We start from the raw sequence: 57,671 nt of genomic DNA, 5'->3' as shown, positions 1-57,671 counted from the left end.
TAAGTCTAAAGTCTCCATTTATAAATTCTGCCTCAACTTTTTTGCTTCCATTTTCATAGAATTCTAGCCATTCGCCTTCACGTTCATAGTCTGATTTGTATGTTCCTGATTTTGCGAGCTGTCCGTTTTCGTGCCATTCTTTGTACTCGCCAATTCTTTCGTTTTTTTCTATAAGTTTTGCTTCAAGTTTTTTGGGATTTCCATTTTCAAAATACCATTTGTGTATTAAGATGTTTTTTGATGGCTCTTTAGTTATTTGATATTTTAATTTTCCACTATCATAGTATTCTATTCTTTCTCCAGTTTGTTCTCCTTTTTTGTAATCTATTTTTTCTTTTAGTTTTCCGTTTTCATAAAAAGACTTGAATTCTCCATTTATTACACCTTGTTCAAGCTGAAACTCTTCTTTGACTGTTTTGTCAGCATAAAAAGTCTTGCAAAGACCAGTAAAAGTAATATCAAATTCTTTTTCATCTTCGTCAAGACATATTTCGTTTGGGTTTTTACGGATGTAAGATTCAATTAAAGACATTGTCTTTTCATTCATTTCATAATACTTGTCGTCAAGCAAAGACATTTCGTCAAGCCTATCATAAAGGTCGCTCCCAAACAAATCACTTTCTTGTGCTTTATCCATTAGATTTTTGTTTTTTTGATAGATTTTATCTGCTTTTTTGACCAGATTAGTCATTTCAGTATCTCCAATATGTTCCAACCCTTTAATTATTGTTGGAACATAAGGTCCGTAACCATTATAGTAGAATTGAACAAATCCACCATTTGTGACTTGAGCGTCTAAATACCACCAATAATAAAGTGCTTTCTGTCCGTACGATAAGGATTTTCCACGTTCAATTTCGTGCTCTTTATCCTTTACAAATTTTGATATTGGTTCAAGTACAAACCAGCCAAAATCATAACCACTTAATTTGAAAAATTCGCCTTTATTTAGTTTAGGTCGGAAATGTTCAGTTTTATCAAATTCCCAATAAGGATCGTTTTCGTTTTGGGCTTTGCAACCTAATAGATTTAATAGGTTTATCATTATTATTGAAATGGTAAAGATTCTTTTCATTCTTGATGTTAGTTCAACATTATAGCTAACTACAAGTATATGAAATCATTTTAATGTTTTGTATCCAAAGTTAAACGAATTTAAAATAATTTTCACAAAACCAAACTAATTTTCCTACCAACACCCATGTTAATAAACGCTCATTAAATAACTAAAAACTTATTCGAGAATAACTATTTAAATTTTGTAAATTTGCCTGCGTTTATAAGCGCAACATGACAACTACAGCAAAATACATTTTTGTAACCGGTGGGGTTACATCTTCCTTAGGAAAAGGCATTATAGCAGCATCACTCGCTAAGCTATTACAATCACAAGGTTACAGGGTAACGATTCAAAAATTAGATCCATATATCAACGTCGATCCAGGAACTTTAAATCCATACGAACATGGCGAATGCTATGTGACTGAAGATGGTGCAGAAACCGATTTAGATTTAGGACACTACGAGCGTTTTTTAAACGTACCAACCAGTCAAGCAAACAATGTTACTACGGGTCGCATTTACCAAAGTGTGATACAAAAGGAACGCAGAGGTGAGTTTTTAGGTAAAACGGTTCAAGTAGTACCTCATATAACTGATGAAATTAAAGAACGTATTCAGATTTTAGGAAAATCGGGCGATTATGATATCATTATTACAGAAATAGGTGGAACTGTTGGTGATATTGAATCCTTACCATACATAGAAGCCGTGCGCCAGTTACGTTGGGATTTGGGTGAAAATAACGGTATTGTTATTCATTTAACCTTAGTACCATTTTTAGCGGCAGCAGGCGAATTGAAAACAAAACCAACCCAGCACAGTGTTAAAACCTTAATGGAAAGTGGTGTGCAAGCCGATATTTTGGTGTGTAGAACGGAGCACGATTTACCATACGATTTACGTAAAAAACTGGCATTATTCTGTAATGTTAGGGAAGAAGCAGTTATTCAATCTATTGATGCTTCAACCATTTACGATGTACCAAATTTAATGTTGGAAGAAGGCTTGGATAAAGTGGTTCTTAAAAAATTAGGCTTGGAAAGTTCGACGCCAGATATTACCAAATGGAATCAATTTTTAACACGTCATAAAAACCCAAAAACCGAAATCACTATTGGTTTAATAGGGAAATATGTGGAGTTGCAAGATTCATATAAATCTATTTTAGAAGCGTTTATTCATGCAGGTGCAGAAAATGAAGTGAAAGTAAATATTGAGTCTGTTCATTCTGAATATTTAAATGAAGATAATATTAAGCTGAAATTAGCTCATTTAGATGGTGTTTTAGTAGCGCCAGGTTTTGGTGAGCGTGGTATTGAAGGTAAAATTGATGCAGTAAGATATGTACGCGAAAACAATGTGCCGTTTTTTGGTATTTGTTTAGGGATGCAAATGGCAGTGATAGAATTTGCTAGAAATGTATTGAACCTTAAAGATGCGGATTCTACTGAAATGAGTCCAGATACTAAAAATCCTGTTATAGCTTTGATGGCAGATCAAAAAAATATTACCGATAAAGGAGGCACTATGCGTTTAGGTGCTTGGGATTGCGATTTAAAAATGGGTAGTGCTGTGCGCGATATTTATAAAGCGGCAAGCATTAAAGAGCGTCACAGACACCGTTACGAATTTAACAGTAAATATAAGGAACAAATGGAAGCTGCTGGTTTGGTTGCAACGGGTTTAAATCCTGATACCGGATTGGTGGAGATTGTGGAAATACCAAGTCATCCATGGTTTATAGGAGTACAATACCATCCAGAATACAAGAGTACCGTAGCCAACCCACACCCTTTATTTGTGGCATTCGTTAAGGCGGCTTTGAATTATAAAAAGAAGAAGTCAAGTGTCAGAATGGCACAAAATTAAAATTGGTTAACTTATTGATATAGGGTAGTGCGTTTCATTTATAACGTCAATCTTTTTACTAGATACATAAAGAATACATGGAAGAAAAAAAATTAGACATTAATTCGGTAATAGGTTTTGTGCTTATTTTCGGAATATTAATGTACATGCTTTGGCAAAATCAACCAACGCCAGAAGAACTTAAAGCACAAGAAAAAGCGAAACAAGAACAAGTTGAAGCAGAAAAGCAAGCAAAAGTTCCACAAGACACAAAAGTAACTACCGCCGAAGATTTTACAGTTGGTACAACCGATTCGCTTCAACTAGTAAATTTAAAAAGTAAATTAGGTGCTTTTGCATATTCTGCAGCTACAGCATCTAAAGAAGAAACCGTTGTAGAAAGCGATTTGTTAGCTTTGAAATTTAACAATAAAGGCGGGTATCTTTCTGAAGTAAAACTAAAAAAACATACCGATTTTAAAGATCAGCCCATTTATCTTATTAAGGATAACAACGCTTCTTTAAACATTAATTTCGGAACGACCGATAGCAGAATTCTAAATACCAAAGATTTATATTTTCAACCTACGGTAACTAAAAATGGAAATTCTACGGTTGTTTCTATGAAATTAAAAGTATCTGAAAGTAAATTTTTAGAGTACAGATACGAGTTGAAAGATGGTGATTATATGATGGATTTCACCATACGTTCACAAGGGTTAAGTGATGTTATTAACAGTTCGCAACCCGTTAATTTAGATTGGAATTTAAAAACCTACCGCCATGCTAAAAGTATTTCTTATGAAAACAGATATACCGAAGTTGTTTTTGAATACGAAGATGGTAAAGATGATTATTTAGGACAACGCGAATTATCTGATGATACCGCGGATGATGTAACCTACGTAGCCTTCAAACAACATTTCTTTACCTCTATTTTATTAGCGGATACCCCATTTAAAACGGGTGCTTTTGAATCTAGAAACTTAGTTCAAAATGAAGATATTGATACGATTTATACCAAAGCCTTTTCGGCAAAATTGCCTTTAGAATTGGCTGGTGGTGAGATTAATAAATCGATGGATTGGTATTACGGTCCAAGTGACTTTAAAATTCTAAATAAATACGATAGAAATCTAGATGAAGTAGTGCCTTTAGGTTGGGGAATTTTTGGATGGATAAATAAATATGTATTCATTCCTTTATTTGCCTTTTTGGGAGACTTTATGCCTTACGGAATTGCTATTATTGTGATGACGATATTAATAAAATTATTAATGTCTTTTGTACAGTACAAGCAGTTTTTATCGCAAGCGAAAATGAAGGTTTTAAAACCAGAATTGGATGCCATTCGCGAAAAGCATAAAGACAATAAAATGAAAGCGCAACAAGAAACCTTGGCGCTTCAAAATAAAGCAGGAGCAAGCCCCATGGCGGGATGTTTGCCAGCATTGGTACAATTGCCTGTATTTTACGCACTGTTTCAATTTTTCCCATCGGCTTTTGATTTAAGACAAAAAAGCTTCCTTTGGGTAAAAGATTTATCATCGTATGACACTATTGCAGAATTACCTTTTAAAATTTGGTTTTATGGTGACCACGTAAGCTTGTTCCCCATATTAGCCTCTATTGCTATTTTCTTCTATATGCGCTTAACAACGGGAGACCAAATGGCTTCGCAACCAACGCAAGAAGGGATGCCGGATATGGGGAAAATGATGAAGTATATGATGTATTTTTCACCAATTATGATGTTGTTCTTCTTTAATAATTACGCATCAGGATTGAGTTTATACTATTTCATTTCAAACTTAATTAGTATTGGTATCATTTTAGTAATTAAAAACTACATTCTTGATGAGGATAAAATCCATGCTCAAATTCAGGAAAATAAAAAGAAACCTAAAAAAGAAAGTCGTTTCCAAGCAAAAATGAAGGAAATGATGGAACAAGCAGAACAGCAAAAACAAGCGCAACAAAAACGCAAAAAATAATTTAAAGGCTGTCTGAAAAGTGTAGTTTTCTGTCATATTGAGCCTGTCGAAATATTTTAACTTACTGATAATAAATATCGGTTTCGACAAGCTCAACCAGACAAAGTAAATACAATACACTTTTCAGGCAGTTTTTTTTATATACAATTTGAGACCAATAGTTTCGTTTATAGGTTATTCAGAAATATAAAATAATCATCCTTATAATCAATTAATATAATAGATGAAAACACTAGTTACTGCCTTATTTTTATTAGTTAGCACACTTCTTTTAGCACAAGAAATAAATCAATTAGATGCCAATGGAAAAAATCATGGTGTTTGGAAAAAGAATTTTGAGAATACGAAGGTTCTTAGGTATGAAGGTGCGTTTTCTCATGGTAAAGAAATAGGTCTTTTCAAATTTTATAAAAACATAAAGAATAAAGCAGTTTTAACGGCTACTAAAGAGTTTAATGAAAATAATAATAAAGCCTATGTGAAATTTTTCACTTCAACAGGGAAAGTTGTGAGTGAAGGCCTAATGGACGGTAAAAAATACATAGGCGAATGGAAGTATTATCAAAAAACAAATGATAAGTTGTTAACTTTAGAACGTTATAATGATTTTGGAATCTTGCATGGAGAACGTACCGTTTATTACCCAAACGGACAAATAGCAGAAAAGCAAACGTATAAAAACGGGAAACTTGATGGCGTTTCGGTAGTTTATTCTAATACAAATGTATTATTAAGTGAAGTAATATATGTTAATGGTGAATTGCATGGGTATTCAAAATATTATTCACCAAAAGCTGAATTGGTAGCAGAAGGTTTATACAAAAACGATAAAAAAGATGGCATTTGGAAATATTACAAAGACGGGAAATTAACTGAAGAAAAAGATTTTACTTATATTCCTCAATACATAAAAAAAACTCCTTAATTTCTTAAGGAGTCCCTTTTCATAGACAATTTTTATTAATAAACTGGCTACTGCTATTAATCAAACCTATCTATTGTAAATTAGGTAGAATAACTTTGTCAATGGCGTGTATTACTCCATTTACAGCTTGTACATTTACAGCAATAATATTACTTACTCTGTTGTTTGCGTCTGTTAAAGTAGCACCACCAGTAGTTTTAGCTGTAATATTACCACCTAAAGTAGTAATGGTCATGTTATTTGTTAAAGCTGTAGACTGAACATTAGCTCCTGCAACCACATGCATACTTAAAGTTGCCGATAATGTAGCGGTAGGTATAGCAGCTAAATTAGCTACTTCTAGTTCAGTTAGTAAATTTCCAAAAGCCGTATTTGTTGGAGCAAAAACCGTGAAAGGCGCTGGAGTAGAAGTTGATGATAATGTGTTAACAAAAGTAAATGAAGATTCTCTTGTTAAAGCTGCCACCAATGTACTAAATGTAGGGTCTGCTGTAGCGAATGTAACAACAGTTGGTAGGCCAATTACCGCATCAACAATATGTATAACGCCATTTGTTGCATCAATATCTGGAGTTGTTACACTGGATACTCCGTTTATTTCTACACCATTACTGGTATTAATAAACATACTTAAATTTAAGTTCGTATCTCCATAAGTGGCTAAACTATTAACATAGCCCGTAGTAAGTCCGCTTGATACATTTTTTCCTGCAACTACATGGTTTAATAATACCTGTTTAAGTACATCTACAGGAATGGCTTCTAGAGATGCAAAATTATTAGCTGTTAAAAATGCTTGAAAAGCTGTGTTTGTTGGTGCAAATACGGTGAAAGCACCTGGGCTATCAAGTGTTACTACTAAATCTGCACGGTCTAAGGCGGCAACTAATGTTTCAAAACCAGGCGTTGCTGCAGCTATTTCTGCAATGGTCTCTGGTTGTTTTACTGGGTCGTCATCGTCATCACATGATACTATTGCGAATAATGCAAATGCTATTAATGATAACTTGCTGATAAATTTAATCTTTTTCATATCTAATAGGTTTAATTGTTTTGTTTAGCAAATTTACAAAATAATTAAACAAAACAAAGTTATTTTGTTTAAAGTTTTGTTAAAATAATTAAACAAAAATTAATCTTATGATGAACCTTATTCAATATTAACAGGTTTCAATCTCTATAATTTATATCTTTGTGCAATAATTTTTTTTTGATGAAACGAGTAATAATTGGCCTTTCAGGTGGGGTAGATTCTAGTGTTGCAGCCTATTTACTAAAGCAACAAGGGTATGAAGTAATTGGGTTGTTTATGAAAAACTGGCATGATGATTCGGTTACGATTTCTAACGAATGCCCATGGTTGGAAGATAGTAACGATGCTATGTTGGTGGCCGAAAAACTAGGCATTCCTTTTCAAACAGTTGATTTAAGTGAACAGTACAAAGAACGTATTGTAGATTATATGTTTCATGAATATGAAAAAGGGAGAACCCCCAACCCAGATGTACTTTGCAACAGAGAAATAAAGTTTGATGTATTTATGAATATTGCTTTAGAACTTGGCGCTGATTATGTAGCCACAGGGCATTATTGCAGAAAAGGTGTTATTCAAAAAGATGGTAACGATATATATCAATTATTAGCTGGTAAAGATGGTAATAAAGACCAATCGTATTTTTTATGCCAATTATCACAGCAACAATTATCTAAATCATTATTCCCCATAGGCGAATTAACCAAGCCTGAAGTAAGAAAAATAGCAATGGAATTAGATTTGGTAACCGCTGAAAAGAAAGATTCACAAGGCCTTTGTTTTATCGGTAAGGTGAAGTTACCAGACTTTCTTCAACAACAATTAAAACCAAAAGAGGGTGTTATTGTTGAAATCCCTAAAGAACAAAGTATTTATAATAGTGTTGAGCCTAAATTTAATTCAGAAGAAGAGAAATTAAAATATTTGTCTCGTAAAATCGATTATAAAGTCGATTTAGGTAAAGTAGTAGGTAAACATCAAGGGGCTCATTATTTTACTAAAGGTCAGCGTAAAGGGCTAGCAGTAGGAGGTACTTTAGAGCCGCTATTTGTTATAGATACTAATGTTGATGACAATGTTATCTATACAGGACAAGGTAAAGAACATCCTGGATTATTAAAAAAAGCGTTGTTTATTGCAAATGAAGAAATACACTGGATACGTGAAGATTTAGCGTTAAAAGTAGATGAAACCATGCAAGTAATGGCAAGAATTAGATACCGTCAACCATTACAAAATGCGACATTGCATAAAGTAGATAGTGGTTTGTATGTAGAATTTGAAGACTTTCAATCTGCGATAACCGAAGGACAATTTGCAGCTTGGTATATTGGTGATGAATTGATAGGTTCGGGAGTTATTTCGTAAATCACAGTATAATAATAGTTTATATATGAAAAAAGGCTTATTTGTTTTAGTGTTGGTATGTTTTTCTAACATGCTTTTTGCACAGGAAGATGCATGGATCTATTTGGAAGCTAAACAAAATGTCGCTACATATATATCCAATCCTATTTCAATTTTAACACAAAAGGCTGTTGATAGAAAAAACGCTCACGGTGTTGTTATAGATGCACGCGATATGCCTGTTAACGAAACCTATATCTCACAGTTAAAAACAGCTACGGGTATTACGGTTATGGCAAAATCAAAATGGTTTAATGCTGTTCATGTAAGAGGAACTGAGGTTGATATAAATAACTTAAAAACAACTTTTTCTTTTGTAGACCGTATAGATTTTGCTAATAAAAGTTTGAATGGAAATAAATCCGTCAAGCAAAAAAAGCAATCGAAGTTAGAAAATATTTTAACCGATTTTGCATACGGGTCTGCTGCAAATCAAAACCAAATGGTTAAGGTAGATCAATTACACAAATTGAATTATACAGGAACGGGCATGACGGTTGCCGTTTTAGATGCAGGTTTTACAAACGTTAATACGATGGCAGCTTTTCAACGCTTAAGAAATGCAGGAAATATTAAAGGTGTTTATGATTTTGTTGATAGAGATGATAATGTTTACACAAATACATCATCAGATCATGGAACCTGGGTTTTAAGTACAATGGCAGGTTACATTGAAAATCAATATGTAGGTACAGCACCCGATGCGACCTATTATTTATTTACAACTGAAGATGGTAGCAGTGAAAATCCAGTTGAAGAAAGCTATTGGGTGGAAGCAGCAGAGCGTGCCGATAGTTTGGGAGTTGATGTTATAAACACATCTTTAGGATACACTACCTATGATAATTCTAATTACAGCTATACAACTGCCAATATGGATGGCAACACAGCATTCATTACCAAAGGTGCCAATATTGCTTTCGAAAAAGGGATGTTGTTAGTGACTTCAGCGGGTAACGATGGCGCTAATGCATGGCAAATAGTAGGAGCTCCTGCTGATGCCACTGGTGTTTTTACAATAGGTTCTGTTAATTCATTGGGAGTAAAAGCGGCGTCCAGTTCTATTGGAAGTGTTTTTCAATCCAGTCAAAAACCAGATGTAGTAGCACAAGGCGAAGGAAGTGCTATTATTACAAAAAACGATATAATTTCTACAGCTAGTGGTACATCCTTCAGTTCCCCCATTATGGCAGGTGGCATGGTTTGCTTATGGCAAGCTTTACCAAATAAAACCAATGCTGAAATTATGCAATTGGTTCGTCAATCGGCTTCTCAATTTAATAACCCAGATTATTTTTTAGGCTATGGGATTCCTAATTTGCAAACGGCACTTAATTTAGCATTAAACATTCAGAATAATTTTGACGCTAGTATTAAAGTATATCCAAATCCTGTAAAAGAGCGCATCTATTTTGAAATTCCTTCAGAAGAAAGTCAATTAAATATAGCTTTATTTGATATGTTAGGGAAACAGGTGTTAAATATATCTGTTGATGCCGTTAACAATCAAATTGATGTATCATCTCTCTCAAAAGGCTTGTATATATTAAGATTAAATTCAAAAAAAACATCTAAATCATTTAAAATCATAAAACAGTAAATGCATAATAAAATCACCCAATTATTCAATATTAAATATCCAATTATTCAAGCAGGTATGGTTTGGAATAGCGGTTGGAAGTTGGCATCGGCTGCCAGTAATTCAGGTATTTTAGGCTTAATTGGAGCAGGTTCCATGTACCCAGAAGTATTGCGCGAACATATTCAAAAATGTAAAAAAGCCACCAGTAAACCTTTTGGTGTTAACGTGCCCATGTTATATCCAAATATCCAAGAAATTATGGATATTATAGTAGAAGAAGAAGTGAAAATAGTATTTACTTCCGCAGGAAACCCAAAAACATGGACCTCTTGGTTGAAAGAACGTGGCATAACGGTAGTGCATGTAGTAAGCAGTTTAAAATTTGCCTTAAAAGCACAAGAAGCTGGTGTAGATGCTATAGTAGCTGAAGGTTTTGAAGCGGGTGGACACAACGGACGTGATGAAACGACAACATTGACATTAATTCCCATGGTTAAAGAACAGCTTACAATTCCTTTAATAGCTGCAGGTGGGATTGCCACAGGCCGTACTATGTTAGCAGCTATGATTTTAGGTGCTGATGGGGTTCAAGTAGGAAGTAGGTTTGTTGCCAGTGAAGAAAGTTCGGCACACGATGACTTTAAACAGCTTGTTGTGGATACCAAAGAAGGTGATACCCAATTAACATTGAAAGAGCTAGCGCCAGTACGACTAATAAAAAACAAATTTTACAATGATGTACAGGAACTTTACCAAAATACACCAACCATTGAGGAGCTTAAAACCCTACTGGGTAGAGGACGTGCAAAAAAAGGCATGTTTGAAGGCGATTTAGTTGAGGGCGAGCTTGAAATAGGACAAATTTCCGGAATAATTCACGATATAAAACCGGTGGCTCGAATAGTGAAGGATATGCTCGATGAATTTAATCTTGCTAAAAAGCAGATAGAAAATTTATAAATTATTACTAATAAAAAAGGGAAAAATTAATTTCCCTTTTTTTTTGATATCGAAACGATAAGCATTAATACTTTAAATCCCTGTAAAATAAAAGCTTTTAGTTTCTTAAGTGCTATAAGTTCTTAACAGAGAATGCCACTTGGCTCTGCTAAGGTATGAAAATTCTTCTAGCTATACCACATAATCAACGGTTTTTATTAACATTTGTTAATTTTAAACCTTAAAAATGATTTTTAAAAAAATTGGTCTAAGCTATTCCGAAAGCCTATTTTTGCAGGATGCAATTAAAAAATTACACCAAAGAATTCAGCTATAATTGGCAATTAGCGGCACCTGTAATGCTAGGTATGTTAGGGCATACCTTTGTTGGGTTTGTAGATAATGTTATGGTAGGGCAATTGGGAACCGCCGAACTTGCTGCTGTATCTTTGGGAAATAGTTTTGTGTTCATAGCGATGTCTTTAGGCATTGGTTTTTCAACAGCGATAACCCCTTTAATTGCCGAAGCCGATGCTGAGAAAGATTTTGAAAAAGGTAAATCGTCATTTAAACACGGGTTGTTTTTATGTACCATGCTGGGTATACTACTTTTTCTAATAGTACTTTTTGCAAAACCTTTAATGTATTTAATGAAACAACCTGTAGAGGTGGTTGAATTGGCTATCCCGTATTTAGATTTAGTCGCATTTTCATTAATACCCTTAATTGTGTTTCAAGGCTTTAAACAGTTTAGTGATGGCTTGTCATTAACCCGTTACCCCATGTATGCTACCATTTTAGCAAATATTGTAAATGTGGTTTTAAACTATTTACTCATATTCGGAAAGTTTGGTTTCCCAGAAATGGGTATTGTAGGTGCTGCTTATGGTACATTAGTTTCAAGACTTGTTATGGTTTGGTATTTATGGTTTTTATTGAAATTAAAAGAAAAATCAAAAGCATATGTAATGAACTTAAAGTTCTTTGTGCTAAATAAATTAATGCTTAAAAAACTCCTTAATTTAGGAGCGCCTAGTGCCATGCAAATGTTTTTTGAAGTTGGTATTTTTACCGCTGCTGTTTGGTTAAGTGGAATATTGGGTAAAAATCCGCAAGCAGCAAATCAAATAGCATTAAACTTAAGTTCTATGACCTTTATGGTGGCTACCGGCCTAAGTGTAGCAGCCATGATACGTGTAGGCAACCAAAAAGGACTTCAAAATTATATTAATTTACGTCGTATTGCTTTTTCTATTTTTTTATTGGGTATTATTTTAGCATCCGGTTTTGCAGCCATGTTCTTTTTGTTGCATAACCAGTTTCCAAAATTATATGTTGATTTTGATGATGCCAAAAATTTAATGGATAATACTGAAGTTGTGAAAATTGCCTCAAAACTATTAATAGTAGCCGCTATTTTTCAAATAAGTGATAGCATACAAGTCATCTTTTTAGGTGCATTACGTGGTTTGCAAGATGTTAAAATACCAACTATTATTACCTTTATTTCGTATTGGTTAATTGGGTTTCCTGTTAGCTGGTTTTTAGGAAAAGAAAATGTTTATGGCAGTTTTGGTATTTGGTTAGGCTTATTGGCGGGTTTAACAACCGCTGCTATTTTATTGTATATTCGATTCAATTATTTAACTAAAAGATTAATTTTGTCAAAAATGTAAAGTTGCTTGTTGCGTAGTTGTTAAACCAAAAAAATAACAACTAAACAAAAAATAACTAAACAACAAACATATAAATTATGAGCCTTCCAAAATTTATACTTGGTGATAACACCGATTATCCAAATGCTATTTATGTAATTCATACCGAGTTTCCTCGTTTTATAATCAATCTTGAAGATGATGAAATTGAATGGTTTGAAGATTTTGATGATGAAGATGAAAAGGAATTGTTGGCCGAAACCGAAAACATGGTTAAACTGGCTACCGAGTTTTACGATAATGAAATTTTGAAATACGAAGAGTAGTTGCGTTAAGGATAGTAGTGGAAAGCCCACAACGAGGTACGAGCGAGGACTAGTAAAGGATAGCCTGACCCGATAGGGTAACGCCCAAATAATTTGAAATGATAGAACAACTTTTAGAATTCGATACCAAACTATTTTTATTTTTAAATAATTTAGGGTCGCCCACTTGGGATAGTACGTGGTTGGTGATAACACATGAAGTTACTTTTGTGCCTTTATATGCTATATTAATGTATTTATTACATAGAAAGTTTGGAACTAAATCCTTAATAATTTTTATGCTTTTAGTGGCTGTAATGATAACGTTTACAGACCAAATGACCAATGTGTTTAAGCGTGGTTTTCAACGTCCCCGACCTTGTGGTGAAGCAGATTTAATAGACCACATGCGCTTTATTGCGGTTCGTTGTGGTAAATACGGGTTCTTTTCTGGGCATTCATCAAACTCAATGGCTGCTGCTGTTTTTGCAGGCTTAATGCTGCGGCCTTATTATAAAAATTTAATATTTATTTTACTTTTTTGGAGTGCTGTTGTGGCTTATAGCCGTATTTATGTAGGCGTTCATTATCCCTTAGATATTGTTTGTGGATTAACTTTTGGTGCGCTTACTGGGTTTGCATTTTATAAATTGGCAAAATATCTTTTGAAGCGATATATTAAAAGTTGATGTTTACGCAATTACTTTTAATGCTTTTTTAGTATTGAAAGGTGAATGATTTTATCTTTAATGCTATTCGATTTGCTGTAATAAAGTCTATGACTTACTAATTATTCCTTAGTTTTAGACCATTATTACGATACAAATAATCTGCTGTTTGATAAAAGGAAATGGTTTCTTCCAGTAATGAAGCATTAATAGGTTTGGGTATTAAATTATCATTATCTGTTTCCCATTCATAATAATTAACCTCATGCTGGTCACTTAAAACCATTAGTTTCCGGTCTTTTAAAAGTCCTAAATTTCGGTAATTACCTATAAAAGCACGTTCATCTTCTTTCTTCATTTTCATAATATCCAAACCGAATAAATTTGAGGTGTAATCCCAATTTAAAAGCGCAAATAGGGTAGGGAATACATCTATTTGAGAGCTTAATTTTTCTATTTTTTGAGGTGCTATTGTTTCTAAATTGAAAATTAAGGCAGGAATGCGGTATTTGTCAATATTTAAATTCCAACGTCCGGCACTACTGGCACAATGGTCTGCCATAATCACAAATACGGTGTTTTTAAACCAAGGTTTTGTTTTTGCTTGTTTTATGAAATCACCAATAGCATAATCGGTATATTTTATGGCGCCTTCTCTACTGGTACCAGAGGGAACGTCAATTTTGTTGTCTGGATAAGTAAACGGGCGGTGGTTTGAAGTAGTCATTATAAAATTGAAGAATGGCGTTTCGTTACGATGTGATTTATCAGCTTCCTTTATAACTTTATTATAAATATCTTCATCGCAAACACCCCAAGCATTTTCAAAAGTCACTTCATTATCATCAATATTGGTTCGTTTCGTTTTAACTCCAGAATCTAATAAAAAACCTCTTCCCCGATCTATAATATTAAAACCGTTTCCTCCAAAATAGGTGTTCATATTATCAAAATACCCATCACCACCATAAAAGAAATTACGCTCGTACCCTTGTTTGTTAAAGACTTCACCAATAGTAAACAAATTAGTGTTGTTATCGCGTTTTACAATACTTCTGCCAGGTGTTGGCGGAATGGATAATGTAATAGCTTCCATGCCTCTTACGGTACGTGTTCCAGTTGCATATAAATTGGTGAAAAACAAACTTTCGTTAGATAAGGAATCGAGTATTGGCGTAATTTTTAATTCACTTCCTAATGAGTTAAGATAAGAAGCACTTAAACTTTCAATACAAATGAAGATTATATTGGGTTTTTGAACAGGGTGTAAACTATCAGCATGTGTAATGTTTCTATGAATTTGCTTTTCATTTGGATGTAAAAAACTGCTATTTGATGCCGCTAATTTCTTTTTAACATTAATGAACGCTTTTTCGTCATTTATAGTGTTATAAAAATCGGTATATGATAGCTCATTACTTCTAAATGCAGCAAAAAAGGAATAAATACCGGTTTTTGCTAATTCGTTGTTGTATCTGTTTTTAAATTGTTCCGCATCTTCATTTTTAATGAATAAAGCGAATACGGTAGCGATTAGAATAATTAATAGGGAAGGGGTTAGTTTTTCTTTAAATGCCGTATTGTTTTTAAAAGTTTTATTAAAAACCTGCGCTTTTTTTGTGATGAAAAGAATTATAATTAACACCATAGAAATAGCTCCCAATAATAGAGGAATGGGATACGATTCGTTGATATTTTTTACAACTTCATAGGTGTAAATTAAATAGTCGACAGCTATAAAATTAAATCTACGTTCAAATTCTTCCCAAAAAGTAATTTCAGCAAAAAACGAAAAAAGAAAAATAAGAACTCCAATACCGTAACCTGTATAAATTATGACACGATCGAAAATAGTGCCGTATAATTTTTGTGGAACAATTAATAAATAAACGATATATGGTAAGGAAAAAAAGGAAATGGTGCCCAAATCGAAACAAAAACCAATTAAAAACGTTTTAATTAAAACAAGTATCGACGTATCAATTTGTGCAAAATACCAAAACGTTAGGCAAAACCTTAATATAAATGCAAGCGACATAAATATTAAGATGTAAACTTTTAGTAATTCAAATCGTTTTGGAAAAATCTTATTCCACATATTCTTGTTGGCTATTGGTTGTTAAGCTGCATAGTTGTAAAACGATAAACAACTTTACTGTTTCTTTCATTCTTTAAGAGGTACTGCAATCTTAACATCGTCCCAAGCCATGGTTAGCGATAAACTATCTGTAGAATTATCAAAAGCGATAGTGAATTGTTCTACGGTTGAGTTTAATTTTTTAACAGGAACTTCAATATCGACTACATCGTAGTTGGGATCCCACATAGGTTTCATTTCAGAATTCACACCCCAAGAGTATTGTTTGGAATTAAAAATAACGGTCCAAGTGGTATCACGAGGAACCGTCCATAGCGTGTATTTTCCAGCGGGCAAAGGCATGCCTTTTATGGTTAAGTTTTCATTGGTTTCAAAAGTAGTTGCTTCATTAGCACCTGTTCTCCAAACTTGGTTAAAAGGCACTAAAGCTCCAAAAACCTCTCTATTTTTCTTGTAGGGTCTATTATAAAACACTTTTAATTTTAAATCATTCAGTTTAAATTCAACAGTATCTTTTGGGCTTAAACGTTTTTCGAAGATGTTTTCAACAAAGAAAGAATATAAAAATAAGCCTAAAGCAACAATAAATAATAAAAGTAAAATGCGTTTTAAAAAGGTATTCATAAATTGGGATTTATTGGGTATAAAGATACTTTAAAAAGTATTGATTTCTAAAAAGCTAACGTAGAATTCTTTAGTTTAGTTTTGTTTGATTAAAAATATTTTTTTGATTTTCGCAGGTTTTAATTATTTTATCTACTTTGGTTAAATAATCAAACCAAAACGTGTTTTCATCTCGTTTAAACCAAGTAAGTTGGCGTTTGGCAAAGCGTCTGCTATTCTTTTTTATTTCTGAAACAGCAAAATCTAGCGTCCATTCACCTTCCAAATAATTAAAAATTTCTTTGTAGCCTACGGTATTTAAAGCATTCAAATTTTTAAAAGGAAGCAGGGTTTTAACTTCTTCCAATAAACCTTGTTCCATCATCATATCAACACGTTGGTTGATACGGTTGTAAATGGTTTCCCTTTCTGCAGTTAAACCAATGGTAATGGTTTTAAAATTTCGGTTTATATTTTTCTTGTTTAAGAAAGATGCATATGGTTTGCCAGTTCCAATGCAAATTTCTAAAGCACGAATTACCCGTTTAGGATTATCGATAGCGATATTTTTGTATGAGACCTCATCTAAAATTTTTAATTGATTTTGAAGATAGGGTAGTCCTTCAGTTTCTAATTGAGTGTTTAAATTTTCTCGAATACTTGTATTAACTTCAGGAAAATCGTCTAAACCTTTAACTACAGCATCTACATATAACCCCGAGCCACCAACCATAATTACCACGTCATGTGTTTTAAATAACCTATTTAAAGTAGCTAGTGCATCTTTTTCAAATGCACCAACATTATAGATATCTTGGATAGATTTATGGTGAATGAAATGATGTTTTGCTGCTGCTAATTCTTCTTGTGAAGGTGCTGCGGTACCAATGCTCATTTCTTTAAAAAACTGCCTAGAGTCTGCCGAAATTATCTCCGTATTAAAATAATTGGCAAGTTTGATACTTAAAGCCGTTTTTCCTATAGCTGTTGGACCTACAATGGAGATTAAAAATTTATTCATTGTTTAATTTATGCCCACAGTTATAGCAAAATTCGGCGTTATCTTTATGTTTGCTAGCGGAACAATTGGGGCAAGATTGTGTATTAAGATGTATTTTGTCTTTTTCGGGTTCGGGTGTCGGTTTGTTTTGACTGGTGTATTCTGCTGAAACAATACCCGTTGGTACTGCAATAATGCCGTAACCCAAAATCATAACTAACGATGCAATAAACTGCCCTAAAGGGGTTTGTGGAGCAATATCTCCAAAACCGACAGTAGTAAGGGTTACAATACACCAATAAACGCTTTTTGGTATGTTTGAGAAGCCATTTTCTTCACCTTCAACCAAATACATAATGGTTCCTAAAATAACGGCAACTATAACAACGGCAAATAAAAATACTGAAATTTTTGCACGACTCGCCTTTAAAGCTTTTACTAAATTGTTTGAAGCCCCCAGGTAACGGGCGAGTTTTAAAATCCTGAAAATTCGCAATAAACGCAACGCTCTTAATGCAGCTAAAGCATGTACGCCACCAAAAACTAAAGAAATGTATTTAGGAATGGTTGATAGTAAATCGACCAAACCATAAAAACTAAATATGTAATGAAGCGGTTTTTTTACAGTAATAACACGGGCAATATATTCGATGGTGAATAAAATGGTGATAACCCATTCTGATATATTAAGTAAATTATGAAACTGCTTATCAATACTTCGAACACTTTCCAGCATGACCAGGATAATACTTGCAATAATGGTAATAAGTAAAATAATGTCGAACCACTTGCCTGCAGGAGTATCTGCTCCATAAATAATTTCATGAAGTTTTGTTTTCCAATTTGTTTTTTGTGGTTTATTCATAGCCCAAATGTAATAAAAGATTTATTACTTCTTTTTTATTAAGATAAGGGAATTGGTTTGAATGTCAACAATCTTACTCATGAATTCTTTTAAATAAGGGTAATATTCTGGTTGATAAATAGCTTCTTTAAAATTTATTTTGAATGAAATCATAATAGAATTGCCTATTGCTACAGAGGAAAAAAATAATTGCCCTTTGTTATTAGGAATGCTTAAAACTAAGTCTTTAGGTTTTTCTAATATGGTATATGCATCACTAAAATTAAGCTTCAATGCATAGAAATAAGAATCTTTATATCCAAAATCTATAGGATAGGTTCTTTCTTGAAGTTTAAAAGGGTTCTCATTAAAAAACTTAATTAAAAACGGATTTAAATAAATATTATCACCCGATTCTGTGCTTTCGTATTCAACATCATAAGACTCTATAAAATCTGAACTTGTTTCGCCCTCACTTAAAACCTGATGGTTTGATATTTCTTTATACGGGTTCTTGTCATGAATTTTTTTAATATAGGCCTCTTTGTTAGGATAATAATCTTTTCTAGAATTTAGGGCATGGTAGCCTGTTTTTTTTGCTAATAAACTACCACTAATATGTTGTTTGTCATCCAAATTCAAATCAACTCTATATTGCACTGTAGATGTGTTATCTAATTCAATATCCATCCAATCACTGCCATTTTTAAAATCTAAAACACGGGCATATTCTGTTAAGCACCTAAAGGGGATTTCACCAAAACTTAGGTATTTATCTGTAGCATCCAATAAATATGTTTTGTTATTAATAGTTGTTTTTACTATTAAATAGTTGAATTCTGAAATTACTGGAAATATTTTTGTTGCTAACCCATTATTTCTCGTAGAAAGTAAAACAGGATTGACATCTATACCGCTATCTTGTAGTAGATTATGCAATAAAATGTTTATAGAAGACACATTGCCAGACTTGTTTTTTATTAAATCTTTAACCGATACATCTTTAAATATTTGATATTCTTCATTCCAAGTATAATTTTCTTGAATAAAACTATAAATTAATTTAGCCTTTTTTAGAGTATCCGTTTCTTCTAAAATATTTGAAGATAAGAGCACATCGGTATCTACAGATTTTATAAGTTGTCTGCCTATATTTTGATCTGTCTTTAATTCTTTATCAACAGTTTCCCAAGTTTTTGCATAAGGCTTTACAGTGCCATCAAAACCTTGAAATGTATTTAATTCATATTCAATGCGAGCTAAATAATCATTTTTGGTAGTCATGTAATCCTCTTCAATAAATGCGGGTATGTTTTCCATGGCATAAATGGATACTGTACAATCTGCATAAGCACCTCTACCTCCATCCAGACAATTGTTCTTTAAAACAGATTCGTTTGTGCTTAACTTTTTGCCACCAACAAGTTTTATATTATAATGCCAATTTCCAGGAATGCTAGTATTATATTCACTATATAATTTAGGGACATCTTCTTGAAAACTCCAGCCTTTATAATTAAACATAAAGGGTGAACTAAGGGTGTAACTATATGTAATTACCGAACCTTCTTTTATATTAGGTAGCGTAAACTTTATAAGTGTACGATTTTCATCGTATTTATCTTCAAAAATATTGCTTTTATCTAATTTGGTTGTGGAAATTTTATTATCAACAAGATTATAAGTTGTAGCAATAATATTTTTAACGGTTTCTTTTGTACTGCCATTATTATATAAATAAATGGTCATGTTTGCTTTGTTAAACCCTTCTTTATTTAAAATTTTTATTTTCCGTTTAATTTCAGTTTTTAACTCAAAATCTTGCTGCTCTACATAGCTATTGCCATACTCATAAATAACCAATGCGTTGGCAGTACTATCTTTTTCATAAGTGTTATTTTGTAAATCATTATAGGCAACAGCATAATCTTTTGAATTAAAATCAGATTGCGAATAGATATTTAAACTAAAGATAAAAACTAAAACTAAAGTCATTTTTTTCATACTCAATCAAAATAGATTTGTTTAACCTGCTTGTTTTTTCTCAAATAACTTTGAATAATATGCTGCGTATCCCTATTATTTTGCATAGGAGTTATGATAGATTCCAATACTTCAATATTAGTTATTTGATAATTTAAATTGAAAAAACCTAAGCCTCTAAACATACCGTTTTCTATTAAAATAGCACTGCGCTCGTCTATATCGCGGCCTCTATCAATAATAACCATGTTTTTATTTCTATAACTATTTTTAAGTATTAAGGCTTCCACACGTTTATTGTACGATTCAACAGGTTCTTTTCCTATGCAAGCACCATCACAAGTTTTTAAATCATAATTAAAACAGCTCGTTTTGGTTTTATATAGTCCTGCTAATTTTTGGCATAATCGATATTCTTCAATTACTTTGTTTACAAAACTTTTTCCGCTTTCTCTATTGGTAAACGTTGTTATTGGGTTTTTACGTAAATCGGCAACATCAATTTTAAGGTTTATATAGCCTTTATCATCAAAAAAACCATATAAAGCATGAGTGAAAACGGTGCGACGCATTGCTCTGTTAAATATGGGTTTAATACGTTTTATTTCTTCACTTTCTTTTAAAAGTGCTACCAATTCACTGCCGGTAGCTTCGTAAGTAACAGAAGAAACTTGTGCTTGAATTTTTTTTGATTTTTGATTGGTGTTGGTGAAATGTTGATTGACACGTTTTTTTATATTATTGCTTTTTCCAATATAAACAATGTCTCCATTGGCATTATGAATATAATAAACACCGGTAACAGATGGTAACTCTTCAAGAATATCCAAATGTCGAGGTTCTAGTTGGTGCTTTGCGTTTAAACGTATAGATTGCTGAATAATACTTTTTGAAGTGTCTTTATCCAAAAGCATTTTGAATAATTTTACCGTAGCTAATGCATCACCCGAAGCACGGTGTCTGTCGGTTACAGGAATGCCAAGTGAACGTACCAACTTCCCTAAACTGTACGATGGTTGGTCTGGTATTAAATCTTTGGCTAATTCAACGGTACAAAGTGACGGACGAATAAATTCAAACCCCAAACGTCTAAATTCGGTACCTAAAATACGGTAATCGAATTGAGCGTTGTGAGCAACCAAAATGCAATCTTCGGTAATTTCAACAATGCGTTTCGCTACCTCATAAAATTTAGGTGCATTCCGTAGCATGTTATTATTTATACCTGTAAGGTTAACAACAAATGGCTGAATGTCGCGTTCAGGATTAACAAGACTTATAAATTGATCGACTACTTGGTGGCCATCAAATTTATAGATAGCAATTTCAGTGATGCCTTCTTCATTATACTTTCCCCCCGTGGTTTCTATGTCTAATATTGCGTAAATGTTGTTTGTTGTTAAGATGTTTGTTGTTAAGTCGTTTGTTGTTTCAATTGAACAAATCCACGACAACCCATTTAATATTTTTAATTATAATTTCGTTCCCCAAAAATACTGCTTCCTACACGAACCATGGTACTTCCGCAATCTATCGCTAATTGGTAATCACCACTCATTCCCATGCTAATGGTTTCAGGTTTAAAGTTACATGATTTGATTAATTTTAAATCATCAAAAATTGTTTTTAACAAGGTGAATTCTTTTTTAATTTGATCTTTATCTTCGGTAAAAGTCGCCATGCCCATAACACCAACTATTTTGATGTTTTTTAATTTTGAAAAGGCTTCAGATTGTATAATTTCTGAAGCTTCGTTTGATGTCATTCCAAATTTTGAATCTTCCGAAGCTATTTTTATTTGAAGCAAACAATTAATAATTCTGTTGTGTTTTTTGGCTTGTTTATTTATTTCTTCCAATAGTTTAAAATTATCAACTCCATGAATTAAACTCACAAATGATGCCATATATTTCACTTTGTTGCTCTGTACATGCCCAATCATGTGCCATTCAATATCCTTTGGCATGGTTTCGTGCTTATCAACCATTTCTTGAATTTTGTTTTCACCAAAAATACGTTGACCAGCATTATAAGCTTCCATTAAGTCGCTAACAGGTTTGGTTTTAGAAACGGCTACTAAAGTAACGTGGTCTGGAAGGGTAGATTTTATATATTGAAGATTCTCTTGTATGTGCATTTTATGTTGTTAATATGTATGTTGTTTAGTTGTTTGTTATTAAGTCGAAAAGGAAGAACAACTAAACAACTCCACGACATCCGACTAAACTTATTTGAGGAATTGCCTCGAAATTTTTTCAGCCTTTCTGTTTTCAGAATAATCATAAAATCCTTCGCCAGATTTCACGCCCAATTTTCCTGCACGAACCATATTTACCAATAATGGACAAGGCGCATATTTAGGATTTTTAAACCCATCGTGCATAACATTAAGGATAGATAAGCAAACATCCAAACCAATGAAATCGGCTAATTGTAATGGTCCCATAGGGTGTGCCATACCTAATTTCATAACGGTATCAATTTCATGTACACCAGCAACACCATTATATAAACTTTCGATGGATTCGTTAATCATGGGCATTAAAATGCGGTTGGCAACAAACCCTGGGTAATCATTCACCTCCACAGGTGTTTTACCTAATGCTACGGATAAATCCATAATCGTTTTAGTTACTGCATTACTGGTATTGTATCCCCTAATAATTTCAACTAATTGCATAATAGGAACAGGATTCATAAAATGCATTCCAATAACCTGTTCAGGTCTTGAGGTCGCTGCAGCTATTTGTGTGATAGAAATTGAAGATGTATTTGTAGCTAAAATGCAATCTTTTTCACAAATTTCGTCTAATTGTTTAAATATTTTTAGTTTTAAATCAATGTTTTCGGTGGCTGCTTCAACAACTAAATCGGCATTTTTTACACCTTCAATAATACTTGTAAACGTAGAAATATTTTGTAGAGTTTCCTCTTTTTTAGATGAAGTAATGGTTTCCTTAGCAACCATTCTATCAAGGTTTTTTGTAATAGTTGCAACACCTTTTTTAAGCGAGTCTTCACTTATATCAATAAGGTTTACCTTAAATCCGCTTTGGGCAAAGGTATGTGCAATACCATTTCCCATAGTGCCAGCTCCTATTACAGCTATATTTTTCATGAAACTAAAATGTTTATCGTTTCGTCATTATAAATGAAGTGAAGTAATCTGTCAATTTATAAAAAGATTGCTTCGTACCTCGCAATGACGCTAATTACTTAAAAGCATTCAATAATTTGTGTAGCTACACGCAACGCCTCCGTTCCATCATGAAGAGTTACTTCTGGTGATGTATTTGTGTTTATAGCATGAGCAAACGATTCCAACTCATCAAGAATGGAATTGTTATTTGCTACTTCAGGATTATCAAAATAAATTTGTTTTTTCTCACCTTCAGCATTTTGAAGTACCATATCAAAATCGCCTGGAGTTTCAGGAGCATCTTTCATTTTTACAACTTCACATTTCTTTTCTAAAAAATCTACCGAAATATAAGCGTCCTTTTGGAAAAAACGTGCTTTGCGCATTTTTTTAAGCGAAATTCTACTAGCTGTTAAGTTAGCAACACAGCCATTTTCGAACTCAATACGCGCATTAGCAATATCGGGCGAGTTGCTAATTACGGCAACACCACTGGCGCTAATATGTTTCACTTTCGATTTAACAACACTTAAAATAATATCAATATCATGAATCATTAAATCCAGTACCACTGGCACATCGGTACCACGTGGGTTAAATTCTGCCAAACGGTGCGTTTCAATAAACATGGGTGAATTAATTTCATTTTTCACCGCCAAATACGCCGGGTTAAAGCGCTCTACATGCCCCACTTGCCCTCTTAGGTTGTGCTCCGCCAAAAGTTCCCTAATATGTTCGGCTTCCTCAACCGTATTGGTAATTGGCTTTTCAATAAAAATATGTTTTCCTTTTGCAATGGCTTTTTTAGCACACTCGTAATGCGATAATGTAGGTGTTACAATATCCACTACGTCTACAGCATCAATAAGTGCATCAATCGAATTAAAAAATTTATACCCAAATTCAGCTTCTACCTTTTTACCATTGGTTTCATCGGCATCATAAAAGCCAACAAGATCATATTTATCAGATTGTTTAAGAAGTCTTAAATGAATTTTTCCAAGGTGGCCAGCACCAAGTACTCCAGCTTTTAGCATCATATGTAACGTTTTCAACAAAAATAAGATTTTTAAAACACCAATTTCATTATTCCGAACGAAATTTTAGTTAAAAATTATCAGGGCGTTTCCCTACGGGTCGGGCTTTCCACTATATCTTTTGGTTTTTTTATTCCTACGAAAGCAGAAATTCATAATTTAAAGTTATCAACTTGTTTTTTAAGGTTGGTTCTTAACAATAAGCAACCAAAAGGATGCCGTTTCAATCCCTAACGCGGGTATATTTGCTAAATATCTTATTTTAACCCCAGTTTTGGCACATTTATAAAAGTTTATCTGTATAACCGTTTTTTACAATAATGGTAAAAAAATAAGCAATTATCCGAGAAATCAGCGGGAAAACAAACAATAATTAATTATAAAATCATCCCACTGATTTCGCAGATTTACGCAGAAAAGAACAAATATTTTGTTTTTTTACGACATCAAAAAGAAGCCACCATAAAACAGCAATTTATGGGTTTAGGATATTTTGCGAACAATAAAGAAAGTTTATAATCAGTTCATTAAAAACAACATGAAATTAATTGCATTTTAAACTTTTTAAGCTAAAAATGTTTAACTAATTTTACCCTATAAACCACGCCAACATTGAAAGACACTTTTAAGCATAAAGGATTACGCCAACAATTAGTTACTACATTAAAAAACAAGGGAATAACCAATGAAGCCGTTTTAAATGCCATTGGCAATATACCGAGGCATTTGTTTATGGATTCCAGTTTTTTAGATTATGCATATAAAGACATGGCTTTCCCCATTGCAGCCGAACAAACCATTTCGCAACCCTACACCGTAGCGTTTCAAACGGAATTACTACAAGTACAAAAAGAAGACAAAATTCTTGAAATTGGTACAGGAAGTGGCTACCAAACAGCTGTTTTATGCGAGTTAGGAGCCAAGGTTTACAGTATAGAACGCCAACAAGAATTGTTTAAAAAAACAAGTAAATTTTTGCCAAAATTAGGTTACCGTGCCAAGAAACTTATTTTTGGTGACGGCTACAAAGGTTTAAATGAAGAAGCACCTTTTGATAGTATTATTGTAACCGCCGGCGCACCTTTTGTGCCTAAGCCCTTATTAAGTCAGTTAAAAATAGGAGGTAGGTTAGTGATTCCTGTGGGCGACGATGTGCAAATCATGACCCTTTTTATTAGAAAAGACACCAAACAATTTGAACAACACGAGTTTGGTGAATTTAGGTTTGTGCCTTTGTTGGAGGATAAGAATTAGTTGTTGGGTATTGGGTGTTGGTTGTTAGTTTTTGGTTGTTATTTATTTTTGGGTTAAAAAACTATTTTGCCACAAACCACAAACCACAAACTACAAACTATTTAGGTAAATAATTTCTAGGTATCGGGTTTCTTCTATCTTCGTTATCCCAAAAAACATTAACAATCCACCAACGTGTGCCATCGTTAAGTAATTGAATGCTGTTAATGCCACGCATAAATGGTTCCTCGTCTTTTTCACTTTGAAATGCTTCAAACGTACTAAAAACCTGAGCCATATTACCAAAAGCATCTACTGCTCTGTGAACTTCTTTTTCAATAAAACCATTATCGACAATCCATTTTCCAGAACTTTTTACATAATCATCTGGTTTCATATAGCGTATTTGAAACTTGCTTTCATCATTTTTTCCCGAAGTAATTAATTTTCCATCGGGGTGAAATAAATATTTAAAAAGTGCCCAATCTCTTTTTTTTCCTTTTTCACCAGAAATAGCAGCATATAAAGAATTGATGGTACTATTAATAGTTGAAACGTTTTCGGAATAATCTTTTGGAGCTTCTTTCTCTTTGCTCTTTCCTTGAGAATGTATGGCAGAGGTCATAAAAGTAATTAAAACCAGAAGTATCAATTTTTTCATCATTTTAAACAGATTATTTACCTAATAGTATGTTTGTAATTTATTTAAAGTTTTTCTTAACACGGTCTAAGTCACGCTTATTATCACGGTCTTTTATCGTTTCACGTTTATCAAAAAGCTTTTTACCTTTAGCTAGAGCAATATCCATTTTGGCATAGCCTTTTTCATTGATAAATAAACGCAATGGTATAATAGTAAGCCCAGAACTTTGAACTTCTTTTTGTAATTTTTTAAGTTCGCGCTTGTTTAATAGCAACTTTCGTTCCGCTTTTGGGCGGTGGTTGTAATAATTGCCAAAAGCATATTCTTCAATAGTAGCATTAATTACAAAAAGTTCGCCTTTTTCATTAAACTCACAAAAACTTTCGGCAATAGAAGCCTTACTGCTCCGAATCGATTTTATTTCTGTACCCGTTAGCACAATACCAGCGGTGTACTTATCTAAAATTTCAAATAGAAAGCGCGCTTTTTTGTTTTGTATGTTTATATTTTTTTGCATCGACTGCAAAATTACATAAATTTATTTTTAGACTTGCATGCCATTTAATTGAAACGTTAAATAAATTTAAATCCTTTTTCTATTGATTAAAATACAACTAATTTACAATGCTTAAAATTTGAAAGTTATTATATGAAAAAACAATTCTTGTTTCTTATTGTTTTAATGGTTTTGGTGTCTTGCGGAAGCATTAAAAAATATAATGAACAAATTACTAAAGCACATTCGGTTGAAGATTTAAGGAGTGATATTGATAAGGTTTACAAACAATTACAAAAAAACCATCCCAAATTATATCAATACACCACAAAAGAAGTTTTAGACTTTAAGTTTGATAGTTTAAAAACAAGTATTAAAAGCCCAATAACATCTCGCGAATTCTATAAAAAATTGTCACCTGTTGTCGCTCAAATAAAACAAGGCCATATTTCGGTGGGCTCGGTAAGTAAACTTTACACAAAAAAGGAGCAAAAAGCATTAAAAGAGCGCAAATTTGAGTTTTACGATTTGGATTTTGAGTATTTGGACGATAAGCTTTGGGTAGTTGGGACTAGAGGAAAAGATTCAACATTCATTGGAAGTGAAGTTATTAAAATTGATGAGGAACTGGCATCCAATTTAGTTCGACAGTATAAAACCCGATTTGCATCCGATGGTTATAATCAAACATTACATAACAGAGTTATAGGCAAAAACTTTTCAACGCTCTATTATAAAGACAAAGGCTTTTTAGATAGTTTAAAAATTGAATTTAAACAAAAGGATTCGCTGTTTACAAAAACATTCCGACGTGTTTTAAAAGAAGAAAAAAAACAAGAGAATGATTCTGTAACTTCTGTAACTGCCAAAAAGCTAACCAAAGAAGAAAAACAGCAAAACCGTTTGGATGCCAAAAAGAAACGTAAAGAAAACAGAAAACGTGGTTATATAGCTGCAAAAAAAGAATATACCAGAAATTTCGATTTCATAGGAATTGATAGTACCGTGGCTTACATGAAAATTAGAGAATTCAGTAACGGTAATTACAAGAAATTTTATAAAGAAAGTTTTAAAGCATTAGATTCACTAAAAACCAAAAATCTCATTTTAGATTTACGAGATAATGGCGGTGGTAGAATTACAGAAATTGATAAGTTATATTCTTATTTAACCAATGAGGAGTATGTTTTTATAGCACCTATAGAAGTTAATAGTAGGTTTCCCTATCTAAAATTTTTATTAAGCAATGGTAATCCTGCAATTTTAAAAGTTTTTGGAACTTTATTTGCTTTAGATCCAACAAGTTTAGCTTTTCAATATTTAAAAACTAAAAAAGAGGATGATAAAATATATTTCAAAATGAAATACAATAAGAAAAGAAAGTCTGATGAATTAAATTATAAAAACCAGTTGTTTGTAATAACTAACGGAAATTCTTTTTCAGCATCATCTCTAATTTCAACCCATTTACAAGCCAATAAACGTGCTGTTTTTGTAGGTGAAGAAACCGGTGGCGCCTACAATGGTTGTGTTGCGGGTATTTATAGAATTTATGAAATGCCAAATTCTAAACTTAAAATAAGAATGGGGTTAATGCAAATGGAAGCACCATATAAACAAACACCCGACGGTTTTGGTGTGAAACCAGATATTGAAATTACCCCTACTATTGAAGATCGAAACCTGCATGTGGACCCCGAAATTGATTGGATACTAAACACTATTAACTTGAATGAAAAGTTATCAGAATAACGCCAATAGATTAAAAGATTCTTATCTATTACGTATTTTATTTTCAATGTAATAGAAATAGTTATTCGCGTTATTTAAGATTTCTTTTTTATTGTCTTACCACAAAACATTTGTATTTTTGTTATCAATGTTTAACAATCGAACTTCAATAATATAATATGAATTCATACGATGTAGCCATTATTGGCTCGGGTCCTGGGGGCTATGTAGCAGCGATTCGTTGCGCACAATTGGGCATGAAAACGGCCATAATAGAAAAGTACAATACCCTTGGTGGTACCTGTTTAAATGTAGGTTGTATTCCAAGTAAAGCACTTTTGGATTCCTCACACCACTATGAAGATGCTGTTAAACATTTTGAAGAACACGGCATTGAAATTCCTGGTGATATTAAGGTGAACCTTGAAAAAATGATAGCCCGTAAACAATCGGTAGTCGATCAAACAACAGGAGGTATCGATTTTTTAATGAAGAAGAATAACATTGATGTGTATCAAGGTATAGGAAGCTTTAAAGATGCCACGCATATTAGCATTGCAGGTGAAGAAACAATTGAAATTGAAGCTAAAAATACCATTATTGCAACAGGTAGTAAACCTTCAAGTTTACCATTTATAACTGTTGATAAAGAACGCGTTATTACTTCAACTGAAGCTTTAAAACTTAAAGAGATACCAAAACACTTAATCGTAATTGGTGGTGGTGTTATAGGTTTGGAACTGGGTCAAGTTTACAAACGTTTAGGTGCAGAGGTTTCCGTAGTAGAATATATGGATCGCATCATTCCAACTATGGATGCGGGCCTTTCAAAAGAGCTTAACAAAGTGTTGAAAAAACAAAAATTCAATATTAATATTTCTCACAAAGTGAAATCGGTAGAGCGTGTAGGCGATGAGGTTATTGTGAAAGCTGATAACAAAAAAGGTGAAGAAATCGAGTTTAAAGGTGATTACTGCTTAGTGTCTGTAGGTCGTCGTCCATATACTGATGGATTGAATGCTGAAGCTGCTGGCGTAAAATTAACCGATAGAGGTCAAATAGAAGTGAACGACCATTTACAAACATCTGCTAAAAACATTTATGCTATTGGCGATGTGGTAAAAGGTGCCATGTTAGCGCACAAAGCCGAAGAAGAAGGTGTTTTTGTAGCTGAAACGTTGGCTGGACAAAAACCACACATCGATTATAATTTAATTCCAGGTGTTGTTTATACATGGCCAGAAGTGGCTGCTGTTGGTAAAACAGAAGAACAACTTAAAGAAGCTGGAGTAGAATATAAAACAGGTTCTTTCCCAATGCGTGCTTTAGGTAGAAGTAGAGCTAGTATGGATTTAGATGGTTTCGTTAAAATTCTAGCCGATAAGAAAACAGATGAAATTTTAGGAGTTCACATGATTGGTGCCCGTGCTGCCGATATGATTGCAGAAGCTGTAGTGGCTATGGAATTTAGAGCATCGGCTGAAGATGTATCGCGTATGAGTCATGCGCATCCAACATTTACAGAAGCTATTAAAGAAGCTGCTTTAGCTGCTACTGAGGATAGAGCATTACATATTTAATTAATTCCTGCGAAAGCAGGAATCTCAATAAAGTAAAAAGCAAACCTATTTTAGGTTTGCTTTTTTATTATATAAATATTCATGTAAATAAATATTAATTTATTTACATTATAAATAAGAAAATTTAACATAAAATGTCGTATTTGGTATAATGTTTGGTAAATATAAATCTAATCTTTAAAACATATTTATGAAAACACATTTAATTATTGCGTTATTATTGATGAGCACATTTACTTTTGCTCAAACTTCAGAAGAGAAATTTGAAATATCAAAAAACCAATGGCTTGTTGGTGGTTCAATTAATTTCACTTCTCAAAATTATGAAAGCCAGAACGAAAGTTATGATTCCAATTATAAACGAACATCATTTTTTATAAAACCAGATATTGGATATGCGATAGATAGTAATTTAATAATAGGTGTAATGCCAGGTTTTAATATTGTAAACTCTAAATTTGTTGAAAGTGATGATGAGTATAAAAGTAATGGATTGAGCATAGCTCCTTATATCAGAAAATATTTTGCTATTAACAATAAACTTGCTTTTAATGTGCAGGGAGAATTGATGTATTCATATCAAAAAAGTAAAAATATATATAGTGATAGCGTAACTAATACCGGAAGTGAATCAGATAGTAATTCAATATTTATAGGAGTGAGACCAGGACTAACTTATAGCCTTACTAATAAAATTTATTTGAATGCTCATTTGGGGTCAATTGGTTACTACAGTGATAAAAGTGAAAATGATGAAGGAACAATATCAAAGTCAAATAATTTTAATTTAAATTTAAGTACTTCAGATTTATATTTTGGCGTTTTAGTAGTATTGTAATTCACAGATAATTATATCCATAATTCGAAAGGGAGTTTTTTCAAGCTCCTTTTCTTTTTGTTAGCTTTTTATATTTCAAAGAAAAATAGCTAATACTAGTTTATACAGAATCTGTTACCGAATTTTGGTTAAGAAAAAGAGATACCTCACTGAGAATATCTGGAAAAATCATAAATAAATCACTTTTCTTTCTTTATGGCTTTTTAATGCCAATTCAATAATTTTTATAACATTCAGACCTTCTTCTGCGGAAACGGGTACCTGCTTATTATTTCTTAATGTTTCATAGATGCCATCATAATATGCCATATAATCACCTTTTAGGGTTGGAATGTGTTTTTTGATGATTTCACCATCCATTTCGGTATGTAACCATCCATTGTCTTTGTCAGATTCTGTTCCCCAATTACAGGTTCCAGGTATTTTTCCCGATTGAAGATCTTTTTCTTGAACATCCGTTTTAGGTTTTATAAAAGAACCGTTTGTACCGTGTATAATATATCCTGGTAAAGCTTCTCGAACATAATAGCTGGATTTTAAAATCACTCTGTGTGATGGATAAAATAGTTTTAAATCGAAATAGTCGCCAACTTTAGATTTAGGTCGAAATGAATTTAAATCTGCAAAAATAGCTTCAGGCATGCCAAACAAAACCAAGGCTTGGTCAATTAAATGCGATCCTAAATCGTATAAACTACCAACGGCTTCAGTAGGTGTTTCTTTATGCGTTTTATAGCTCAGTACGGGTTCATATCGGTCGTAATGCATTTCAGCTTCTACAATAGTACCCAATAAACCATCATTAAGTACTTTTTTAACTGTTTTAAAATCACTGTCATACCGACGATTTTGATATACAGAAATAAGTAAATTTTTCTCTTTAGCTAATTCAATTAACTCCTCGGCTTGGGCAACCGTTGCTGTAAATGGTTTTTCAACGATAACATGTTTACCAGCATTTATGGCTTTTTTGGTAAAATCATAATGTGTAACATTAGGTGTATTTATAACTACTAGCTCGATGTTGTCATCAATCAACATACTTTCTAAAGTTCTAAATATTTTTGCTTTAGAATGCTGTTTATGAGTTTCATTTTTTGTTCTTTCATATACCCCATATAAATTAAAATTTGGGTTTGCCGAAATGAATGGTGCATGAAAAACATGTCCACTCATTCCATAAGAACATAAAGCAGTGTTTATTGGTTTCATAGGCCTTATAATTTATTTACTTCATTAGATTTAGTTTATACTTTTTTAGACAATTATTATATCAAAATGTATCCTAATGTATGAACTATATTAGATTCTTTTATTATAATTTTTTAAAAAATTGAATACTTTGATTTGAAGTTAGGTGAATCTGGTGTTTTTGTTTTGCTTTATTATTGATTTCAATCCACTCTAAAATGAGAATTTTTCAAATGTGCTTTCATAGCTTTTCTAGATAAAAGAATGCCAATAAATAACGAAATAAAGGCACCAACCCAAACCCCTGGAATGAAGTCTATAAACAAGAAAAAGTCATAAGCCCCATGAAATAAGATGGCAAGTAATAACCCCGCTAAATTTAAAACAATCTTATTATTCGAAAATTTAGCTTTTCCCATAAAATAACCCATTAAAACACCAAATGTAGCATGTGCTGGTACTGCGGTAAATGCTCGTAAAATGGCTGTAGTAACACCACCTTCCAATACGTAAAAAACATTTTCGGTAGCAGCAAAACCCATCGATACCATAACGGCATACACAATGCCATCAAAGGGTTCGTCAAACTCTTTGTGTGCTTGCGCGTAATAAAGAACAATGAGATATTTACTCAATTCTTCAGTAAAACCAACTACAAAAAAAGCTTTTATAAATTGTTGATAAACGCTGGTTTTATCTGTGAGAGGCAATACCATGTTAAAACCATAATACAAAATGGTCGTGATAAGAATACTAACTATGGCGCCCAATAAAAAATTATAAAGCAATAAACGTTTTGGTTCTTTTTCGTAGATGTCTTTAAAATAAATGTATAGAACTACAATAAAAATAGGAACTATTGCAATAAGAAGTAAATTCATTTATTAAGCTAGTTTTTTCATAATATTTTGCCATACCAATTCATAATAAGCTTTGTTGGAAGGCACAAAATGATTGTCATCACCTATGTTTTCTATTAACTTTTTTAATTCATGAATAGAAACAAATTTTAAAGCTTCAACTTCCTCTTCTTGTAATGTTAATTCAGAAAGGGGTTCCGTAATTTCAGCCATAAAGGTGTTGTGAAATTCATTGTCAAATATGTTATTATTGTATGATTGGAAACATTCAAAAACACCTATAAGTTGTAAGGCATTTTCTGAAATGGTTATGCCAATTTCTTCTTGCGCTTCTCTTACAGCGGCTTGTTTTGGGGTTTCGCCTGCATCAATATGTCCAGCAACCGAGACATCCCACATGAGCGGACAAATAGTTTTTTTTGCTGAACGTTGAGACAATAATACCTCCCCTTGTTTATTGTATAACCAAACATGTGCTGTATGATGGTAATAACCTTTTTGATGGATAATTGACTTTAATTCTGTTTTCCCTGTGGGGTTTCCGTGTTTATCTACAACGTCTATGTATTCGTCCATAAAAATTATAAAACGCCATTGAGAGGAACAAAGCAATCTCATGAAATAGAACTTAAAATCATAAGATTGCTTCGTCATGCTTCCTCGCAATGACGGTATAAATTAAATATTATTTAAAATAGCTAAAAGTCTCGCCTTCTTTTATGTTAAGCAAACTTTCGTAAATAAGCTTAATAACATTTTCAACATCGTCTCTATGCACCATTTCTACAGTGGTATGCATGTAACGAAGTGGTAACGAAATAAGTGCAGATGCTACACCACCATTACTATAGGCGAAAGCATCGGTATCAGTTCCTGTTGCACGCGATAACGCATTACGTTGGAATGGTATTTTTTTAGCATCGGCGGTATCTGTTATTAAATCGCGTAGTTTTTGCTGTACCGCTGGTGCATAGGCAATTACGGGGCCTTTGCCCATTTCCATATCACCTTGTATTTTCTTTTCAATCATGGGCGTTGTGGTATCGTGGGTTACATCGGTCACAATGGCCACATTGGGTTTTATGGTTTGGGTTATCATTTCGGCGCCACGCAATCCAATTTCTTCTTGTACTGCGTTTACAACGTACAATCCAAAAGGCAAGGTTTTTTTGTTTTCTTTTAGTAAACGTGCTACTTCAGCAATCATAAAACCACCCATGCGGTTATCTAAGGCACGACACACAAATTTATTGTCATTTAATATGTGAAACTCATCTGGATAAGTGATAACGCACCCCACATGCACCCCTAGTTTTTCAACATCTTCTTTAGTAGCACACCCACAATCAATAAAAATATTATCTTGTTTTGGCGATTCTTCTTTAGCCTTATCACGAGTATGGATCGCCACCCAACCAAAAACACCTTTTACAATGCCGTTTTTTGTATGGATATTTACCACTTTACTAGGTGCTATTTGGTGGTCGCTTCCCCCATTTCGAATGACGTAAATCAACCCATTATCCGAAATATAATTCACGTACCATGAAATTTCATCGGCATGCCCTTCAATAACTACTTTGTACTTCGCTTTTGGGTTTATTACGCCTACAGCAGTTCCGTAGGTGTCTGTAATAAACTCATCTACATAAGGTTTTAAATAATCCATCCACAGCTTTTGCCCTGTCCATTCATAGCCAGTAGGCGCTGCATTGTTTAAATATGACTCTAAAAAGTCTATCGACTTTTTGTTTAAAATGCTCTTCATCGTATTGTGTTAAAGTTTTGCACTAAATTAATAATATAAATAGAAAAAAAATGTTTTAAACATTGTAATTTGTTAATTTTGAAAGATTATTGCTCCAAAAAGTTTTATGAAGAATTTTATAATATATCTATTTCTACTATGTCCTATTTTTTTCTTTGCCCAAGTGAAAGACGGGGAAGAAGATACTTCGGAATATGAATATATGTTTATAGATGGTGATTCGGTGCCTCAAACCATTGTAAATTTAAACCCGGTTTACATATTGGGTAATATGAAATTTCCGAGTAAAGAAGATAGGATTCGATATTTAATTTTACGCCGAAAAACACTAAAAGTATATCCGTATGCTAAGTTAGCTTCCGAAAGGTTGGATTCTTTAAATGCTAGATTGGAATCCATGAAAAAAGCGAGTGATAAGCGTCGTTATACTAAAATTATTCAAAAGTATATTGAAGGTGAATTTTCAGATGAATTAAAAAAAATGTCTCGAACCGAAGGACAAATTTTAGTAAAATTAATACACAGACAAACCGGACATACCACCTTTGGGTTGGTAAAAGAACTTCGCAGTGGATGGCGTGCCTTTTGGTACAATACCACAGCGAGCATGTTCGATATTTCTTTAAAAAAACCTTTCGACCCCAAAAATGTATATGAAGATTATCTTATAGAAGATATCCTCCAGCGAAGTTTTAAAAGCGGATTATTGGTTCGACAAAAAGCTGCTGAAGAATATAATTTTTACGATTTAACAGATATTTGGATCGATAAACAGAAAAATAAATAAAGTTGTCAGTTTACAAACAAACACCACTACAAGAACGATTAAATGCCATTTCGCATGCCATTGGTGCGATTTTTGGCGTTTTAGGATTGACATCGCTTATTATTTTTGATAGCAATAAAACCAACTGGAGCTTGTTTAGTGTTATTGTTTACGGCATTTCCATCATTGTGTTGTTTACAGCTTCTACACTTTACCATTATGTAAAAGACGATGTTAAAAAGCATTATTTCCGTATTATAGACCACATTAGTATTTATTTTCTAATAGCCGGAACTTATACGCCCGTGCTATTAATTACGCTACATGAAAGTTTAGGTTGGACTTTATTTTATGTGGTTTGGGGCATCGCTTTTTTTGGAGTGATTTTAAAGTTGTTTTTTACGGGTAGGTTCGAAATATTTTCTACGCTTTTATATTTGGTTATGGGATGGCTTATTGTATTCGATTTTACAAACCTTTCTAAATTAATGGACAGCAATGGCGTATTGCTATTGTTTTTTGGTGGATTAGCATATACCGTTGGAATCCTGTTTTATGCTATAAAGAAGATACCTTACAACCACGTAATTTGGCATTTATTTGTACTTGCAGGTGCCATTTTTCATTTTTTTATGATATTCTTTTATGTTATTTAACCTTTTTGTAATTCCTGTCTTCACGGGAACCTTTTGAATGTAAACCAGATTTATGATTGAAATTACCCTTGCCACAACAGAAAAAGATATTGAACATATTGCCATTTTAGCTGATGAAATTTGGCGTGAATATTATATTCCCATGGTTGGAAAACCTCAAATAGATTATATGCTTGAAAATTTTCAGTCTGCAGAAGCGATTAGAAATCAAGTTAGTACTGGTGTAGATTACTATATGATTACTTATAACAACGTTCCTGCAAGTTACATAGCTATTAAAAAAGAAGAAAAAGCCCTGTTTTTGAGTAAAATTTATGTTTTAAAAAGCCTTCGAGGAAAAAAAATAGGAAAAGCAGCGATGCAGTTTATTGAAGAAAAAGCCAAAAGTTATCAATTGAAAACCATCCGTTTAACGGTTAATATAAATAATGCAAATTCAATTAGTGCTTATAAAAAATTGGGTTTTGTTAATGTAGGTTCTTTAAAAGCGCCTATTGGTGGTGGGTTTTTTATGGACGATTTTCTAATGGAGAAGTCAATTAGCAATTAAAAATTGACAATTAACAATTGACAATTAACAATTAACAATTAATAATTTTAAAATCGTTAATCGTTAATCAAAAATCTGCATGCAATTAATCTTCAATCACATCTTTGTATTCTTCAAAAAAGGCTTCAAATAAGCTCATTTTTTCGTTGAAGAATTCCATAACATCACGCCAGGTATTTTTGTTGTGAATAGATACTTTTTGTTCTAAAGGCACGTAAATTCTGGAGATTTCTTTTTCGTTCTCCAGTAGGTATTCCTCTTCAAAAATAGCTTCAGGTAAAAAATCATCTAAAAGAATCGATTTTAAAGCTACTAACTTTTCCCAGTATTTTATTCTAAACTCTAAATCGTCTTCCAAATCTAAAGCCACCAAAGCACTCTTCGTATCAAAATGAAATTTAAACGAAAATCCTTTTAATTTTGTGTCGTACAAAATCCATTTCCGTGGAAACGATTTCCCGTAACTCGTCCAAAATTCTTGTCTTAATTTCCTAGATTCTTCTTTTGAAAACATTTTTTTATAGTTTCAAAGTTTCAAAGTTTCAAAGTTTCAAAGTTTCAAAGTAGCAAAGTAGCAAAGTAGCAAAGCAGCAAAGTTTCAAATTTTTTTGCCTAATGCCTAATGCCTAAATCATATAAGCCACCGCTACGCCTAAAACAATAGATATGAATTTCGATAAATTAAATTTATGTCCTTCAGCACTTTCAAATAAAATAGTGGTTGAAATATGAAAAAATATACCAATAACAAACGCATTAATAATTTGTGAATAGGCGGTAAGTGCTTCCCAAGTATGGCCAATTAAAGTGCCTAATGGTGTCATGCAGGCAAAAATGAATAAAAAGGCGGCAATTTGTTTTTTGTTATAATTTGATTGGAATAAAAACATACTAATAATTGTCGCAATAGGTATTTTGTGAACTAAAATGCCATACACCATATCGTTGTGGTCGTGTATAGAAAAACCTTCTAAAAAACTATGAATACATAAACTTATAAATAGCAACCACGGAAACTCCGTTTCATGCTTGTGTATGTGTACATGCCCATGTTCGGCACCTTTAGAGAACAACTCCAGCACCAATTGCAACAAAATACCGCACATAATATAAAGTCCGGTAAGTTTAGGCTCTAAATGTTGGTACACTTCGGGCAAAAGCTCAAAAAGTGTTAAAGCCAATAAAAATGAACCACTAAAAGAGAGTAGAAGTTTGATGTTCCATTGTCTTCTATCCTTTGCAAAAAAGGCAATAATAACGCCAATAACAACGGCACTAAAAGTTAACAAGTATGTAATCATGTAAAATATAAATGTGTAAAAGGATCTATTATTAACCTATTTAAAAATCATTACTAAACGTTCGGATGTTTTGTTGTTAAACTTACGTAATTTATAATCACCAAAAACATCCAATAAATATACTCCAGCCTGTTCAAAAAGTGCTTCAAAATCGGCTAAAGTAAAAGCTTTAACACGTTCCTGAAAGTGGTAATCTTCACCATCGGTAGTAAAGCTAATATCTTTTACAATATAACCAGCTTCCACATACCGTTTTAAGTTAAAATCAATGCCATCAACCGTTTTTATTTCTTCGGGCACTAAATTATCAATAACCTGTTCACTGTTCATAAAATCAATCACCCCAAAACCAAAGTCGTTTAAATCTGTTTTAATGGCTTTAATGGTGCTTAAATTATCCTCATCTTTATCAAAATACCCAAAACTGGTAAACAAATTAAATATGGCATCAAACGGTTGGTTGTAAGGTTTGCACATATCATGCACCTCAAAATGCAGCGTGTCGTTTTCAAATTGTTTGGCGTAGTTAATGCTGTTTTCACTTAAATCGGCGCCTGTAACATCAAATCCCAACGAGTTTAGGTACACCGCATGGCGACCGCGCCCACAAGCCAAATCTAGAATTTTTCCGTTTTCTGGAATATTCAAATAGCCCGTAAGCGTATCCATAAACTGTTGCGCTTCGGTATCGTCTCTATCCTTATATAAAATGTGGTAAAATGGCGTGTCAAACCAAGAAGTAAACCAAGTAGTTGTATCTTTATTCATATCAATTTCCTACGAAAGTAGGAATACTTTTTTTATTTTGGGGTTACCCCGAATAAAAATCGGGGTCAGGCTTTAGGCTATATCCTTTGTTTTGTTACTTTGAGCCAGTCGAAAGGTTCTTTTTTACAGAAAACAAAAGGATAAGTTTATCCTGAGCGCAGTCGAAGGACTGCCATCCTTAACCCATTATCAGCAAAAGCTGGTTAATTAACCGCAAAATTACATTATTTTTGCAATCTATTCGAGATAAACAATGGAAGAAAATTTTAATATGTTAGCCAAAACCCTATTTGGTTTTGAAGATTTACTAGCAAACGAGCTTACGCAACTAGGCGCACTGGATGTAAAAACAGGCGTACGAAGCGTCTCTTTTTCGGGCGATAAAGGCTTTATGTACAAAGCCAATTTAGGTTTGCGTACAGCCATAAAAATATTAAAACCTATAAAATCCTTTATTGTAAACAACGAAAAGGATTTATATGACAATTTATATAAAATGTCTTGGGATCAATACGTAAAACCTACGGGAACCATCGCTGTTGATGCCACCATTCATTCCGAATTATTTACAAACTCACTGTACATCGCTCAAAAAACCAAAGATGCGATTGTAGATAAGTTTCGTGACACCACGGGCGAACGCCCTAATGTTGATTTAAAATTTCCCGACCTAAAAGTCAACGTGCATGTAGATAGACACCAGTGTACCATTTCGTTGGATTCTTCGGGCGATTCTTTACACAAACGTGGGTATAAATTAGCCACCAACATTGCGCCTATAAACGAGGTGTTGGCAGCAGGATTAATTATGCTATCGGGTTGGGACGGTCAAACCGATTTTATGGACCCTATGTGTGGTTCTGGCACCATGCTTATTGAAGCCGCTATGATAGCCTGTAACATACCGCCAAACCTGATGCGAAAAGAATTTGCTTTTGAGCGTTGGAACGATTGGGATGTGGAATTATTCGAAAAAATTGAAGAATCCTTACTTAAAAAAACACGCGATTTTCATCATAAAATTACGGGGTACGATAAAGCACCAAGTGCCGTAGCCAAAGCCATAGAAAATGTAAAAAATGCCCAATTAGACGATTTTATTGAAGTTAAACACGAAGATTTCTTTAAAACCCAAAAAGGAGGCGACGAAAAACTACACATGGTATTTAACCCGCCGTACGGTGAGCGTTTAGATATTGATATGGAAAAATTTTATAAAAACATTGGCGATACCTTAAAACAAGGTTATCCAGGTACGGAAGCTTGGTTTATAACCAGTAACCTCGATGCTTTAAAACATGTGGGTTTACGTCCTTCAAGAAAAATACATTTGTTTAACGCCAAACTGGAAGCACGCTTGGTTAAATATGTGATGTATGAGGGGAGTAAGAAGGGGAAGTATATGAATTAACAAATCTCTGCGGATGCAGGAATCTCATTAAATATAACTATTGAATTTCATGCTAACTTTCTTCTACTGCTGGCAGAACCATTTGCAAACTCGCTCTAGCACAGGAGGCACGAAGCAATCTGTTTAGTTTAAGTTGCTAATTAAGTAAAAGTTTTGATAACCCAGATTTAAATGATATAAAATGAGTGAATTTAAACAATATAGACGAAAAAATGTAAGCGAAATGCGACCTTACGTTAAAGGAGAAACATTAGATGCTAATGTGTCAATTAGCGAAGCAGATTCAAAAGCAGGAAGCCCAAAAGTAGGTGATATGATTGCAAGAAACCCTAAAAACCACCAAGATCAATGGTTAGTGGCGAAAGCGTATTTTGAGGATAATTTTGAGGTAGTAGAGTAGTATTTATTTATTTATTTATGAGATTGTTTTGCGCTTCTGATTAGTGTTTGGTTAAAAATGTATTGTTTGCAGGTAGTAAGAAGGGGAAGAGTGTGAATTAGTGTTGTATTTATTGTTTTGTTTTTAAAATTTAGTCAATTATTATATAATAATATTCCAGTTTTTCCTAAAAAATTGCTTGATTTAATAATTTTAGATTAAGTATTTAAATGTCTATTTTTTATACTAGGTGTTAGGTTTCTCAAGTTTATTATAGTTGTCAGGTAATTTTAATCCTTTCTTGAAATTTTCAATATTTGAATGGTTTCTATACTTTCCAACTAAAGTTGGTAACGATATTTTTGTGAAAAAAAATCCAAAAATCGTTATTAACAGACCAATCCAGAAGTCAGTTTTTAACTCTAGAATGGTTTTGACAATTTGATTTCCAATCCAATTTGATTTATAGCATAAATAGAGAAAAGGTATAATAACAAGCAAGATAGAGAAGGAGACTTCAAGCCAACTTTTACAACGCCATTTTTTTATATTATTGGAATAAAATTTTTCTCTTAACTCTTCACGTTTAATATTTTGTTCTTCTAGAAGCTTATTTTTAAGAAACTCTATTTCGTTATTTTGATTTGATGCTTTATTTAAAAGTGAAGATATTTTTGAATCTTTTTCTTTTGTTTTTTCTATGAATTCTTTTTCTACTACTTCAATTTTTGAAGTTTTTTTATTCAATTCTTTTACCGCAGTTTCTAGCATTCTAAATCTTTTGGATTCCGTTTCTTTTTGCTTGTTAGCTTCCTGTTGTAATCTACTAACAAATTCTTTTTTGTCTGTTTCTGCAAGTTTATTTAATTCTTCAACATTTTTAAGTTGTTTACTTGTTATTCGTGTTGCAATCCTAATTATATCTGAATCACTTATTTCTTTATCAGCATACTTTTGAATATTATCATCTAATTCCCTAATTATTGAAGATTTAGGTAACGATTGGTTTAAGGTCAAAGAAATTAAAGATGATAATCCAATGTCAACTATTTGTTCATCAGAAATATTCACTTTTGATTGAGGGTTACTTAACCAAAGAATGTTTAATAAATCATCAGCTTTAATTATTTCAGGTTGTTTACCGTTTGGATTATAAATTGAGTGATTTTCTCTTGAAATTGCATTATTTACAAACCAACAATTTACTTTTTCAAAGTCATAAATATCCTTTCCTCTTTTCTCTTTTACATAAATTAAAGCAGCTGCATCGTGTAGTGCAGCTTTCTCAGAATTTCTTCTTTCTTTTAATATTTTATATTCATCGCTATATTTCGCTTTATTGAGTAGTTTTCGTGTGTCAAAAAGAGTAAATATTCTGTATTTACTTAGTTCAACTTCTAAATTATCAGAAATTCTTTCTAAATCTACATTATTTAAATTTCTTCTCTCACATGCGTTATAAATATCTTCAGGATTTATTTTTTTTTGTAAATACGAATTGTCAAAATGGGAAGATTTTGCTTGTAAAAGCGATTTTATTTCATCAATTGTATCAGATAATATTTTACAAGTATATCCTTGTGCATCTGCAATTTTTATCAACGTTTTACATGTATGAGTTGATTCTGGAGTATTCAAATCTAAAAGACCTATTATAAAATTGGTGTCAAGTAACAATTCAACATTCATTTTGGCGCTTGTAGGCTCAAACTCAATATAACCTGCTAAAATAGAACCTAGATAAATTTCTTTGATTAACTCGTAAACGGGCGTGATATTTTTGAAATAATCAACAAATTGTGCTTCAACTGAATAATCTTTTCCATTTTGTTCAGATTGTTTGGAAAGGTATTTTGATAACGAATGTTTATTTTTTTCTATAAAGCTAAAAATCGATTTTTCATCTTCATTTTCATTATCGGTCGTACTAATAAATTTTTGAAATAATTTTTCAAGATTATCTATTTCAATTATGTGCTTACGTATATCCTCTTCAAATTCTGTAAAGAAATAGCCTTTGATAGAGAAAGACTTGTCTTGATATAATTGAAAGTATATGTTTTCTTCAGTATTAATTTCGCTAGCAATTTTCTTGAGAATCTTTTCAATTACTGGTATTGGAAAATCAATATTATACAATCTATCAGAATAAACTTTAATTTCCGAAATTGATTTGCCACTAAAAATATTTTCCTCATTCATTTTGGAAATAACCCTTTTTATTAAAGGAACAAAGATGTCCAAAGGGCCTTTAACCAATGATGATGTTGTTCTAATATGAGCTAAAAGGCTATATGTTAATGCTTTTTGTTTATTCATTCAGTTTTGTTTTCCTTGTGATTAACGATATAATATCGTTTTAATGTTTTATGTGCTTACTCCCAAATTTATAATTTTCTTACTTAAACTAAGTAAAAAGTTATAAAGAGTTTTAAACAAATTCAAATAGAAAATTATCAAAAAAACTTTAATGTTTTGCTACTTGTTACCTTTATTTTTAGGAGTTCCGATAACTATCAGATAACGAAGCAATCTGTTTCTTGTGGAGTTGAGAATAGGCTTTTAGTTTCGATTTAAGAGATTGCTTCGTGCCTCGCAATGACGATTCATCATGAGATTGCTTCGAGCCTCGCAATGACGATTCGTCATGAGATTGCTTCGAGCCTCGCCATGACGTCGCATCAAGAGATTTTTTATATTTTATTACTCTTTTTTACTGTTTTTTAATTTTTCAGTTCTGAATTTATAATTCCTTTGACACTAAATAAGTAGTGTAAATTACATAAAAACTAAGCAATATTAATGATTCCCATCGGTCGAGTTTTTTCCTTTTACCAGTAAACATCGCTATTAATAAAAAAACGGTTCCTCCCATCAGGATGGCGAAATCTTGATTGAAAAACTTATTATATTCTATAGGATTTATTAAAGAGCTAATGGAAAGAATAAGAAGAATGTTAAATATATTAGAACCAATTACATTACCAATCGCGATATCACTGTTTTTTTTAAGTGCAGCTACTATGGAGGTAATTAATTCGGGTAGTGAGGTCCCAGCAGCAATTATGGTTAACCCAATTATTTTTTGACTGATTCCTAAATCTGTTGCCATTTCTATACTGTTATCAACAACCAATTTTCCTCCAATAAGTAAACAGCTAAAACCAATTAGAATTAACATCCAAATCATAGTATTAGACTTTTGAAGATAAGGAAGTTCTTCAATTTTTTCAGTTTTCATTTGTTTAAATATATAGTATAGAAAACACAAAAATAATATGAGTAAAATAATGCCGTCAAGTCTTGATATTAAAGAGTTTTGGTTGATAAAAAAATCGTTTGCAAGTACAAAAAAAACGATTGTAATTAAGAGGGATATCGGGATTTCTCTCCAAGCAGTTGAGGAATGTACGGTTATTGGATAAATTAAACCGGCTATTCCCAATATTACAAATAAGTTAAAATTATTGCTGCCTATTATATTTGCCAAAACAATATCTGAATGCCCATCAAATGCAGCGACTGAATTGACCACTAATTCTGGCGCAGAAGTACCGAATGCTACAATGGTTAAACCTATTACCAAATCGGGAATATGGTACTTTCTCGCTAAGGCCGATGAACCATCAACAAGCCAATTTGCCCCAAAAATTAAACCTAAAAAACCAACAACAATTAATAGGAATGAAACAACCATTTTATTTAATATTTCTTGAGTGCTAAAAGTAGCAATTTTCCATATACGGTGTTAGTTTGCGCCATTTTTTAGTTTTTCTTTATCTATTAAAATTAATAGTGATCCAATTGCAAATCCACTAATGAGTCCGCCAAAATGAGCGGCATTATCAATTCCTCCAAAAAAGCCAACTAATAAACTTACACCGGCATATAGCCCCAAAAGCATCCAAGTGAATCCACGCATATAATTTGGGTAAATTTTAAAAACTGTAAAAGCCAAAATTAGTCCATAAAGCCCAAAAATGGCTCCTGATGCTCCTACACTAACGGTGTTATGGTGCCAATAGATACTCGTAAGATTTGCAAGTATGCCGCAAATGATATAAACGGCTATGAGCTTCACCGGACCAAGAACTTTTTCTAATAAACTGCTTCCAATACCCAGACCAATTAAGTTCATAAATAAGTGTAAAATTCCACCATGAATGAACATGGATGTAAATAACCTCCAGTATTCTCCGTTTAAACAACTAAACCAAAATAAGTAATATTTTTTACACGGTGCTAGCCTAAGTTATAATTCAATTCCGATTCCTAAATTAATAGTTGTTGGCTCTTTTTCATTCTTAAAATTAACATAATTACTTAAATCTGAATTAGAATCATTATTTTTTATCGAGTTAAAATATTGATTAATTTTTAAGATTAAAAAGCCTTTTGTGTTAGCAGAAAAAGAAATATTCTTTTTTAACTGTATAAAAGCTCCAAAACTTATTGAATTAAATCTGTCTTTTATGTCGTTGTCATAATTTTGAGATAAATTAGTATTAACTAATGGGTCAAGTACAGGGTTTTCTGCACCTGTATTAAAACCATTATAACTAATTGTTGATTCTCCTTTCTCTTTAGCCGACATTAAAAAACTTGAAAAACCGCCAATTCCAAATAGATAACAATTGTTGTCCCCAAAATGAAAATTTAAGTTAATTGGCGTTTGAATTTGACTAACGTTTCTATTGCCATCATTTGTAACATTGCCGACTTTCTCTTCTATAGAAAATCTGTCAATATAATAACCAATACCAAAATCAATAGAGGTTTTTTCATTAAGTGAATAGTTTAGACTTGGTAAAACAAAAGCTCCGATATTCGTAGAAGATTTTATTTGTGGATTACCGTCAATATTAGAGTCTGTAAGTTTACTCGTTTTTGGAATTGATAAGGTTGTTCCTGTGGATAATTGAATTTTTACTTTTCCTTCTTGCGAGTAAGATTTTATGAAAAATAATGTTAATAATACAATAAGAAATTTTTGTTTCATTGTTTAGGTGTGTGTTAATTGATTGCTAACGATTAGGATATAAATCCCTTTTAACGATTTATATTTACCAACAATCTAAATTAGATTTTTCTTCCAAAATCAAAACAAGTACTTATACTTAATTATCAACAATTATTTCAAAATAGCACTAAATTTTATTTTGTTTAGATAGTATTGTAAATGGTACATTTAATCCAAATACAATATTTCGTCCAATCATATTAAGTCCTAATTGTTTGGTGAAGGAAAGATGGTCTATATAGGTTTCATTGGTTAAATTGAAACCACTTATAAAAATATCTGCATCCTGTCCAAAAAAGTTTATTTGCGCTCCTAAACGCATATTCAATAAATTGTAAGCTGGTGTTGCCTCCTCATTTTGGCCTGTTTTATTTTGTTTAAACAAACTCATCAATTCTACCGAAGCAAAAGGCTGTTTTAAAAACCCGACGTTATCTCTTTTAAACTTCAATTCATTGGTCCATCTATCTTGAGGTATAAAGGTTGGATGTTCTATATTTAATGGGGCATTTGTTAAATCGGCCCTAACCAAACTTAAAGAACTATGAATTGCCAACCAAGTATTGGGATGGATGTCTAAAGCAATTTCACCACCATATAAGTTGGCATCATTTTGTACATGTTGAAAGATGTTTCCATCCCCAATTGGAGCCACCTCTGCAGTTTCAATAAGATAAATATAGTTGCCTATTCTATTATAAAACGGTGATATATCAATTATTAACCACGGTTTATGAAAATGATAATTAATATCAAATTGATAATTGCGTTGTGCTTTTAAATTAGCATCACCGCGTTCGTATCTACCACCATGAACTCCATTTTGGGTAAGCTCTGGTATGGTAGGCGACCTAAAACCTGAGGATATATTGGTCTTTAAAAAGTGATTTTTCTTAAAATTATAAACTAAACCTAAAGAACCCGTAACACTATTGTAACTATTATCTACTGCATATCTATCTGTTGTTTGGGTAGCAACAGGATCGGAAGTCATATTTCTGTAATCGTAGCGTAATCCAGTTGTGGTGATTAATTTTTCATTTATTTTAAAATCGCCAATAGCATAAATTCCGAAATTATTGACTTTAGAATCGAGTAGAGGGTTATTGGGTTTTTCTTCATCAGCATCATTAGAAATAACGGCACCATTGATGCCAAAAAGAAATTTATCATCACCAAAAGGCATTGACATTTTTGCGTTGTAGGTAAACGTATTTAATTGCATGGATGCGTAAGTTGGTGCTAGCAAGCTTTGTTCTTCTGCATTAAATACACCGCCATTGGCCTCTCGTAAATTAGACTGATAGCCCAAATCTATGTCTAATTCGTTTTTATTCAAATAAATGGTATTGTTTGATGTTATAAAATGATTGCTTAAATCTTGGTACCAAATCTGATTTTCCCTATCCGAACTTAGGAATTCCGGTATGGTATTTATCAAATTCTCACTGGCTATATTTTGAATGCCATATTTGGGGTGTGTATAATCGTAGCGTAGTGAGAATTTCCCAAAATTGGCTCTTGTTCCTACATTAACACTAAAGTTATCTTCATTAAATCTTGTGTTATAAACGTCATTGCCATCACCATCTGAAAAATCTTCGTGAGATTTTAAACTGGCTCGAACTCCCCAAAAAATATTTTCACCGCTACCTTTTATACCCAAGCTATTTAAATAACCATTGGTGTTTGTATTATAATTTGAGGTAAACTCACCTTTAATGGTATTAACAGGAGCAGGTCGTTCTTTTATAACGTTAATAACACCACCTACGGCATCAGAACCATATTGTAGTGAAGCAGGGCCTTTTATGATTTCAAAGCGTTCTGCAGACATTTCATCTACTAAAAATGGATGCGAACTCGAAAACTGAAAATTCTCTTGTTTTATACCATCATTAAGTAAAATTAAATTGGCATTAGCAAGACCTCTCACTACTGGTTTACCTACACCATTACCAAAACTAATGTTATAGACTCCAGGGATTTCGGCGAGATTTTGTGCCAAGTTAGCTTGTCCAGATGTGGATATATCTTGTTTTTTTAAGGTAGAAATAACATAAGGCAACTTGTCTTTTTCTTTAGCAAAACCTGCAGATATGGTTATTTCCTCAAGTTCTAATGTACTTTCTACCATAATAATATCTAGCTTGTAACTGTTTGTATCCTTCAAACTTGAAAGATTTAAAGTGCGTAAAGTCGATTTGTAACCAACATAACTAAATTCTAAGGTAACAGATTCTAAATTTTTAGGTATTTCTAAACGATAATAGCCTTGGTAATTTGTTGAGGTTCCTTTAAGGGACTGCAATACTGTAATATTTACATTCTCAATAGTTTGATTGGATTCGTTTACAACTGTTCCAGAAATAGATATTTGGCTATAACCCATAAAAAAGCTTAAAAGAAGCCCACAGGAGAATAGATATGCTTTCATAATAAATAAATAATTGTTAATGCAACTGAGTTGCAAATATATGACATTTATTTTTTATTGCAACATAGTTGCATTATATTTGCACTATGTCAGTTATAAGAAAAACAAAATCAGTTAATGCAGTAATGCACCTTTTTGAGGCAAAAGATTGTGCTATTACTGCTATTGATTTAGTAGATAGACTTGACCAACAAATGAATAAAACAACCGTGTACCGTATTCTCGACCGTTTAGAAAATAGTGGAGTGGTACATTCATTTATTGGAAGGGATGGTTTAAAATGGTATGCTAAATGTAAAGGCTGTTCTTCTGGGCATCATATAGATGCACATCCTCATTTTCAATGTAAGGTTTGCGGTAAGGTGGATTGTTTAGATTTAAAAATTTCTATCCCAGAAGTTAAAAATTATAAAATAGATTCCGTAGAAATATTTTTAACAGGTAAGTGTAGTGATTGTACTGAATAGCGTTGGCAACAACGATTAGAATATAAGTCCGTTTTAATTATTAAAACAATTTCCTTTCATCACAATGACCAACTACATCATGAAATTGATTTATTTCGTCAGTTTTTCATAAGGTTTTACAATAGATTTGGCAGCTAAATCGTGAATTGCTTGTTTTTTCTCGTTTCCAGATATAGTTAGGAAAGAAATCCAACCAAGTAGAAATTTTAATATATATCTTAAGATCGCTTTCGGAAAAATTATGTTTTGGGTTTCATCCTTTTCGCTTTTTACAACAATATCATTAAAAAAATGACCAATGGTGGCACCATAAATGGAAACCAAAATGGGTTCGTATAACAGAAATAGAAAAGTAAAAATTACAATTCTTATATAGTTTGGAACCGTATCAAACAAATTTAGAATTTCGGATGCTGAATACATAAGTGTTATTAAAACAACACTATCAACAAAAGCGGCTTTAATTCTTGTAGAAAGTTGTGCGTAATTTTTTTTCATTTGATTATTGTATAAAACTTTTATTCGTTAACTTTTTCAAACCTTGCTTTTAGGGTCGTTTCAATCCAATCATTTTCTGTAAAGTCATAAACTTTAAAATCAAAAATGACTTCAAATTCAATGTTGTTTAATCTATTTATTACAAAATTATTAATGTCGTAAAACTCAAAATGACTAAAAGGGTCAGATTCTATTACAATGTTATCATTTGTAAGTTTGTAAATAAACCCAGTATACATTTTTTCATATTCCATATTAATTTTAACGAAGCGGTCATTTCCTTGATAGATTGAGTCTATTCGTTGAATTGGAAATTGAATGTCTAGAAATTGAGCATTGTTGGATTGGTATTTTGTTGGTCTTGCTTCAGCAAAGTTGTGTGTTAACTCATTATCATAGCCATAATTTATTATTTCATTATCGTAAGAAATGTAATTTGATTTAATCTCTTGAAGGTAATCATTAGACTTTAAGCCATCATTATTTAAATCAATTTGAAGACTGCTCGAAATTGAGTTAATTTTATAATAACCTGCAAAATCATTTGTATTAGTTTGCTCAGCATTATTGCTACATGACACTACTATAAAAGACAAAATAATAAGGTTAACGATATTTAAATATTTTTTCATAGTTTAATTTTGTCATCGAATTAATTAACTTTTTCAGCAAGAATAATTAGTTCTTTCAATATTAATTGCGAGTTTTCAAAAACTATTCAACCTTCACTTTAATGGAATTAAAAGATTCTGATTTTATAGTTAATAAGCCATAAACGGTTTCTCCTTTGGGTATCACTTTGCCATTTATATTGTATTCTAGCATTTCATTATTGAATTTTTTGTTAGCAGAACCTACAGCTATCATATTTCCAGCGGCTAAACCTGGGCCTAATATTAAGCCAATAGGCGTAGAGCTTGTTTCTTCTTGCAATCCATAACTGTTTGTTTTCGTAGTATATAAATTTACAGGTGTTAAAAGTAAATAGAACAAGTGCGATGCAGCACTTTGTTTAAGCATCTTAAAAGCAGAATTGTTGTCTAAAATGTAAATTTCACTACCGTTCTCGTAGGTTAGTTTTATGTCTTTTCCAAATGTTAAATCTCGATCAGAGTTATTGGTAACTTTTACTGCCACTAATTTTAAATCTTTTTTTTCTTCTTTTTTGGCATATTTTTTATGCAATAAATCATATTTGTATTCCAATAATACATCATCAGATTTATTGCTTGAAAGGTAATTTAGGCTTTTAGGACTTATCATTTTGTATGATGAAGCGCAATTGTTTAATAAAAAAGTTCCAATAAGAAACAGGTTGATTAAATTCGTAACCAAATTTAAATTAAATAGTGAGAAAGCCTGTATGTTTTTGTAAGAATAAGAGGTTTGTAATTGTAATTTATTTTCGTTCAAAATAGTCGATAAATTACACGTGTTTGGAGAATGATACTTTTTGTATAAATGGTATTCTCACTGAAAAACACGGTAGCTAAAGTAGAGACTGTGAAAAATTAAGAGACTGTTTGATAAAAAAAAACCAATTTAAATGAATAAATCATTTGAATTGGTTTGTTCTTTCTGTAATAAAAAGGAGATTATTCAGTACTCTTCTCTAACAGAACAATACTAAAATTTGAATGGATTTTTACCTTTCCGTTTTGTACTTTAATTTCTTGATTCGAATAAGCATCATGCAGTGTATCTCCGTTTTTAAATACATTTGAAACATCCAAAACGTTTTCACCTTTAGGCAGATCCAATCCTATAACAATCAAATCTTTAAAATTATTTTTTGAAAAATTTCTACTGAAAACATACGGGTTTTTTGAAATCATTTGATGAGTACCAGCACCAACTGCAGGATGATTTGCTCTAAACTGCCCTAATTTTTGATAATGGGTTAAAATGGCTTTTGTTTCTGGGTTTTCTTTAATGTCGTTCCAGTTCATAAATGAACGTAAAGTAGCATCGCCTTGAGTGCCTTCAATTATTAAAGACCGTGCCGATTCATCGCCGTAATATACTTGCGAAGTTCCTGGGGCGAGTAATAATTTAGTGCCTGCTTCAAATGGTTTGCTTCTATTTTTATCAAAAGGATCACCATCGTCATGCGATGTTAAATAATTTAATGTTCCAAAGCCTTTTAAGTCTGTATGTAAATAATTTGAATACGTACTGAAAAGGGTTTCATAATCTTGTTGTGCCGCATTCCATTTAAATTGAAAATTGATTAAACTTCGGAAGGCGTCGTCAAAATAATTTACTTTTTTATCTCCAAAATCAAAATATTTGCCAGTGCTGATTCCGTAGTTATAAACCTCTCCCACTAAATAAAAAGTGTTGTTGTCTAAAACTTTATCTGGGTTGTTTTTTTTGAATTCCGCGAAAGCGAAGTCACATTCTTTTTTAAATTCCTGCCAAACAAAGGCTTCGGTGTGTTTTACGGTGTCAACTCGGTAGCCATCAATTCCAAATTCTGAGATATAATCTGTTAACCATTTCATGATATAAAAACGAGGGGCTCTTGGATGCCCTGTTCTTGTAAAAAAGGCATCAAGTTCTGCAAGTTCCTGTTCATAACGACCTTCAGCTTTCCATTTTTCAACTAATTGAGGTGGCAAGTCTACCGCATCATTACTTTCAGTTTTTATATCTGGTAAGTTTTTAACTAAGGTGCAAGCGGTTGTGTTTTCATAAGTATCATACGTGCAAGGTGGACCCGTTCTTACCCAATCGCTAGGCCATACAGGGTCTTTATCTGTAACAGGACCTGTGTGATTTATTACGGCATCCAACAAAATACGAATTCCTTTTTCATGAGCAGCCGCAATGAGTTGATGCAAATCTTCTTTGGTGCCAAAATTGGGCTCTATGGCAGTCCAATCTTTAGTCCAATACCCATGAAACCCATAACTAGCTCCCGTACCTTCATCGGTGCTTCCATGTATTTGTTCAACAATGGGCGTCATCCAAATGGCATTGATTCCTAAATTGGTAAAATATCCTTCTTTAATTTTTTGAGTGATGCCTTTGATATCACCACCTTCAAAACCACGAAGTTTTCCGGTTTCGGCAGTTCTTTCAAAATTAATATCGTTGGATGTGTCGCCATTATTAAAGCGGTCTGTTAATAAAAAATACAGATTGGCTGCTTCCCAAACAAAAGGTGTTTTTGTTTTTTCTTTTAAAATATTTGATTCTTCTCCTTTACAATTTGACAAAAGCAAACAAGCGATTAAAATTAAAGTGATTTGATTCATTTTTTATTTTTTTTAAACCCCAAGAATTTTAAAAACCTCTGTAAGATCTTGAAGCATCATTGATTTATTGAATTTTTAGTATGAAAGATTCCAACGGTTTTAGTTTAACAGATACCGTTCCTATGCCATTTTCAACTACTAATTCAGATGAAAATTGATTGTAAAGTGCATCAGAAACTTTATAAACTCCATTGTTAAATTGCCATTCCTTTATAATAGTATTTGGTAATTTTAATTCAAATTCATGTCCATTATCTGCATCAAAATTTGATATAATAATTAATTTTTCATTAGAACTCCAACGCACAAAAGACAATACTTTATCTGTGTAATTTTGAGTGTTTTCTCTATTGAATTGATGAATATCTTGATAGTTTCCTGCCAACGCAGAACTGTTTATGGTGAAATTCAATAATCGACTATAAAAATCTCTTAACTGTTTTTCAGATTCGGTTGATTGCCCACCATCAAATTGTTTGTTATTTACCCAACGTTGTAAATGGGGTACACCAATATAATCGAAAATAGAGGTTCTTGACGGTTTGCCAAAGCCCGCATCTTCAGCTCCGGGTTCTCCAACTTCCTGCCCAAAATAAATCATGGTTGGCGATGTACTTATGGTTGCCGAAACTACCATGGCAGGTTTGCCTTTTTCGGCGTTTGCAGCAAATTCAGGACTAGCGATACGTTGTTCGTCATGATTTTCCAAAAAATGGAGCATGTGGTGTTCTATATCTTTTAAATTATCTTGAATAGGAGGGATGTTATCTGTTTTTCCATAGCCTTGCATCACGTGTTTAAGTGTATCGTAAAGTTGTACTTTATCATACAAATAATCCATTTTTCCTTTTTTAATATAATCTCTGTACAAATTAGGGTTGTAAACTTCTGCCATTAAAAAAGCATCTGGGTTTTTCATTTTAATACTAGAGTTCATATAGCTCCAAAATTCTACAGGTACCATTTCCGCCATATCATACCGAAAACCATCTACACCAAAATCAATCCAATATAAAGCGATATCTCTAAATTTCGTCCATGAACTAGGGACGGTTTTGTCTTTCCAAAAATCAAAATGAGTTTTATAATCTTCATTTTCGAAACCAGCAGGTAATTCGTTAAAATCTTTTTTTCCTTCGGGTGAGATACCATAATTAATTTTTACGGTTTCGTACCAATCATTAATGTTAGGTTGCGACATGCGAGACCCATTTCCAGTCCATTTGGCAGGGTTTTCATCAAAGTAATTATCTACAAGCGGATGTTTTTCATCACCTAAAGGCGAATATCCATTTTCCCAAACAGGCACCTTAAACGTTTCATTAGGGTTGTAATAGAAATTATTGTTCACATTATAAATTACCTTTTTATCATCGGTAGCACCAAAATCTTCAACACCAACAGGGTTTGTTAATCCTTTGTAATTTCTAGCAATATGGTTGGGTACAATATCAATAATTACTTTAAGGCCTGCTTTATGAGTTCTTTCAATAAGTGCTTTAAACTCTTCTAATCTTTTTTCAACATTTACAGCTAAATCGGGGTTTACATTATAATAATCCTTTACGGCATACGGTGAACCGGCACGTCCTTTTACCACATCGGGATCATCGGCAGAAATGCCATATTGGGTGTAATCTGTTATAACATCGTGGTGCGGAACGCCCGTGTACCAAATATGGGTGACCCCTAAATTTTTAATTTCTTTTAAGGCTTTATCGGTAAAATCGTTAAACTTTCCAACGCCATTTTCTTCCATAGAACCCCAAGGTTTGTTATTGGTATTGGTGTTTCCAAAAAGTCTGGTAAATACTTGATAAATAACTTCTTTTTTACTGGTATTTTCTACTGTGGGCATTTTTGTTAAATCTGTTTTTTTTGTTTTATTGCAGCTATATATAACGGAGGCTATTGCTAACAAAATGTAGATATGCTGTTTTTTCATTTTGTTTATTTTTTAGTGGTTAATATGCTAATTCCTTTAGAGTTTAGCGTCATTTCTTGGTCCCAAAAAAACGTTTCATTAGTCACTATATTTTTTAAGGTTTTTCCTTTTAAACCCACTTCATCATATCTTTTTAAATCTAAAGTTATTGGGTTTTCATTTTTGTTAATGATAACTACAACCGTTTCATTTTCTAAAATTCTAAACAGTACATAAGTTTCAGAAAATGGCGCAAAATGAATCGTGTTTCCATCATGTATGGCTTTACTATTTTTGCGGTAGTTTAAAATTTTCTTTATAAAATTTTGCATATCTTTTTGGGCAATAGTTAACCCTTCACCTGAAAAAACATCTATAGAATCACCATCCCATCCACCTGGAAAATCGGTACGGATTAAACCATGGTCGCCCGGATTTGCCGAATCATTCATTAATATTTCTGTGCCGTAATATATTTGAGGAATTCTAGGCAATGTTAGTATGTAACCCAATGCCATTTTGGTATTCACTACATCCTCTTTCAATTGAGTAAAAATACGACTCATATCGTGGTTGTCTGGAAAAATCATAATGTCTTTTGGAGTAGCATAATTAAAATCGTTGGCTAAACCTTCATACATTTTTATTAATCCAGTACTCCAAGTTTCATTTTCATTTAAAGCTTCAACGATGTTGTGTTGCATAGGAAAATCCATGGGTGATTTTAAATGAGATTCATAGCCATCTCTGTTATTGGCACCTTTTTGCCAATAGCCAACCAGCAAAGGGTTTAGGCTCCATTCTTCGCCTACAATGCTAAAATTAGGATATTCTTCCATAATAGCTCCTGCCCATTCACTCATAAATTCTTTATCAGGATAGGGGTAGGTGTCTTGACGAATGCCACCTAAACCAGCCGTTTCAATCCACCAAATACTATTCTGTATAATATATTTTGCCATAAACGGATTGCGTTGGTTTAAATCGGGCATGTTAGATACGAACCAACCATCATTCATTATTTTATGATCTTTTTTTGAGGCATAGGGATCTTGGTTACTCGTGCGTCTGTGATTAGAAGTTATGGTTACTTTATCGCTCCAGTTACGTTTATTGTCTTCGTAGTTTTTTTGATAGTTTACCCAATCTTTAAATGGTAAATCTTTCATCCACCAATGCTCTAATCCGCAATGATTTGCCACTTGGTCCATAATTAATTTTATACCTTTTTTTTGCGCAGAATTTGATAGTTCCAAGTATTCTTCTAGAGTACCAAAACGCGGGTCGATTTCATAAAAATCGGTCATCGCATAGCCATGGTAGGAACCATTAGGCATATCATTCGTTAATAGAGGACAAGGCCATATGGCGGTAAAGCCCATACGTTCCATATAATCTAAATGGTTGGTGATGCCTTTAATATCACCGCCATGGCGTGCATAATCATTCGTTCTATCAATACTTTTTTCTAATAAATTTTTATCAATATCGTTTGAGTTTTTTCCGTTGGAAAATCGATCGGGAGTGATAAGATAAATAACGTCTGAGCTATTAAAACCTATAAATTCCTCTGATGGTTTTAATCTTTCTTTAAGTTTATAAGTTTGTTTTATAACTTTCCCGTTTTTAAACTTAAATACGATATTAAAACTTCCTGCACGGGTTGTTTTGTCAATGTCTAAATCAATAAACAAATAATTAGGACTATCTGCTTGATGGGTTTTTTTAATAGAAACCCCATTATAAGAAATACTGGGAATTGCTTCTGATATATTTGGATGTTTAACCAATAATTGTAATTCGGTATTTTTAAAATTCACCCACCAATTTAAGGGCTCAATACGTTCTACTTGGGAATATCCTATTATGCTATTTAGTAGAAGTATTAAACCTATTACCCTCTTTTTGAGATAGTAATTCATAAACCTATTGTTGTTTGATTATTTAATTTCTATAATACTAATCGCAAATCCGCCCGCAGGAACAGAGGTTTGTGATAGTTTAGATTTACTTGTTATCTTTTTAGATTTAATAGTATAGGCTTGTGGATTCGTTTTATAGTCAGCATCTTTAGCATCGGCATAAATAGTAGCCATATATTTTTTGCCTTTTTCCAAGAAATTGAATGTTAAATTGGATGTTCTTGTTTCATTCCCATTCACATTCCCAATAAACCAATTGTTAGTGCCTTTTGCTTTTCTAGCTACCGTAATATAATCGCCCGGTTCTGCTTCTAAATAAACACTGTCGTCCCAATCTATGGCCACATCTTTTATAAATTGAAATGCATCCATAAATTGTTCGTAGTGTTCGGGTAAATCGGCAGCCATTTGTAACGGACTGTACATGGTAACATATAATGCTAATTGATTTGCTAGTGTGCTATTTACATGTGAATTATTATTAGGACTGAATTTACTAATATTCATTTCGAAAATTCCAGGTGTATAATCCATAGGGCCACCAATTAATCGTGTAAATGGCAAGATGGTCACATGGTTGGGATTAGAACCACCAAACGCTTGATACTCGGTGCCACGAGCTGATTCGTTTCCAATTAAATTAGGGTACGTTCTGCTAATTCCAGTAGGACGAACCGCTTCATGAGCATTCACCATAATTTTATAATCGGCCGCTTTTTCAATAGCATATTGGTAATGATTATTAACCCATTGATTGTAATGGTTTTCACCGTTTGGTAAAATATCGCCCACATAACCACTTTTTACAGCATCATAGCCATGGTCTTTCATAAATTGATATGCTTTATCCATGTGGCGTTCATAATTTCGAACAGACCCAGATGTTTCATGATGCATCATCATTTTAATCCCTTTGGATTTTGCGTATTCATGAATCGCCTCCACATCAAAATCGGGGTAGGGCGTTACAAAATCAAAAACATAGTCTTTAGATTTTCCAAACCAATCTTCCCAACCTTCATTCCAACCTTCAACCAAAAGGGCATCAAAACCATTTTCTGAAGCAAAATCGATATAACGTTTCACTTTGGTAGTATTTGCAGCGTGCGTAGTATTGGGTTTTACTTTTGAATAATCGGTAACTCCTAGTTGTACTGCTTGTAATTCGTTGGTGTATGCCCATGAGCTTTTTCCAGTAATCATTTCCCACCAAACGCCCATGTATTTTACGGGTTTAATCCACGAAGTGTCCTTAATTTTACAAGGCTCATTTAAGTTTAATGTCATTTTTGAAGCTAATATATCGCGTGCATCATCGCTTACCATAATCGTTCTCCAAGGTGAGTTGCAAGGTGCTTGCATATAGCCTTTATCGCCAATGGCATCTGGTGTTAACCACGACTCAAAAATCATGTTTTTATCATCTAAATTAAGATGCATACACGAATAATTGATTAAAGCCGCTTCGTGAAGGTTTATGTACAAGCCTTCATTGGTTTTCATCATTAACGCCGTTTGTACGCCTGTTTTTGAAAATTGTTGTTGAGACGCATTTGATGTAACAGCAGCATCAAACTTTCCTCGGATTTCAGATAATTTAGATTCTGTAAAATCATATTCCTGTGTATCATAATCTCCTGGAATCCAAAAAGCCGTATGGTCGCCAGTCATAGCAAACTGGGTTTTTTCTTCTTTAATTACAAAATAGACCAAGTTTTTTTGTGTTGGAAATTCGTATCTGAATCCTAGTCCTTCATCAAATAATCTAAAACGAATTATCAAAATTCTATCGGTTTCTTTCTGTTTTAAGGTCACCGCCAGTTCATTGTAATGGTTTCTTATGGTTTTTA

The 57,671-nt window shown here is 32.7% G+C and carries 50 protein-coding genes and 1 pseudogene (2 of these 51 running past the window's edge); 19 read left to right on the top strand and 32 right to left on the bottom strand.

What is annotated here, in order from left to right:
- Positions 1-1,075, bottom strand: partial view of a DMP19 family protein gene (locus tag EV196_RS06370; RefSeq protein ID WP_132216323.1) — the 5' portion only. 665 nt of this gene lie to the left of the window's left edge; the window shows 1,075 of its 1,740 coding nt (coding positions 1-1,075); its start codon is at positions 1,073-1,075; its stop codon lies beyond the left edge, outside the window.
- A gap of 215 nt (positions 1,076-1,290) precedes the next feature.
- Between EV196_RS06370 and EV196_RS06365 the strand changes: the two genes are divergently transcribed.
- From EV196_RS06365 to EV196_RS06355, 3 genes are all read left to right on the top strand, one after another.
- Positions 1,291-2,931, top strand: coding sequence for a CTP synthase (locus tag EV196_RS06365; RefSeq protein ID WP_132216320.1), 1,641 nt, complete (start codon positions 1,291-1,293; stop codon positions 2,929-2,931).
- 77 nt (positions 2,932-3,008) lie between these two features.
- Positions 3,009-4,904: a membrane protein insertase YidC gene (gene yidC / locus EV196_RS06360; protein WP_132216317.1), complete on the top strand. Its 1,896-nt coding sequence runs from the start codon at positions 3,009-3,011 to the stop codon at positions 4,902-4,904.
- Between the two features lie 223 nt (positions 4,905-5,127).
- A complete protein-coding gene (locus tag EV196_RS06355) occupies positions 5,128-5,829 on the top strand; it encodes a toxin-antitoxin system YwqK family antitoxin (RefSeq protein ID WP_132216314.1) in 702 nt (233 codons plus the stop codon).
- Positions 5,830-5,899: 70 nt separating this feature from the next.
- On the opposite strand, the gene EV196_RS06350 is transcribed toward EV196_RS06355, so the two are convergent.
- Positions 5,900-6,862, bottom strand: a complete 963-nt coding sequence (locus tag EV196_RS06350; RefSeq protein ID WP_132216311.1) for a fasciclin domain-containing protein — start codon at positions 6,860-6,862, stop codon at positions 5,900-5,902.
- Between the two features lie 180 nt (positions 6,863-7,042).
- Between EV196_RS06350 and mnmA the strand changes: the two genes are divergently transcribed.
- The 6 genes from mnmA (at position 7,043) to EV196_RS06320 (ending at position 13,439) form a co-directional block, all read left to right on the top strand.
- Positions 7,043-8,230, top strand: coding sequence for a tRNA 2-thiouridine(34) synthase MnmA (gene mnmA, locus EV196_RS06345; RefSeq protein WP_132216308.1), 1,188 nt, complete (start codon positions 7,043-7,045; stop codon positions 8,228-8,230).
- A gap of 25 nt (positions 8,231-8,255) precedes the next feature.
- On the top strand, positions 8,256-9,869 hold the full coding sequence (locus EV196_RS06340) for a S8 family serine peptidase (protein WP_132216305.1): 1,614 nt from the start codon (positions 8,256-8,258) through the stop codon (positions 9,867-9,869).
- Complete coding sequence (locus tag EV196_RS06335) at positions 9,870-10,811, top strand: NAD(P)H-dependent flavin oxidoreductase (protein WP_132216302.1); 942 nt, start codon at positions 9,870-9,872, stop codon at positions 10,809-10,811. It begins immediately after the preceding gene.
- Positions 10,812-11,089: 278 nt separating this feature from the next.
- Positions 11,090-12,466 carry an MATE family efflux transporter gene (locus EV196_RS06330; RefSeq protein WP_132216299.1) on the top strand — a complete coding sequence of 459 codons (1,377 nt, stop codon included), beginning with the start codon at positions 11,090-11,092 and terminating at the stop codon, positions 12,464-12,466.
- Positions 12,467-12,543: 77 nt separating this feature from the next.
- The gene (locus tag EV196_RS06325; protein WP_132216296.1) at positions 12,544-12,771 is read left to right on the top strand and encodes a hypothetical protein; all 228 of its coding nucleotides are present in this window, start codon (positions 12,544-12,546) and stop codon (positions 12,769-12,771) included.
- Between the two features lie 98 nt (positions 12,772-12,869).
- Positions 12,870-13,439: a phosphatase PAP2 family protein gene (locus tag EV196_RS06320; protein ID WP_132216293.1), complete on the top strand. Its 570-nt coding sequence runs from the start codon at positions 12,870-12,872 to the stop codon at positions 13,437-13,439.
- 97 nt (positions 13,440-13,536) lie between these two features.
- Here the strand turns inward: EV196_RS06320 and EV196_RS06315 are convergent, their stop codons facing one another.
- The 9 genes from EV196_RS06315 to EV196_RS06275 form a co-directional block, all read right to left on the bottom strand.
- Positions 13,537-15,456 carry an LTA synthase family protein gene (locus EV196_RS06315; protein WP_243652187.1) on the bottom strand — a complete coding sequence of 640 codons (1,920 nt, stop codon included), beginning with the start codon at positions 15,454-15,456 and terminating at the stop codon, positions 13,537-13,539.
- 126 nt (positions 15,457-15,582) lie between these two features.
- On the bottom strand, positions 15,583-16,140 hold the full coding sequence (locus EV196_RS06310) for a DUF2911 domain-containing protein (RefSeq protein WP_132216287.1): 558 nt from the start codon (positions 16,138-16,140) through the stop codon (positions 15,583-15,585).
- A gap of 70 nt (positions 16,141-16,210) precedes the next feature.
- Positions 16,211-17,140: a tRNA (adenosine(37)-N6)-dimethylallyltransferase MiaA gene (miaA, locus tag EV196_RS06305; protein WP_132216284.1), complete on the bottom strand. Its 930-nt coding sequence runs from the start codon at positions 17,138-17,140 to the stop codon at positions 16,211-16,213.
- Complete coding sequence (locus EV196_RS06300) at positions 17,133-17,984, bottom strand: ion transporter (RefSeq protein ID WP_132216281.1); 852 nt, start codon at positions 17,982-17,984, stop codon at positions 17,133-17,135. The genes miaA and EV196_RS06300 overlap by 8 nt, the downstream gene beginning before the upstream one ends.
- A 24-nt stretch (positions 17,985-18,008) precedes the next feature.
- Positions 18,009-19,958, bottom strand: a complete 1,950-nt coding sequence (locus EV196_RS06295; RefSeq protein WP_165876112.1) for a DUF3857 domain-containing protein — start codon at positions 19,956-19,958, stop codon at positions 18,009-18,011.
- Between the two features lie 11 nt (positions 19,959-19,969).
- Complete coding sequence (locus EV196_RS06290; RefSeq protein ID WP_132216571.1) at positions 19,970-21,334, bottom strand: exonuclease domain-containing protein; 1,365 nt, start codon at positions 21,332-21,334, stop codon at positions 19,970-19,972.
- Positions 21,335-21,414: 80 nt separating this feature from the next.
- The gene (locus EV196_RS06285) at positions 21,415-22,083 is read right to left on the bottom strand and encodes a YggS family pyridoxal phosphate-dependent enzyme (RefSeq protein WP_132216275.1); all 669 of its coding nucleotides are present in this window, start codon (positions 22,081-22,083) and stop codon (positions 21,415-21,417) included.
- A gap of 90 nt (positions 22,084-22,173) precedes the next feature.
- Positions 22,174-23,064 carry a 3-hydroxyacyl-CoA dehydrogenase family protein gene (locus EV196_RS06280; RefSeq protein WP_132216272.1) on the bottom strand — a complete coding sequence of 297 codons (891 nt, stop codon included), beginning with the start codon at positions 23,062-23,064 and terminating at the stop codon, positions 22,174-22,176.
- Positions 23,065-23,162: 98 nt separating this feature from the next.
- Complete coding sequence (locus EV196_RS06275; RefSeq protein WP_132216568.1) at positions 23,163-24,122, bottom strand: Gfo/Idh/MocA family protein; 960 nt, start codon at positions 24,120-24,122, stop codon at positions 23,163-23,165.
- A 612-nt stretch (positions 24,123-24,734) separates the two neighbouring features.
- Here EV196_RS06275 and EV196_RS06270 point away from each other — a divergent pair.
- Entirely contained in the window at positions 24,735-25,376 is a 642-nt protein-coding gene (locus EV196_RS06270; protein ID WP_132216269.1) for a protein-L-isoaspartate(D-aspartate) O-methyltransferase, read from the top strand.
- A 97-nt stretch (positions 25,377-25,473) separates the two neighbouring features.
- Here EV196_RS06270 and EV196_RS06265 read toward each other — a convergent pair whose 3' ends face one another.
- Positions 25,474-26,019, bottom strand: coding sequence for a hypothetical protein (locus EV196_RS06265; RefSeq protein WP_243652186.1), 546 nt, complete (start codon positions 26,017-26,019; stop codon positions 25,474-25,476).
- Between the two features lie 37 nt (positions 26,020-26,056).
- Positions 26,057-26,515 (bottom strand): SsrA-binding protein SmpB, encoded by a 459-nt coding sequence (gene smpB, locus EV196_RS06260; protein ID WP_132216266.1) that lies wholly within the window; start codon positions 26,513-26,515, stop codon positions 26,057-26,059.
- A 132-nt stretch (positions 26,516-26,647) separates the two neighbouring features.
- Between smpB and EV196_RS06255 the strand changes: the two genes are divergently transcribed.
- The 3 genes from EV196_RS06255 to EV196_RS06245 all read left to right on the top strand — a co-directional run bounded on the left by EV196_RS06255 (position 26,648) and on the right by EV196_RS06245 (position 30,643).
- Complete coding sequence (locus EV196_RS06255) at positions 26,648-28,246, top strand: S41 family peptidase (protein WP_132216262.1); 1,599 nt, start codon at positions 26,648-26,650, stop codon at positions 28,244-28,246.
- Between the two features lie 158 nt (positions 28,247-28,404).
- A complete protein-coding gene (lpdA, locus tag EV196_RS06250) occupies positions 28,405-29,805 on the top strand; it encodes a dihydrolipoyl dehydrogenase (protein ID WP_132216259.1) in 1,401 nt (466 codons plus the stop codon).
- Positions 29,806-29,995: 190 nt separating this feature from the next.
- Complete coding sequence (locus EV196_RS06245; protein ID WP_132216256.1) at positions 29,996-30,643, top strand: outer membrane beta-barrel protein; 648 nt, start codon at positions 29,996-29,998, stop codon at positions 30,641-30,643.
- 168 nt (positions 30,644-30,811) lie between these two features.
- Here EV196_RS06245 and EV196_RS06240 read toward each other — a convergent pair whose 3' ends face one another.
- The 4 genes from EV196_RS06240 to EV196_RS06225 form a co-directional block, all read right to left on the bottom strand.
- Positions 30,812-31,855, bottom strand: a complete 1,044-nt coding sequence (locus tag EV196_RS06240; protein ID WP_132216253.1) for a Gfo/Idh/MocA family oxidoreductase — start codon at positions 31,853-31,855, stop codon at positions 30,812-30,814.
- Between the two features lie 182 nt (positions 31,856-32,037).
- Positions 32,038-32,715 (bottom strand): PrsW family intramembrane metalloprotease, encoded by a 678-nt coding sequence (locus EV196_RS06235; protein WP_132216250.1) that lies wholly within the window; start codon positions 32,713-32,715, stop codon positions 32,038-32,040.
- Positions 32,716-32,718: 3 nt separating this feature from the next.
- Positions 32,719-33,270, bottom strand: coding sequence for an NUDIX hydrolase (locus tag EV196_RS06230; protein WP_132216247.1), 552 nt, complete (start codon positions 33,268-33,270; stop codon positions 32,719-32,721).
- Positions 33,271-33,379: 109 nt separating this feature from the next.
- Positions 33,380-34,462: a M42 family metallopeptidase gene (locus EV196_RS06225; protein ID WP_132216243.1), complete on the bottom strand. Its 1,083-nt coding sequence runs from the start codon at positions 34,460-34,462 to the stop codon at positions 33,380-33,382.
- A 106-nt stretch (positions 34,463-34,568) separates the two neighbouring features.
- On the opposite strand from EV196_RS06225, the gene EV196_RS06220 reads away from it, so the two are divergent.
- From EV196_RS06220 to EV196_RS06210, 3 genes are read left to right on the top strand one after another with little or no spacing between them, the layout of a single operon-like run.
- On the top strand, positions 34,569-35,249 hold the full coding sequence (locus tag EV196_RS06220; RefSeq protein WP_132216240.1) for a DUF4294 domain-containing protein: 681 nt from the start codon (positions 34,569-34,571) through the stop codon (positions 35,247-35,249).
- Between the two features lie 2 nt (positions 35,250-35,251).
- Complete coding sequence (gene trhA / locus EV196_RS06215) at positions 35,252-35,884, top strand: PAQR family membrane homeostasis protein TrhA (RefSeq protein WP_132216237.1); 633 nt, start codon at positions 35,252-35,254, stop codon at positions 35,882-35,884.
- A gap of 52 nt (positions 35,885-35,936) precedes the next feature.
- On the top strand, positions 35,937-36,434 hold the full coding sequence (locus EV196_RS06210; RefSeq protein WP_132216234.1) for a GNAT family N-acetyltransferase: 498 nt from the start codon (positions 35,937-35,939) through the stop codon (positions 36,432-36,434).
- Between the two features lie 85 nt (positions 36,435-36,519).
- On the opposite strand, the gene EV196_RS06205 is transcribed toward EV196_RS06210, so the two are convergent.
- The 3 genes from EV196_RS06205 to EV196_RS06195 all read right to left on the bottom strand — a co-directional run bounded on the left by EV196_RS06205 (position 36,520) and on the right by EV196_RS06195 (position 38,503).
- Positions 36,520-36,948 carry a DUF4268 domain-containing protein gene (locus EV196_RS06205; protein ID WP_132216231.1) on the bottom strand — a complete coding sequence of 143 codons (429 nt, stop codon included), beginning with the start codon at positions 36,946-36,948 and terminating at the stop codon, positions 36,520-36,522.
- Between the two features lie 112 nt (positions 36,949-37,060).
- Entirely contained in the window at positions 37,061-37,735 is a 675-nt protein-coding gene (locus EV196_RS06200; protein WP_132216228.1) for a ZIP family metal transporter, read from the bottom strand.
- A gap of 36 nt (positions 37,736-37,771) precedes the next feature.
- Positions 37,772-38,503, bottom strand: coding sequence for a class I SAM-dependent methyltransferase (locus EV196_RS06195; protein WP_132216225.1), 732 nt, complete (start codon positions 38,501-38,503; stop codon positions 37,772-37,774).
- Between the two features lie 253 nt (positions 38,504-38,756).
- On the opposite strand from EV196_RS06195, the gene EV196_RS06190 reads away from it, so the two are divergent.
- Positions 38,757-39,914, top strand: a complete 1,158-nt coding sequence (locus tag EV196_RS06190) for a THUMP domain-containing class I SAM-dependent RNA methyltransferase (RefSeq protein WP_132216222.1) — start codon at positions 38,757-38,759, stop codon at positions 39,912-39,914.
- Between the two features lie 181 nt (positions 39,915-40,095).
- A complete protein-coding gene (locus tag EV196_RS06185) occupies positions 40,096-40,314 on the top strand; it encodes a hypothetical protein (protein WP_132216219.1) in 219 nt (72 codons plus the stop codon).
- 225 nt (positions 40,315-40,539) lie between these two features.
- Here EV196_RS06185 and EV196_RS06180 read toward each other — a convergent pair whose 3' ends face one another.
- The 5 genes and pseudogenes from EV196_RS06180 to EV196_RS06160 all read right to left on the bottom strand — a co-directional run bounded on the left by EV196_RS06180 (position 40,540) and on the right by EV196_RS06160 (position 47,750).
- On the bottom strand, positions 40,540-42,612 hold the full coding sequence (locus tag EV196_RS06180) for a hypothetical protein (protein WP_132216216.1): 2,073 nt from the start codon (positions 42,610-42,612) through the stop codon (positions 40,540-40,542).
- Between the two features lie 424 nt (positions 42,613-43,036).
- Positions 43,037-43,990, bottom strand: a complete 954-nt coding sequence (locus EV196_RS06175) for a calcium/sodium antiporter (protein ID WP_132216213.1) — start codon at positions 43,988-43,990, stop codon at positions 43,037-43,039.
- A gap of 51 nt (positions 43,991-44,041) precedes the next feature.
- Positions 44,042-44,479, bottom strand: a pseudogene (locus EV196_RS06170) (rhomboid family intramembrane serine protease); the annotation flags it as partial.
- A 66-nt stretch (positions 44,480-44,545) separates the two neighbouring features.
- Positions 44,546-45,292, bottom strand: a complete 747-nt coding sequence (locus EV196_RS06165; RefSeq protein ID WP_132216207.1) for an outer membrane beta-barrel protein — start codon at positions 45,290-45,292, stop codon at positions 44,546-44,548.
- Between the two features lie 148 nt (positions 45,293-45,440).
- The gene (locus tag EV196_RS06160) at positions 45,441-47,750 is read right to left on the bottom strand and encodes a TonB-dependent receptor (RefSeq protein ID WP_132216204.1); all 2,310 of its coding nucleotides are present in this window, start codon (positions 47,748-47,750) and stop codon (positions 45,441-45,443) included.
- 86 nt (positions 47,751-47,836) lie between these two features.
- Between EV196_RS06160 and EV196_RS06155 the strand changes: the two genes are divergently transcribed.
- Positions 47,837-48,217, top strand: a complete 381-nt coding sequence (locus tag EV196_RS06155; RefSeq protein ID WP_132216201.1) for a Fur family transcriptional regulator — start codon at positions 47,837-47,839, stop codon at positions 48,215-48,217.
- A 90-nt stretch (positions 48,218-48,307) separates the two neighbouring features.
- Here the strand turns inward: EV196_RS06155 and EV196_RS06150 are convergent, their stop codons facing one another.
- From EV196_RS06150 to EV196_RS06120, 7 genes are all read right to left on the bottom strand, one after another.
- Positions 48,308-48,715 (bottom strand): RDD family protein, encoded by a 408-nt coding sequence (locus EV196_RS06150; RefSeq protein WP_132216198.1) that lies wholly within the window; start codon positions 48,713-48,715, stop codon positions 48,308-48,310.
- Between the two features lie 20 nt (positions 48,716-48,735).
- Positions 48,736-49,347: a hypothetical protein gene (locus EV196_RS06145; protein ID WP_132216195.1), complete on the bottom strand. Its 612-nt coding sequence runs from the start codon at positions 49,345-49,347 to the stop codon at positions 48,736-48,738.
- Positions 49,348-49,429: 82 nt separating this feature from the next.
- A complete protein-coding gene (locus EV196_RS06140) occupies positions 49,430-49,978 on the bottom strand; it encodes a hypothetical protein (RefSeq protein ID WP_243652185.1) in 549 nt (182 codons plus the stop codon).
- Between the two features lie 332 nt (positions 49,979-50,310).
- Positions 50,311-51,975, bottom strand: a complete 1,665-nt coding sequence (locus tag EV196_RS06135; RefSeq protein ID WP_132216192.1) for an alpha-amylase family glycosyl hydrolase — start codon at positions 51,973-51,975, stop codon at positions 50,311-50,313.
- Positions 51,976-52,039: 64 nt separating this feature from the next.
- Positions 52,040-53,920 (bottom strand): alpha-amylase family glycosyl hydrolase, encoded by a 1,881-nt coding sequence (locus EV196_RS06130; protein ID WP_132216189.1) that lies wholly within the window; start codon positions 53,918-53,920, stop codon positions 52,040-52,042.
- A gap of 5 nt (positions 53,921-53,925) precedes the next feature.
- Positions 53,926-55,821, bottom strand: a complete 1,896-nt coding sequence (locus tag EV196_RS06125; protein ID WP_132216187.1) for a glycoside hydrolase family 13 protein — start codon at positions 55,819-55,821, stop codon at positions 53,926-53,928.
- An 18-nt stretch (positions 55,822-55,839) separates the two neighbouring features.
- Positions 55,840-57,671 carry the 3' portion of a glycoside hydrolase family 97 protein gene (locus EV196_RS06120; protein ID WP_132216184.1) on the bottom strand. It continues 283 nt past the right edge of the window, so 1,832 of the gene's 2,115 nt are visible here — the last part of the coding sequence; its start codon lies beyond the right edge, outside the window — the gene reads right to left on this strand; it ends in the stop codon at positions 55,840-55,842.

It is taken from the genome of Mariniflexile fucanivorans (assembly GCF_004341235.1).
Lineage (GTDB): Bacteria > Bacteroidota > Bacteroidia > Flavobacteriales > Flavobacteriaceae > Mariniflexile > Mariniflexile fucanivorans.
The sequence above is the reverse complement of the archived record's forward strand: the minus strand, read 5'-3'. Positions and strand labels throughout refer to the sequence as shown.

Bases quoted from the DNA above. Each gene is read 5' to 3' on its own strand.
- EV196_RS06310 (WP_132216287.1), bottom strand. From the start codon at position 16,140: ATGAATACCTTTTTAAAACGCATTTTACTTTTATTATTTATTGTTGCT.
- EV196_RS06195 (WP_132216225.1), bottom strand. From the start codon at position 38,503: ATGAATAAAGATACAACTACTTGGTTTACTTCTTGGTTTGACACGCCA.
- EV196_RS06365 (WP_132216320.1), top strand. From the start codon at position 1,291: ATGACAACTACAGCAAAATACATTTTTGTAACCGGTGGGGTTACATCT.
- EV196_RS06330 (WP_132216299.1), top strand. From the start codon at position 11,090: ATGCAATTAAAAAATTACACCAAAGAATTCAGCTATAATTGGCAATTA.
- EV196_RS06190 (WP_132216222.1), top strand. From the start codon at position 38,757: ATGGAAGAAAATTTTAATATGTTAGCCAAAACCCTATTTGGTTTTGAA.
- EV196_RS06150 (WP_132216198.1), bottom strand. From the start codon at position 48,715: ATGAAAAAAAATTACGCACAACTTTCTACAAGAATTAAAGCCGCTTTT.
- EV196_RS06160 (WP_132216204.1), bottom strand. From the start codon at position 47,750: ATGAAAGCATATCTATTCTCCTGTGGGCTTCTTTTAAGCTTTTTTATG.
- miaA (WP_132216284.1), bottom strand. From the start codon at position 17,140: ATGAATAAATTTTTAATCTCCATTGTAGGTCCAACAGCTATAGGAAAA.
- lpdA (WP_132216259.1), top strand. From the start codon at position 28,405: ATGAATTCATACGATGTAGCCATTATTGGCTCGGGTCCTGGGGGCTAT.
- EV196_RS06175 (WP_132216213.1), bottom strand. From the start codon at position 43,990: ATGGTTGTTTCATTCCTATTAATTGTTGTTGGTTTTTTAGGTTTAATT.
- EV196_RS06275 (WP_132216568.1), bottom strand. From the start codon at position 24,122: ATGCTAAAAGCTGGAGTACTTGGTGCTGGCCACCTTGGAAAAATTCAT.
- EV196_RS06355 (WP_132216314.1), top strand. From the start codon at position 5,128: ATGAAAACACTAGTTACTGCCTTATTTTTATTAGTTAGCACACTTCTT.
- EV196_RS06340 (WP_132216305.1), top strand. From the start codon at position 8,256: ATGAAAAAAGGCTTATTTGTTTTAGTGTTGGTATGTTTTTCTAACATG.
- EV196_RS06135 (WP_132216192.1), bottom strand. From the start codon at position 51,975: ATGAATCAAATCACTTTAATTTTAATCGCTTGTTTGCTTTTGTCAAAT.
- EV196_RS06235 (WP_132216250.1), bottom strand. From the start codon at position 32,715: ATGAATTTACTTCTTATTGCAATAGTTCCTATTTTTATTGTAGTTCTA.
- EV196_RS06145 (WP_132216195.1), bottom strand. From the start codon at position 49,347: ATGAAAAAATATTTAAATATCGTTAACCTTATTATTTTGTCTTTTATA.
- EV196_RS06200 (WP_132216228.1), bottom strand. From the start codon at position 37,735: ATGATTACATACTTGTTAACTTTTAGTGCCGTTGTTATTGGCGTTATT.
- EV196_RS06140 (WP_243652185.1), bottom strand. From the start codon at position 49,978: ATGATAAGTCCTAAAAGCCTAAATTACCTTTCAAGCAATAAATCTGAT.
- EV196_RS06185 (WP_132216219.1), top strand. From the start codon at position 40,096: ATGAGTGAATTTAAACAATATAGACGAAAAAATGTAAGCGAAATGCGA.
- EV196_RS06125 (WP_132216187.1), bottom strand. From the start codon at position 55,821: ATGAATTACTATCTCAAAAAGAGGGTAATAGGTTTAATACTTCTACTA.
- mnmA (WP_132216308.1), top strand. From the start codon at position 7,043: ATGAAACGAGTAATAATTGGCCTTTCAGGTGGGGTAGATTCTAGTGTT.
- EV196_RS06210 (WP_132216234.1), top strand. From the start codon at position 35,937: ATGATTGAAATTACCCTTGCCACAACAGAAAAAGATATTGAACATATT.
- EV196_RS06230 (WP_132216247.1), bottom strand. From the start codon at position 33,270: ATGGACGAATACATAGACGTTGTAGATAAACACGGAAACCCCACAGGG.
- EV196_RS06220 (WP_132216240.1), top strand. From the start codon at position 34,569: ATGAAGAATTTTATAATATATCTATTTCTACTATGTCCTATTTTTTTC.
- EV196_RS06320 (WP_132216293.1), top strand. From the start codon at position 12,870: ATGATAGAACAACTTTTAGAATTCGATACCAAACTATTTTTATTTTTA.
- EV196_RS06335 (WP_132216302.1), top strand. From the start codon at position 9,870: ATGCATAATAAAATCACCCAATTATTCAATATTAAATATCCAATTATT.
- EV196_RS06130 (WP_132216189.1), bottom strand. From the start codon at position 53,920: ATGAAAAAACAGCATATCTACATTTTGTTAGCAATAGCCTCCGTTATA.
- EV196_RS06180 (WP_132216216.1), bottom strand. From the start codon at position 42,612: ATGAATAAACAAAAAGCATTAACATATAGCCTTTTAGCTCATATTAGA.
- EV196_RS06300 (WP_132216281.1), bottom strand. From the start codon at position 17,984: ATGAATAAACCACAAAAAACAAATTGGAAAACAAAACTTCATGAAATT.
- EV196_RS06240 (WP_132216253.1), bottom strand. From the start codon at position 31,855: ATGAAACCAATAAACACTGCTTTATGTTCTTATGGAATGAGTGGACAT.
- EV196_RS06165 (WP_132216207.1), bottom strand. From the start codon at position 45,292: ATGAAACAAAAATTTCTTATTGTATTATTAACATTATTTTTCATAAAA.
- EV196_RS06350 (WP_132216311.1), bottom strand. From the start codon at position 6,862: ATGAAAAAGATTAAATTTATCAGCAAGTTATCATTAATAGCATTTGCA.
- EV196_RS06265 (WP_243652186.1), bottom strand. From the start codon at position 26,019: ATGATGAAAAAATTGATACTTCTGGTTTTAATTACTTTTATGACCTCT.
- EV196_RS06255 (WP_132216262.1), top strand. From the start codon at position 26,648: ATGAAAAAACAATTCTTGTTTCTTATTGTTTTAATGGTTTTGGTGTCT.
- smpB (WP_132216266.1), bottom strand. From the start codon at position 26,515: ATGCAAAAAAATATAAACATACAAAACAAAAAAGCGCGCTTTCTATTT.
- EV196_RS06295 (WP_165876112.1), bottom strand. From the start codon at position 19,958: ATGACTTTAGTTTTAGTTTTTATCTTTAGTTTAAATATCTATTCGCAA.
- EV196_RS06315 (WP_243652187.1), bottom strand. From the start codon at position 15,456: ATGTCGCTTGCATTTATATTAAGGTTTTGCCTAACGTTTTGGTATTTT.
- EV196_RS06285 (WP_132216275.1), bottom strand. From the start codon at position 22,083: ATGCACATACAAGAGAATCTTCAATATATAAAATCTACCCTTCCAGAC.
- EV196_RS06225 (WP_132216243.1), bottom strand. From the start codon at position 34,462: ATGAAGAGCATTTTAAACAAAAAGTCGATAGACTTTTTAGAGTCATAT.
- EV196_RS06205 (WP_132216231.1), bottom strand. From the start codon at position 36,948: ATGTTTTCAAAAGAAGAATCTAGGAAATTAAGACAAGAATTTTGGACG.
- EV196_RS06280 (WP_132216272.1), bottom strand. From the start codon at position 23,064: ATGAAAAATATAGCTGTAATAGGAGCTGGCACTATGGGAAATGGTATT.
- EV196_RS06325 (WP_132216296.1), top strand. From the start codon at position 12,544: ATGAGCCTTCCAAAATTTATACTTGGTGATAACACCGATTATCCAAAT.
- EV196_RS06155 (WP_132216201.1), top strand. From the start codon at position 47,837: ATGTCAGTTATAAGAAAAACAAAATCAGTTAATGCAGTAATGCACCTT.
- EV196_RS06245 (WP_132216256.1), top strand. From the start codon at position 29,996: ATGAAAACACATTTAATTATTGCGTTATTATTGATGAGCACATTTACT.
- yidC (WP_132216317.1), top strand. From the start codon at position 3,009: ATGGAAGAAAAAAAATTAGACATTAATTCGGTAATAGGTTTTGTGCTT.